Source organism: Acinetobacter sp. AOR18_HL, from assembly GCF_027855145.1.
GTDB lineage: Bacteria > Pseudomonadota > Gammaproteobacteria > Pseudomonadales > Moraxellaceae > Acinetobacter > Acinetobacter pittii.
Window position 1 is genome coordinate 1 of record NZ_JAKTIG010000064.1, and the last position, 57671, is coordinate 57671.

Annotated in this window: 52 protein-coding genes and 1 riboswitch (1 of these 53 running past the window's edge); of the genes, 26 read left to right on the plus strand and 26 right to left on the minus strand. The window is 38.9% G+C overall.

From position 1 onward, the window contains the following. The 4 genes from MKL51_RS16140 to MKL51_RS16155 all read left to right on the plus strand — a co-directional run. A partial coding sequence (locus tag MKL51_RS16140) for a fimbria/pilus outer membrane usher protein (RefSeq protein WP_270904355.1) occupies positions 1–1890 on the plus strand: 1890 nt, incomplete at its 5' end. After that, on the plus strand, positions 1881–2909 hold the full coding sequence (locus MKL51_RS16145) for a Csu type fimbrial protein (RefSeq protein ID WP_017480932.1): 1029 nt from the start codon (positions 1881–1883) through the stop codon (positions 2907–2909). The genes MKL51_RS16140 and MKL51_RS16145, both read left to right, overlap by 10 nt. 556 nt (positions 2910–3465) lie before the next feature. Then, positions 3466–4632, plus strand: coding sequence for an MFS transporter (locus tag MKL51_RS16150; RefSeq protein WP_205625442.1), 1167 nt, complete (start codon positions 3466–3468; stop codon positions 4630–4632). Positions 4633–4787: 155 nt separating this feature from the next. After that, entirely contained in the window at positions 4788–5291 is a 504-nt protein-coding gene (locus MKL51_RS16155) for a hypothetical protein (RefSeq protein WP_002115710.1), read from the plus strand. A 48-nt stretch (positions 5292–5339) separates the two neighbouring features. Here MKL51_RS16155 and accC read toward each other — a convergent pair whose 3' ends face one another. The 11 genes from accC to sbnA all read right to left on the minus strand — a co-directional run bounded on the left by accC (position 5340) and on the right by sbnA (position 21088). After that, positions 5340–6707 (minus strand): acetyl-CoA carboxylase biotin carboxylase subunit, encoded by a 1368-nt coding sequence (accC, locus tag MKL51_RS16160; RefSeq protein ID WP_002115704.1) that lies wholly within the window; start codon positions 6705–6707, stop codon positions 5340–5342. Positions 6708–6724: 17 nt separating this feature from the next. Further along, entirely contained in the window at positions 6725–7144 is a 420-nt protein-coding gene (gene accB / locus MKL51_RS16165; RefSeq protein WP_000354611.1) for an acetyl-CoA carboxylase biotin carboxyl carrier protein, read from the minus strand. Positions 7145–7161: 17 nt separating this feature from the next. Continuing rightward, positions 7162–7617, minus strand: a complete 456-nt coding sequence (gene aroQ, locus MKL51_RS16170) for a type II 3-dehydroquinate dehydratase (RefSeq protein ID WP_017480934.1) — start codon at positions 7615–7617, stop codon at positions 7162–7164. 235 nt (positions 7618–7852) lie between these two features. Further along, positions 7853–9178 (minus strand): Y-family DNA polymerase, encoded by a 1326-nt coding sequence (locus tag MKL51_RS16175; protein WP_017480935.1) that lies wholly within the window; start codon positions 9176–9178, stop codon positions 7853–7855. 268 nt (positions 9179–9446) lie between these two features. Continuing rightward, positions 9447–11684 carry a TonB-dependent receptor gene (locus MKL51_RS16180; protein WP_032006864.1) on the minus strand — a complete coding sequence of 746 codons (2238 nt, stop codon included), beginning with the start codon at positions 11682–11684 and terminating at the stop codon, positions 9447–9449. 153 nt (positions 11685–11837) lie between these two features. Beyond that, positions 11838–12611, minus strand: a complete 774-nt coding sequence (locus MKL51_RS16185; RefSeq protein WP_017480937.1) for an HpcH/HpaI aldolase family protein — start codon at positions 12609–12611, stop codon at positions 11838–11840. Beyond that, positions 12604–16131 carry an IucA/IucC family protein gene (locus MKL51_RS16190; RefSeq protein ID WP_032006865.1) on the minus strand — a complete coding sequence of 1176 codons (3528 nt, stop codon included), beginning with the start codon at positions 16129–16131 and terminating at the stop codon, positions 12604–12606. Before MKL51_RS16190 ends, MKL51_RS16185 begins: the two co-directional genes overlap by 8 nt. Beyond that, positions 16128–17333, minus strand: coding sequence for an MFS transporter (locus tag MKL51_RS16195; RefSeq protein WP_017398928.1), 1206 nt, complete (start codon positions 17331–17333; stop codon positions 16128–16130). Before MKL51_RS16195 ends, MKL51_RS16190 begins: the two co-directional genes overlap by 4 nt. Before the next feature lie 3 nt (positions 17334–17336). Continuing rightward, positions 17337–18977: an IucA/IucC family protein gene (locus MKL51_RS16200; protein WP_080612881.1), complete on the minus strand. Its 1641-nt coding sequence runs from the start codon at positions 18975–18977 to the stop codon at positions 17337–17339. A gap of 71 nt (positions 18978–19048) precedes the next feature. Continuing rightward, positions 19049–20062 (minus strand): 2,3-diaminopropionate biosynthesis protein SbnB, encoded by a 1014-nt coding sequence (sbnB, locus tag MKL51_RS16205; RefSeq protein WP_002115662.1) that lies wholly within the window; start codon positions 20060–20062, stop codon positions 19049–19051. A gap of 21 nt (positions 20063–20083) precedes the next feature. Beyond that, positions 20084–21088: a 2,3-diaminopropionate biosynthesis protein SbnA gene (sbnA, locus tag MKL51_RS16210; RefSeq protein ID WP_005068826.1), complete on the minus strand. Its 1005-nt coding sequence runs from the start codon at positions 21086–21088 to the stop codon at positions 20084–20086. A gap of 505 nt (positions 21089–21593) precedes the next feature. Between sbnA and MKL51_RS16215 the strand changes: the two genes are divergently transcribed. After that, entirely contained in the window at positions 21594–21710 is a 117-nt protein-coding gene (locus MKL51_RS16215; protein WP_080612837.1) for a hypothetical protein, read from the plus strand. Positions 21711–21715: 5 nt separating this feature from the next. On the opposite strand, the gene MKL51_RS16220 is transcribed toward MKL51_RS16215, so the two are convergent. Then, positions 21716–22738, minus strand: a complete 1023-nt coding sequence (locus MKL51_RS16220; RefSeq protein WP_017480940.1) for an ABC transporter substrate-binding protein — start codon at positions 22736–22738, stop codon at positions 21716–21718. Beyond that, positions 22739–23329, minus strand: a complete 591-nt coding sequence (locus MKL51_RS16225; RefSeq protein WP_002115726.1) for an ANTAR domain-containing response regulator — start codon at positions 23327–23329, stop codon at positions 22739–22741. Between the two features lie 456 nt (positions 23330–23785). Here MKL51_RS16225 and MKL51_RS16230 point away from each other — a divergent pair, with 456 nt between their 5' ends. From MKL51_RS16230 to MKL51_RS16285, 12 genes are all read left to right on the plus strand, one after another. Next, complete coding sequence (locus MKL51_RS16230) at positions 23786–24055, plus strand: hypothetical protein (RefSeq protein WP_306308256.1); 270 nt, start codon at positions 23786–23788, stop codon at positions 24053–24055. Positions 24056–24066: 11 nt separating this feature from the next. Further along, the gene (gene nirB, locus MKL51_RS16235) at positions 24067–26613 is read left to right on the plus strand and encodes a nitrite reductase large subunit NirB (protein WP_017385976.1); all 2547 of its coding nucleotides are present in this window, start codon (positions 24067–24069) and stop codon (positions 26611–26613) included. 12 nt (positions 26614–26625) lie between these two features. Then, positions 26626–28248 (plus strand): nitrite reductase small subunit NirD, encoded by a 1623-nt coding sequence (gene nirD, locus MKL51_RS16240; RefSeq protein ID WP_032006866.1) that lies wholly within the window; start codon positions 26626–26628, stop codon positions 28246–28248. An 18-nt stretch (positions 28249–28266) separates the two neighbouring features. Then, the gene (locus MKL51_RS16245; protein WP_032006868.1) at positions 28267–31047 is read left to right on the plus strand and encodes a nitrate reductase; all 2781 of its coding nucleotides are present in this window, start codon (positions 28267–28269) and stop codon (positions 31045–31047) included. Beyond that, on the plus strand, positions 31044–31673 hold the full coding sequence (gene mobA / locus MKL51_RS16250) for a molybdenum cofactor guanylyltransferase (protein ID WP_032006870.1): 630 nt from the start codon (positions 31044–31046) through the stop codon (positions 31671–31673). Before MKL51_RS16245 ends, mobA begins: the two co-directional genes overlap by 4 nt. Before the next feature lie 148 nt (positions 31674–31821). Then, a complete protein-coding gene (locus MKL51_RS16255) occupies positions 31822–34095 on the plus strand; it encodes a molybdopterin-dependent oxidoreductase (protein ID WP_032006871.1) in 2274 nt (757 codons plus the stop codon). Positions 34096–34324: 229 nt separating this feature from the next. Further along, the gene (gene moaA / locus MKL51_RS16260; RefSeq protein ID WP_270904356.1) at positions 34325–35365 is read left to right on the plus strand and encodes a GTP 3',8-cyclase MoaA; all 1041 of its coding nucleotides are present in this window, start codon (positions 34325–34327) and stop codon (positions 35363–35365) included. Further along, the gene (locus MKL51_RS16265) at positions 35366–35620 is read left to right on the plus strand and encodes a MoaD/ThiS family protein (protein WP_032006875.1); all 255 of its coding nucleotides are present in this window, start codon (positions 35366–35368) and stop codon (positions 35618–35620) included. A 3-nt stretch (positions 35621–35623) separates the two neighbouring features. Beyond that, complete coding sequence (locus MKL51_RS16270; protein WP_032006877.1) at positions 35624–36109, plus strand: molybdenum cofactor biosynthesis protein MoaE; 486 nt, start codon at positions 35624–35626, stop codon at positions 36107–36109. Between the two features lie 23 nt (positions 36110–36132). Next, entirely contained in the window at positions 36133–37056 is a 924-nt protein-coding gene (gene moaCB, locus MKL51_RS16275; RefSeq protein WP_000799986.1) for a bifunctional molybdenum cofactor biosynthesis protein MoaC/MoaB, read from the plus strand. Then, positions 37056–38291, plus strand: a complete 1236-nt coding sequence (locus MKL51_RS16280; protein ID WP_017480950.1) for a molybdopterin molybdotransferase MoeA — start codon at positions 37056–37058, stop codon at positions 38289–38291. Before moaCB ends, MKL51_RS16280 begins: the two co-directional genes overlap by 1 nt. A gap of 216 nt (positions 38292–38507) precedes the next feature. After that, the gene (locus MKL51_RS16285) at positions 38508–38990 is read left to right on the plus strand and encodes a winged helix-turn-helix transcriptional regulator (protein ID WP_032006878.1); all 483 of its coding nucleotides are present in this window, start codon (positions 38508–38510) and stop codon (positions 38988–38990) included. Positions 38991–39006: 16 nt separating this feature from the next. Here the strand turns inward: MKL51_RS16285 and MKL51_RS16290 are convergent, their stop codons facing one another. After that, on the minus strand, positions 39007–40398 hold the full coding sequence (locus tag MKL51_RS16290; protein ID WP_032006879.1) for an aminotransferase-like domain-containing protein: 1392 nt from the start codon (positions 40396–40398) through the stop codon (positions 39007–39009). A gap of 123 nt (positions 40399–40521) precedes the next feature. Between MKL51_RS16290 and MKL51_RS16295 the strand changes: the two genes are divergently transcribed. Next, positions 40522–41385 carry a DMT family transporter gene (locus MKL51_RS16295; protein ID WP_032006881.1) on the plus strand — a complete coding sequence of 288 codons (864 nt, stop codon included), beginning with the start codon at positions 40522–40524 and terminating at the stop codon, positions 41383–41385. 2 nt (positions 41386–41387) lie between these two features. On the opposite strand, the gene MKL51_RS16300 is transcribed toward MKL51_RS16295, so the two are convergent. The 4 genes from MKL51_RS16300 to tusD are packed head-to-tail and all read right to left on the minus strand — an operon-like array spanning position 41388 to position 42783. Beyond that, positions 41388–41699: a TusE/DsrC/DsvC family sulfur relay protein gene (locus MKL51_RS16300; RefSeq protein WP_032006883.1), complete on the minus strand. Its 312-nt coding sequence runs from the start codon at positions 41697–41699 to the stop codon at positions 41388–41390. Between the two features lie 18 nt (positions 41700–41717). Further along, a complete protein-coding gene (locus MKL51_RS16305; protein ID WP_032006885.1) occupies positions 41718–42002 on the minus strand; it encodes a DsrH like protein in 285 nt (94 codons plus the stop codon). Between the two features lie 17 nt (positions 42003–42019). Continuing rightward, positions 42020–42370, minus strand: coding sequence for a hypothetical protein (locus MKL51_RS16310; protein ID WP_032006886.1), 351 nt, complete (start codon positions 42368–42370; stop codon positions 42020–42022). Positions 42371–42414: 44 nt separating this feature from the next. After that, positions 42415–42783 carry a sulfurtransferase complex subunit TusD gene (gene tusD, locus MKL51_RS16315; protein ID WP_002115623.1) on the minus strand — a complete coding sequence of 123 codons (369 nt, stop codon included), beginning with the start codon at positions 42781–42783 and terminating at the stop codon, positions 42415–42417. 65 nt (positions 42784–42848) lie between these two features. Here tusD and galE point away from each other — a divergent pair, with 65 nt between their 5' ends. Both galE and fumC read left to right on the plus strand, forming a co-directional pair. Continuing rightward, on the plus strand, positions 42849–43856 hold the full coding sequence (galE, locus tag MKL51_RS16320) for a UDP-glucose 4-epimerase GalE (protein ID WP_270904357.1): 1008 nt from the start codon (positions 42849–42851) through the stop codon (positions 43854–43856). Positions 43857–43972: 116 nt separating this feature from the next. Further along, positions 43973–45367 carry a class II fumarate hydratase gene (gene fumC, locus MKL51_RS16325; RefSeq protein ID WP_032006887.1) on the plus strand — a complete coding sequence of 465 codons (1395 nt, stop codon included), beginning with the start codon at positions 43973–43975 and terminating at the stop codon, positions 45365–45367. 97 nt (positions 45368–45464) lie between these two features. Here fumC and MKL51_RS16330 read toward each other — a convergent pair whose 3' ends face one another. After that, a complete protein-coding gene (locus MKL51_RS16330; RefSeq protein ID WP_032006888.1) occupies positions 45465–45758 on the minus strand; it encodes a hypothetical protein in 294 nt (97 codons plus the stop codon). A gap of 174 nt (positions 45759–45932) precedes the next feature. Here MKL51_RS16330 and MKL51_RS16335 point away from each other — a divergent pair, with 174 nt between their 5' ends. Continuing rightward, positions 45933–46634, plus strand: a complete 702-nt coding sequence (locus MKL51_RS16335) for an alpha/beta fold hydrolase (protein WP_032006889.1) — start codon at positions 45933–45935, stop codon at positions 46632–46634. On the opposite strand, the gene MKL51_RS16340 is transcribed toward MKL51_RS16335, so the two are convergent. Next, positions 46629–46892, minus strand: a complete 264-nt coding sequence (locus MKL51_RS16340) for a hypothetical protein (protein ID WP_032006891.1) — start codon at positions 46890–46892, stop codon at positions 46629–46631. The two genes, MKL51_RS16335 and MKL51_RS16340, sit on opposite strands and share 6 nt — an antisense overlap. Positions 46893–47120: 228 nt before the next feature. Here MKL51_RS16340 and MKL51_RS16345 point away from each other — a divergent pair, with 228 nt between their 5' ends. From MKL51_RS16345 to MKL51_RS16355, 3 genes are all read left to right on the plus strand, one after another. After that, positions 47121–47564 (plus strand): BLUF domain-containing protein, encoded by a 444-nt coding sequence (locus MKL51_RS16345; protein ID WP_270904358.1) that lies wholly within the window; start codon positions 47121–47123, stop codon positions 47562–47564. Between the two features lie 241 nt (positions 47565–47805). Beyond that, complete coding sequence (locus MKL51_RS16350; protein WP_002115670.1) at positions 47806–48297, plus strand: hypothetical protein; 492 nt, start codon at positions 47806–47808, stop codon at positions 48295–48297. A 150-nt stretch (positions 48298–48447) separates the two neighbouring features. Continuing rightward, positions 48448–48536, plus strand: a riboswitch (glycine riboswitch). A gap of 176 nt (positions 48537–48712) precedes the next feature. Next, the gene (locus MKL51_RS16355; RefSeq protein ID WP_032006893.1) at positions 48713–49957 is read left to right on the plus strand and encodes a D-amino acid dehydrogenase; all 1245 of its coding nucleotides are present in this window, start codon (positions 48713–48715) and stop codon (positions 49955–49957) included. Positions 49958–50001: 44 nt separating this feature from the next. Here the strand turns inward: MKL51_RS16355 and MKL51_RS16360 are convergent, their stop codons facing one another. Further along, complete coding sequence (locus MKL51_RS16360) at positions 50002–50646, minus strand: A1S_1983 family putative colistin resistance protein (protein ID WP_016140721.1); 645 nt, start codon at positions 50644–50646, stop codon at positions 50002–50004. A gap of 100 nt (positions 50647–50746) precedes the next feature. On the opposite strand from MKL51_RS16360, the gene ispF reads away from it, so the two are divergent. Continuing rightward, positions 50747–51238 carry a 2-C-methyl-D-erythritol 2,4-cyclodiphosphate synthase gene (gene ispF, locus MKL51_RS16365; RefSeq protein ID WP_002115651.1) on the plus strand — a complete coding sequence of 164 codons (492 nt, stop codon included), beginning with the start codon at positions 50747–50749 and terminating at the stop codon, positions 51236–51238. On the opposite strand, the gene MKL51_RS16370 is transcribed toward ispF, so the two are convergent. From MKL51_RS16370 to glnL, 5 genes are all read right to left on the minus strand, one after another. Further along, entirely contained in the window at positions 51226–51750 is a 525-nt protein-coding gene (locus MKL51_RS16370; RefSeq protein ID WP_032006894.1) for a protein tyrosine phosphatase family protein, read from the minus strand. The genes ispF and MKL51_RS16370 overlap by 13 nt on opposite strands. Positions 51751–51942: 192 nt before the next feature. Beyond that, positions 51943–52863: an ornithine carbamoyltransferase gene (gene argF, locus MKL51_RS16375; protein ID WP_005068890.1), complete on the minus strand. Its 921-nt coding sequence runs from the start codon at positions 52861–52863 to the stop codon at positions 51943–51945. Between the two features lie 112 nt (positions 52864–52975). After that, complete coding sequence (locus tag MKL51_RS16380) at positions 52976–53629, minus strand: TetR/AcrR family transcriptional regulator (protein WP_270904359.1); 654 nt, start codon at positions 53627–53629, stop codon at positions 52976–52978. A gap of 277 nt (positions 53630–53906) precedes the next feature. Next, on the minus strand, positions 53907–55400 hold the full coding sequence (gene glnG, locus MKL51_RS16385; RefSeq protein WP_002115702.1) for a nitrogen regulation protein NR(I): 1494 nt from the start codon (positions 55398–55400) through the stop codon (positions 53907–53909). Continuing rightward, positions 55387–56496 (minus strand): nitrogen regulation protein NR(II), encoded by a 1110-nt coding sequence (gene glnL, locus MKL51_RS16390; protein WP_002115631.1) that lies wholly within the window; start codon positions 56494–56496, stop codon positions 55387–55389. The genes glnG and glnL overlap by 14 nt, the downstream gene beginning before the upstream one ends. Positions 56497–56838: 342 nt before the next feature. On the opposite strand from glnL, the gene rimO reads away from it, so the two are divergent. Continuing rightward, positions 56839–57671, plus strand: partial view of a 30S ribosomal protein S12 methylthiotransferase RimO gene (rimO, locus tag MKL51_RS16400; protein ID WP_002115588.1) — the 5' portion only. The gene runs 511 nt beyond the window's last position; 833 of the gene's 1344 nt are visible here — the first part of the coding sequence; its start codon is at positions 56839–56841; the stop codon falls past the right edge of the window.

The window sequence follows — 57671 nt, forward strand, 5'->3', positions numbered from 1 at the left end:
GCAATCGGTAACTTTTCTTCAGGCGTTTTATATAACGGTAGTAATGAAAATAGTTATAGCCATGAAAAGTGGGTACGACTGGAAAGTAAGTGGCAATATGTCGACCCTGAAAAGATCAGGATATATACCCTAGGGGATTTTATTTCTAATAGCCCAGACTGGGGCAGTAGTGTCCGTCTTGCCGGTTTTCAGTGGTCGAGTGCTTATAGTCAACGCGGTGATATTGTCACTTCGGCACTCCCGCAATTCTCAGGCTCGGCAGCACTGCCTTCAACGCTAGATTTATATGTCAATCAGCAAAAGATTTATTCGGGGTTAGTGCCATCAGGTCCATTTGATATTAAACAGCTCCCGTTTATTTCGGGAAATGAAGTCACACTGGTGACTACCGATGCAACGGGACAGCAGAGCATTACCAAAAAGCCGTACTATTTTTCATCGAAGATTCTGGCAAAAGGCATAAATGAGTTTTCAGTAGATGTGGGTATGCCACGCTACAACTATGGGCTTTATTCAAATGATTATGATGATGTCACTTTTGCCTCAGGTGCGATCCGATATGGCTACAACAATTCACTGACCTTAAGTGGCGGTGCAGAGGCTTCAACAGATGGTCTGTCGAATCTCGGCACAGGATTTGCCAAGAATGTTTTGGGTATTGGCGTGATCAATGCTGACATTGCAGCGAGCCAATATAAAGATGAAAACGGCTATTCTGCCTTGCTGGGTTTAGAAGGACGCATCAGTAAAAATATTTCATTTAACACCAGTTACCGCAAAGTATTTGATAACTATTTTGACCTTGCCCGTGTATCTCAAGTGAGATATTTAAAAGATAACCAGATCAATGCCGAGTCACAGAACTACCTGAACTACAGCGCATTGGCAGATGAGATTTTCAGGGCAGGGATTAACTATAACTTTTATGCAGGCTATGGGGTTTATCTGGGTTATAACCAGATTAAATATAGTGACAACTCTTACAAGTTACTGTCTAGCAATTTAAGTGGAAGTCTGGACAAGAACTGGGGCTTTTATGCGTCAGCTTATAAAGATTATGAAAACCATAAGGACTATGGCATTTATTTTGCGCTGCGATATACCCCGTCCAGTAGAGTGAATGCGATCACGAGTGTATCTAGTGACAGCGGTAGCCTACGGTACCGCCAAGAAATATTCGGTTTGTCAGAACCCCAAATTGGTTCATTTGGCTGGGGTGGCTATGTTGAGCGAGATCAGGATGCAAAAGAAAACAATGCATCGGTCTATGCATCTTACCGAGCACGAGCAGCTTACCTGACGGGACGTTATAACCGATTTGGCGACAACGATCAGGTTGCACTTTCGGCGACAGGATCATTGGTTGCGGCGGCGGGACGTATCTTTGCGGCCAATGAAATTGGAGAGGGCTATGCGGTTGTAACTAATGCCGGGCCACAAAGCCAAATTTTAAATGGTGGGGTTAATTTAGGTGCGACCGATAAGTCTGGCCGATTCTTAATTGCAAATTTAAGGCCCTACATGTCTCATCATATCTATCTAGACCCATCATATTTACCTTTAGAGTGGGAAGTTAACTCTACGAATCAGACAGTGTTTGTAGGTTACCGTCAAGGAACTTTGGTTGACTTTGGTGCTCATCAGGTCATTTCTGGATTAGTGAAACTGGTTGATCAAAACAACTCACCATTAATGCCAGGTTATACCGTTCGAATTAATGGTCAGCAAGATGGAGTGGTTGGTTATGACGGTGAAGTATTTATTCCAAACCTATTAAAGCAAAACAAACTTGAAATCGATCTTCTAGATCATGGTTCATGCCAAGTTGATTTTGCGTATGAAAATAAGCAATACAGTGCTAAAAAATTGGGACCTTATGTATGTCGATAAATATTGCTAGCTTTAACCAGCCGACAACTTTTAAAGGTCTTTCATTTATCCTGAAATATTTTTTGGGAATGAGTCTGTTATGCCTAATCTTTACATTTTTTAACTCTGCCCATGCAAGTTGCATAGTTACAGGGACAACTTCTGGTACATACACATATACTGCCGCAACAATTAACAATGATGCAGTTCTGACATACACTGGAACAATACGTTGTTATGGGGGGCGTACAACACCAGAAATTTCAGGTTATATGTGTATGAAAACCGTATTTACGGGAACCACAAATGCAATTAACAGTGTTTCATTACCCTATACGGTAACTGCCACTGTAGGTGGGGCTGGGTCTTCTACCACCAATCAAAATTCGAATGTCTGGTATGGTCCAGTAAGAACAGTCGCTACAAATAATGTTATTAGTTACTCTGTAAATATAAAAGTACCAGCCCGTACAGGGTCGCTCATGGCATACCCTAAAGGAACCTATACTGGTACGGTTCAGCTATTTTGGGACATGCAAGCAAGCTCTAGCACTGTGTGTGAGGGGGATAGTGGTGGAGGTTGGGACTCGGGTAATACCACTATAACTGCTAATTATGTTGTGCCAAGTTTGTGTCAAATAGATTCAACATCAAATGTCGATTTTGGAAATATTAATGATATTGGTAAGACTACTCGTGATTATACAGCTCAAGGAGTGGTAAATACGACCTGTAATAATGGACTGCCATATAGTATTTATTTGGGGGATGGAAATAACCGTATTGCTGGTGGCTTTAGGCAGATGACAAATGGTAGTGGTCAATATATCCCATATCAGTTATATCAGAACTCGAATTATAGTGCGGTATGGGATACTACTGGTGGTGTAAGCGTAGTTGGAGGTTCTGGGGGTGTTTCTAAAACAGGTTCGGGCAATTCTCAGGGTACAAATGTCTATGGAAAAATTCCGCAAGGTACCACTATTTCAACAGCTCCGGGTAATTACTCAGATGCGATAGTTGTTACAGTAACTTATTAAGAATTTATTGGAATTTTATGTTGAGTATATTTTTTAGAATTTGAGTTGAACACTTAGCATTTAAAAAGTGGTCTATAAATTTGGTGTTTAATTGCTCTAATTTAAAAGAGGCAGATAGATTTTTTTTAAGCAAAAGGTAAGGGTGATAAGTGGTTAGCGGTAATGTTGTTTCAGGATGAGTAAAAACAGAAAAAGACAAATTAAAAAAATAAGAAAAAACATCTGATAAATATATACCTTATGAATATTAAATGTATTTTTACACAAGTTAACAGATTGTACAAATTAAATTACAGTTCTCTTTTCTTTATTTATTCTTTCTTATCAATAAAAAATACTTATAGAGATAAGTCGATTCTCAATAATTTAATGATTTGTAATGGAAAACAAAGTATTAAAATTGAAAGGCTGAGATGCTCTGATATGTTTAATTGTATTTTATTCGGTGAATCTACGAATTGAAATTTGTGGATGCTTAGTAGTACTAAAGACAAATGGCTACAAGCGTGACAGCTATCCCGAATTTTAACCTCATGAAAATACAAAGGTTTATAAATTGTTTCAACCACTTACTATCCAAACTCGACTTGGTGGATTCTACTTCTTTTACTATTCCATCGTGGGCACATTCATGCCTTATTGGAATTTATATCTTCAAGATCAGGGGTTTAATTATCAAGAAATTGGTGTTTTATCATCAATTGCGATTGTAACTCGCTTTTTTGCGCCTTTAGTTTGGGGTTGGATTGCTGATAAATCTGGTAAGCGGATGTTGCTTGTTCGGATAGCAACTTGGATGGAGTCATGTATATGGTTGGCTATTTTTATAGTGCCAAATACTTTTCAATCAGTTGCTTTGCTTATGCTTATTTTTAGTTTCTTTCAAAATGCGATTTTAGCTCAATTTGAGGGAGTGACTTTATTTTGGTTGGATGATCAAAAAGCTAAACTTTACGGCAAAATTCGTAAGTGGGGATCGGTTGGGTTTATTGTTGGGGTATTCACTATTGGGGCTATTTTAGAAATAGTGCATATTTCAATGCTCCCAATTTTACTATTAATTATCGCGTCGCTAGCGTTTATTTGGTCTTTTACAATCCGAGAACCTGATAGCGCGCCTACTTCCCAAAAACATTTAGAACCTTTACTTCCTGTTCTTAAGCGCCCAACAGTGGCTGCATTTTTTGCAATTGAATTTATTCTACTTTTTTCACATGCGCCTTTTTATAGTTTTTATAGTAATTTTCTGAAATCTTTGAATTTCAGTACGACTGAAATTGGATTTTTATGGGCCATGGGCGTTTTTGCTGAAATTTTTATGTTTTCAATTGCCTCAAAGATTTTTCAACGTTTTTCGTGGCGCAGTTTAGTGATAGTGTGTCTGCTAGTGACGAGCATACGTTGGATGCTAGTTGCAGTATTTTCACATTATTTTATTGGTCAACTTTTTGCGCAGTGCTTACATGCCTTTAGTTTTGGTTTATTTCACTTGATCGCAATGAGAGTTATTTTTCAAAACTTTTCTGCTGGACAGCAAGGGCGTGGACAAGCACTTTATAGTACCATGTGGGGGTTAGGTGTAGCTTTCGGTAGTGTTCTGGCTGGGCATTTCTGGAAAATTCTTTCTGGTGAACTCATCTTTATGTGTGCCAGCGTGGTTGTGCTCTTAGGTTTGTGCTTTGTAAAGTGGCTTCCGAAACAAGTCGATTCTTCAACTACCTAAGCTTGAGATCATGCAAAACAAAGAATTTATATTGAAAAAAGCAAGTAAATATAAAATTGTTTGATGACTTGTTGTGACACGTTACAGTTGAAAAATATTGTTTTTATATGGTTATGGAGCAGTGATTTTGTCAAAAAATATGCTAACTTAACTTCATGCGTTTAATGATTAATAAATCTATGAAAAATATTTATATTATTGGATTATTGTGGGCTTGTTCTGGTTTAGCTGTGGCAGAAACGGCTACTCAACAGCCAGCTGAACAACCCGTTCGGACTGCAAGTAATCCTAATGCTATACGTATTGTTACGCGCCCTGAAATTATGGGATTGTGGGGAATGGAAATTCCAAATAATAAGAAATGTGTGGAATATTATAACTTTCGTAGTAGTAATGATGTAGTGATCAAAAGCGGTCAGGAATGGTCTTATGGTATTTATGAATATCAACCATCTGATGACCCTAAAGAGCAGCTAGCCGCTTTAGTAATGCAAATTAAATTTGACAATAATAAAGTAGATTGTTCTGGTCAGAAACAAGACCAAACAGGTGATGTCTCACAATATTTTGTACAATGGAAAAACGACCATACAATCAATTTCTGTTCAACGGCTAAGGGTGAGCAGTGCTTTGCGACTTTACGTCGGGTATTACCATAAAATGGTTGATATAAAAAAAAGCCTCTTAAAAATAAGAGGCTTTTTTTATTATGCAGTTTCAGCTTTCTTTTCTTCCACTTGCTTTAACAAGTGTTTTTCAAGGTAATGGATATCCATTGCTTGAGAGCAGAAGCTCTTATCTTGCAAAATAAGATCTTTATGTAAAGGAATATTTGTTTTAATTCCTGTAAGGATCATTTCATCTAGCGCTTGACGCATACGAGCAATTGAAGTTTCACGGTCTTTACCATGAGAAATCAATTTAGCAATCATAGAGTCATAGTAAGGTGGAATGCTGTATTCTGGGTAGATATGAGAATCTAAACGAATACCAGCGCCGCCTGGCGCATAGAAACTTTCAATTTTACCTGGTGAAGGTAAGAATGTTGTTGGATCTTCTGCATTGATACGGCATTCAATTGCATGTCCTTGAACTTTGATATCTTCTTGTTGAAGCTCTAGTCCTAGGCCACCAGCAATGCGTAACTGTTGTTCAATAATATCGACACCGGTAACCATTTCAGTTACAGGGTGCTCAACCTGAACACGAGTATTCATTTCAATGAAGAAGAATTCACCGTCTTCAAATAAGAATTCAAACGTACCAGCACCACGATACTGCATCAACTGACATGCATGAACACAAGCTTCTAAAATATCAGCTCGAGCTTGCTCTGGTAGGTTTGGTGCAGGTGCTTCTTCTAGTACTTTTTGATGGCGACGTTGTAATGAACAGTCACGGTCATATAAATGAATTGCATGACCATTACCATCACCAAGAACTTGAACTTCGACATGGCGAGGTTTTTGTAAGAAGCGTTCCATGTAAACGGTATCATCACCGAACCACATTTCTGCATCGCGCTGCGCTGCTTGAACTGATTCAAGTAGTGTATCTACACGCTCAACAATACGCATACCACGACCACCACCACCAGAAGCCGCTTTAACAATAAGCGGGAAGCCGATTTCTTTCGCTTCTGCCAAGGCATTGTGGATGGTTACTGCATGGTCGCAACCTGGTACAGTAGGTACGCCAGCTTTTTTCATGGCAACAATCGCAGAAACTTTATTCCCCATAAGGCGGATATGTTCTGGACGTGGGCCAATAAAAGTAAAGCCTGAGCTTTCTACAATTTCAGCAAACTCAGCATTTTCTGAAAGGAAACCATAACCCGGGTGAATAGCATCAGCACCGGTAATTTCTGCAGCAGTAATAATTGCCGGGATATTTAAATAGCTATCACTACTTGCGCCCGGACCAATACATACTGCTTCATCAACAAAACGTAAATGCATCAAATCCTTGTCGGCATCTGAATAGATACCAACAGTCTTGATTCCTAATGTTTTACAAGCCCGGGTAATACGTAAAGCGATTTCACCACGGTTTGCAATTAAAACTTTTTGCAACATAGACGTCCCCGGGGTAATTACGCGCGATAACGGAATAAAGGTTGACCGAATTGGATAACTTCACCATTTTTTACTAAAATTTCTTCGATCACGCCACTTTGAGTTGCTTCAATTGGGTTCATGATTTTCATTGCTTCAATAATACCCAAAGTTTCACCAGCAGATACTGTTTGACCTACTTTAACAAATGGTGCTTCACCTGGGCTTGGAGCAGCGTAGAACACGCCAACCATTGGAGAAGTTTCAACTGCTCCACGCGGTGTTTTTGCAACTGGTGCTTCTGCAACAGGAGCAGCCGGAAGTGCTACACCAGCTGCAGCAACGACAGGATTGCGACGAGTTAAAGCGATTGATTGATCACCTTCTTTAACTTCGATCGCTTGCAAGTCAGACTCAATCATTAAATCGATGAGTTTCTTAATTTTGCGGATATCCATGGGCGACTATTCCTAAACTAGTTTGGGTTAGATGGTTGAATTTTTTCAATAGCGTAATCGAGTGCAAAACGATAGCCTTTTGCACCTAAACCACAAATCACGCCAATTGCTTTATCAGATAAATAAGAATGATGCCTGAATGCCTCTCTTGCATGGACATTCGACAAATGTACTTCAATAAATGGAATGGCAACGCCAAGTAGGGCATCGCGTAGAGCAACAGATGTATGGGTGAGGGCTGCAGGGTTGATAATAATAAGTTCTACGCCTTCAGTTTGAGCCTGATGAATACGATCAACAATGGCACCTTCCCAGTTGCTTTGAAAAGTATCTAATGTGAGTGAAGCTTGTTGAGCTTGGCTAATAAGTTGTTGGTTAATATCATCTAAGGTAAGATGACCATATACTTCTGGTTCGCGTTTTCCCAGCAAATTCAAATTCGGTCCATGAATCACCAAAATGGTCGAACTCATTCAGATTGCTCCAGCTCTAAAGTTGCAAATATTCTTTGCAAGATGTCTGCAAAGTTTGCTTATTATGGCATATGTTTCTACAATTTTTTTATAATTTGTTTTCATCGTCGCAGAAAGGGTATACCAAATTCGGCTTATATATTGTAAATTTTGCGATGATTTAGCAATGTTAAAAAATGACAAAATTTCAAGTAATTTAATGGAGCTTATTTTAAACTGAATTGACAAAAACAGTTCATGTATTTTGTGTAACGGCTATAGAGTTCTCTCCAATCACTAATAGCTCATTCCATCGAGTTAGATAATTTTTTGAACGGTGGCATTGTTTCATGTGCCAAGATGGATTACGGGAATGATAACCGACTTGTAAATAGTGACTACCGAATCGGTTACGAACTGTGCTGAGTGTTTGCATTAATTGTTGTCTTTGCTGAATCAACTCAAGAGGTTGCCATAAATCATCAATATGATGTTGACGAGGATGCAAACCACAAAATAAAACTCCAATCTTTATATATTTTTTATTTTCTTTATATAAAACATCTATTTGCTGCATGGCTGCTTTTGTTAATATGCATAAATCATCTGTTGCATAATTTAACCCTATCGCTTGAGAAGATGCTTTTTTATAAGGTGGTTTATCTGTTTTTTCATAAAGTAAGACTTGAACACAGGCACACAACTGTTCTTGTTTCATTAAACGGCGATGGGCTCGGTTAAGATGAAAAATAAGTGCTTGTTTAATAATCTCAATACTGGACAAAGCTTGAGCAAAACTGCGTGATGCTAAAATTCGTTTGGTGACAATGGCAGGATCGTCGAGTTGAATACAAGATTGGCCTTTTAGCTCACGAATGGTACGTGCCATAACCACAGAAAAAGCTTTTGCTAGATGATGCTCATTGGCAAAAGTTAAGTCTAAGCATGAATAAATCTCATAGCTACGTAATTGTTTGACTAATTGATAGCCAATTCCCCACACTTCTTTGACTGAAGTATGTTGCATCAGGTCTTCAAGAAGCAAAGGATCTAAAGTAGTGAAATTACAAATTCTATTAAAGCTTCCAATTTTTTTAGCATAGTGATTGGCTAATTTTGCTTGAGTTTTTGAATATCCGATGCCGATACAACAAGGTAAGCTTAACCATTCTTCTAAGGTTTCTACGACTTTGACACAATAAGAATGGATATCTAAAGATTGAAGGTAAGGGGTAAGACGAATAAAACATTCATCTATAGAATAAGCTTCTAAATCATCGGGCGAGAAAAACTCACCAAGAACTGAAAAAAAGCGACGTGACATTTCAGCATATAAAGTGTAGTTGCTTGAATAGACGTGTACACCTTCTTGAAGAGCTTCTTGTTCGATTTGATACCATGGGATACCCATTTTGATACCCATATTTTTTGCTTCTTCACTACGTGATACAACACATCCGTCGTTGTTGGAAAGTACTACGACTGGTAGGCCAATAAGTTTGGGATTAAATAGTCGCTCACAACTCACATAACAATTATTAATGTCTACGAGGGCGTAAATTTCGCGATGTGAGATTTCCATTATGATTTGCCCCATTAAAAATATTGGTAAAACTACATATTGATATTGTTTTCATAAACACAGTGAGGGAAAGTGCTGGATGAAAAATTTGTATCTTGAATACGTAACAAAATCAAGTTAACAAAATTTTTAGCAGAATACTAGAGTGGTTCTGTGGGTTTAACTTAGGTTAACCATGGAAAAAATAGATAAGGATTTAATATTTTTAATAAGAAAAAGGAGATCACATGGATCTCCTTTTTGTGACACATTCAATGTCAGTTTTTGATTACCATTTATGGCTATAAGAAACTTTCAGCGTTGCACCATTTGCCACTAAATGGCTAGTGTTATCGCTAGTTCGTAATAATTGGCTATATAGAGGATAATACTTGCGGTTAAACATATTCTCTAAACCAATCGTCACAGTGTCTTTTTTGTTAAGGGCAAAGCTACTGATTAAATCTGCTGTTGTATAAGATTTTACATCATAGCGACCAAAACTATTTTTGCCATTTAAGCGGTAATCTTCTGAACCGAAGTAAGTGGCTTGCAGGCGGTTCGTCCATGTTTCCGTTGGGCTATAAGAAATATAACCTGTTAGTTTTAATGGTGGAATACGGAAGCCTGTCATATCTTGTTCAGCACCGTTTTGCGGCTTTTCACGACCTTTCATCCACGTAACACTACCACCAGTTCCCCAAACATTGGCATCGTCAAGATAATCAAATGTTGCTTCAACACCAGTGACTTTTTCTTTGGTTCTAGCGAGTACTAAACCATTGTTGAAAGATTGCACCGCACCTAGGTCGGAAGTAGAGTGGAAGACCGCTAAACTTGAAGAGAAGTTATTGAAGTTTCCTTTCCAGCCCAACTCGTAGTTATCTACTTTTACGGGTTCTAAGAATGATGAACCAAGGTTAAAACCTTCACCAGCATTACGAATAATCAAACCAACATCAGGTAATTGGAAACCTTGGTTAAAAGATGCATAAATCGAGTGTTGGTCATTTGGAGAGAAAGTCACATTAGCATTGTACAACCATGCATCAGCTTTCACTTTTCCGCCCTCAACGGTATAAGGGTTAGGCTTACCTAATTGTGATAATGGAACAAAGCTATCAATTTGGGCATAGCTATCTTCATAACGCGTACCTGCTTCTGCTGACCATTGGTCATTAAAACGGTGTTTTAACTGTACAAAGCCACCCACACTTTGCGTGGTGAGTTCAGGTAAATAAATAAGTTTGCCAATTTTTACAAACTCTAAGCCACCAGATTGATCATAAATTTTTTGATCGAAAATATCTAAAGGCATTTCGCTTTTTTCGCGGCTAAAGTCACCGCCCCAAACCAATGAGGTGTCACCTAAAAACTCAAGTGGTGTGGTAACAGTTAAGCGGCTACCGAGTACATTATTTTCTTGATAGATCTGATCTACTTGTCCTCCACGATTTGCATTTTTTCGTGCATCAAATGGTGAAAAACGTGTAAAGAAGTCGCGATAATAAATTTGTGCATCAACCTTATTACCAAAAAAGTCTTTATGGTTATAAGTTAAATTGTAGATCTGGTTTTCGTTTTTATTTTGGTCTTTGAGTTTTAAGCCTTTAATTGCTTTCGCTGGTACAGTTCCAGCAGGAGCATTTTTCACACTTGGGTCAGATGCATAATCTGAGTCTTGCTCGGCATTATAATAGTTTGCAGCGAATTGTAGGTATTGGTTGTCATCAATATGATAACCAAGTTTACCACCGATACTATAGCCATCAGAATCATATAAATCGCCCTGACTTGGTTCTGGTGCAACACGGTCACCACTTGCATCGTACGGGCTACCAATACGCTGATAACCAAAGTCGAGTGCATAGTCAAAAGCGTTAAAGCTGCCTGTGAAATATTGATGAATATCGCCACTTAAAGCATTAGAACGGAAGTTTGTTAAAGGTGTTTGTAGCCCAACTACGGTTTTAGCTGTAGGTTCGCCACCAGCCGTTTTCGTGGTAATTGAAATAATACCACCTGCAGCGCCACCACCATAAATTGCGTTACTGCCGCGAATTACTTCAATGTTCGCAATACTTTCAGGATCAATTGCTGAAAGTCCTCTTGATGTGTCGCGTGTCAGGTTCATTGGAACGCCATCGACCAAGATGAGAGCATTACGACCACGTAAAGTTTGACCATAATCGGTAATGGTTCGGCTTGAGTCTGATAGGCCCGGTACGGCTTTTGCTAAAACGGTTGCAATACTACCAGATGAACCATTTCTTAAAAGTTCAATTTGTTTTTCATCTAGCTTGGTCACTTGCTTGGCCGAAGTAGAAAGTTCATCTGCGCGTGAAGCGGTAATTGTAATTGTAGGAAGTGCCTCAGGCTTTTTTTCAACATCTGTTGTCTCAGAGGTTGAGGCTGCAAAGGCCGAGTTTGAGAGAAAGATGGCCCCACCAAGTGAAAGGAGTGGAATGATATTTTTTACTTCAGACTTCCTCGTAAAAAGTTTGTGCCTTTTTATCTTATTTCCCATTGTCTCGCCCTGAGAGTGATTTTAAATTTGTCGAATTATAAGTGAGAATGATTGTAATTCACAATATCGTTGTTGGACAAAAAATAATAAAATTTATTTTTATTAATTGTTGTGTAGAGGAAGGTGCACCCATCGCTCTACACAACTGAAAATTTATGAGATTTCTTTATAAGAATTCAAATGATTTTGATGGGCACGGCGAATAATGCTGCGGTCATCACCGAGTACAAAAAGCTGAACGGATTGTTGTTTCCACGCTGCAATATCTTCAGGTTGGCGTGGAATAGCACAGAAATGCTTTTGACTATTTTTAGTCTTTATATACATCTCTTGAACTTTTTCTTTCACTTTTGGATGGCTAGATTGCCATGGCATTCCCATTGATTGGGAAAGGTCGGCAGCACCTTCTAGAATAATATCAATACCTTCAACTTTTAATATTTCATCTAGTTGTTCTAGTCCTTCTAAGCTTTCAATCATGGCAACGACAACCGTTTCGTTTGCTGCGTGTTGAACAAAACTAGCTAAATCATCTATGCCATATCGATTTAACCTTGTCGAGTTGAGACCTCTTTGCCCAAGAGGCATATAGTGACAATAGTTCACGGCTTCTTGTGCTTGCTGAGCATTTTCAATATGTGGAAACACAATACCCGTTACCCCTGCATCGAGCAGAGGTAGAACTAAATGGTTGGCGTTTAACGGCACCCTGACAAAGACATCAAGACTCATGGCTCTAGCGGCTAAAATCATGGTCTCGACTTGAGACGTACTAAATAAAGTATGTTCCAAGTCGATAATAATAAAGTTGTAGCCCGCAAGTGCCATTTGCTCGATATTAATTGGAGAAGCTACGGAACAAAAGATTCCGTAGAGCATCTCGCCATTTGCTATTCGTTTCTTAAAAGAAATCGAATGCTTATTCATATTCAATTTCCTTAATAAGGCTGAGCGGGTTTGGTGTGGTTTGTACTCTTAAGCGAATTTCCGGAAGGAAACGGCGGCTTGCGAGCTGTTCAATATCAATGGTGTCATCTGTAAAGTTAAACAATTCATATCGCTCGGCAAACTCTGGGTGAGCTTCTTTATGCTGATTAATAATGGTTCTTAACATGGTCCAGAATTTGATTTCATCGAAGTCATAATGTTCATTTAAGAAAATCGCTAACTCAGCCAGATTTACAAACCAAAGCGCATCTTGAGTAAAGTCTCTGAGCTCATTTGGAGAGTGGGTTTCCAAGAACGAGTTCGGGTTAATCTTGGCGTGCTCTTTTGGCGCATCTTGTAAGTTGGGTAAAAGGTTCGGCTCACGTAAAAGATGACGACTAAAACGAATTCCATCATGGAAATCTTTCAAAGCCGCTTTAACGGGTAAGCCATTTTTATGAATTAGTACCATGTTTTGTGCATGTGATTCTAAAGCGAGGCCGTGACACCACAAAATATGCATGATGGGTAAATAAGCATTGCTGAGTAATTTTTCTAACCAGAACTCAATACCATACTCTTGGATCCACTCATCGATTAGTGGTTTTTGGTCCGTATCAACTTGCATTAGACCCGTTACAGGCGTTGCTGATTCGCCTTCTTTTAAGTAGCTGTAAATACTTTCGCGCCAAATGCAGGCGAGTGCGCCGTATTGAACAGGTAGCGCAATTTGCTGATTAGCCGAAAGACCGCCAATCTCTCTTAAAATAACAGGCTTACGCTGTTTTTCTAAAATATGGTCTTGTTCAACAATGTTATAAAGCCAGTCACTCATTTTTGCCGCATTTTGAACGGTATGCGGTGCTAATACACGAGAGGTAGAAGTATTGACCAAGTTCATTGCCAATTTAAGAGAAAGCGCCGAGATATCACTAATATTTGATAAGGTTCGAATCGACTGCTGCGGTAAATAAGTCGGACCTTCAATATCTAACGGGATGATCAGTTGGTTGCTAATCGCATCTTGATAATATAATTCAATAATTTTATCCCACTGCCACGGGTGAATTGGGGTGAGGATATAATCTTTAAAATCTACATTTTGCTCTTTCAATTGATCATTAATGGCTTGTAGATCTTTTTCTGAAAAATGCTGTTTATAAAGCTGCTCTAGATTAATCGTTTCACTTAAAACCAGTTTGCATAAGCTGTTGTGAGTCGCCACCCATTGAACCGTAAAACCTTCAGAAAGCTCGGGTGCATATTTCTGGTTTTCTTTTAAATCGAAGCCGATACGAGACTTAAAACTCGGGTGATATAAATGTGCATTGGTAATCCGTGCTTCTTGTTCTAAATAAGGCAAGGTTCTTAAAGGTTGAGCAGGGGCTTGGCTTAAAGTTTGCGCATGCTTAATGTAAGTTAAATTGAGTTCATCATTAAAGTTTTGCCATTTAACTGGGTCAGCTTCAATAATATTTTTTAAATCGGCAAGTAGCGTTTTTAAGCTAGGACGAGTTTCAGTGCCTAAAGTAATATCAGAACGGACTAAGCTTGAAGGATCTAACTTAATTCGTTTAAAACTAAAATGTCGTTTGGCCGCGCAAGTATAAAAAACGGTATCGGAAACATAAAACTTGATCTGACCTTTAGAAAACTCGTATTTAAAAGTATTTTCAAAAATGAGTGCTTCTAATAATTGACTCATCACGCGATTTTCCGCGAGGGTTTTATAATTGGTTTGTTGTGTTGGTTGAAGAGGGCAAAGCGCTTCTGCGCCGCGATATTTATAAATAGGGTTTTCAACTTCAATCCAGATAGGATTGCCACCACTGTGGTAGAGCGTATTTAACATATTTGCCTTGATTGGTAATGTGAGTGAATTAATTAATAAATCGCGATATTGCTGGCCTTTGGCGCTAAAATTTTCTTGCGTGAGCGTAAGGCGTGTAGCTTGCCAAAGCTCAGATTCTTCAATGGCCGTAACTCGTGCAATTGCACTGATGAGATGAGCAATGTGATTGATCACGAGGTAATATTTTAAAAAGATCCATGCATCTTTCTGAGAGAACCAAACGGTACTATCTTCAGAAATAGATGAGTCATCTTCTATCATTTCTGGAACAATGCTAATGCCTTCCATGTCTCGAAGAATAAGGCGATGTGGATAGCCGTTTTTAAATTCCATTAAACTATTTTGCATGTGCGCTTCTACACTAATGCCTTTATTTGCAAACAACTCAATTAATGGAATGAGTGAAACTTTAACGTACTGTTTCCACCAGAAAGTAATGAACTCTTTCGCGTCTTTCGATTGTAGATTTTGGTTGGGTGCTGCTTGCTGAATAATGCTTAAAAGCGGGATTTCATGGTTTTCATTTTCTTCAACCAAGCCACCTAGCATTCTGGTATTTTCTAATACCTCTGGCGTGAGTCCTGCTCTATAAAGAATACCAAATGAACTCTCAAGCTCTGGAATTTTGACTGTTTTTGCCTCTAACTCCGGCAGAATCACAAGGTCTGGATATTGCTCATTAATCTTGTGATTAATAATAATTTTGCTCGCATCAATCGCGCGTTCCATTTCATCCATTGGGTTATTACGAATGAAACTGGTAATTCGTACATCAATTGATAGCTTTAAGAATAGATTCGATTGAGGTAACCACACTGTACGAACAGATGAGGTCGGCCATACGGTTTGACCTAAAACTCCCAGATAGATCACGTCTTGGTTATCTAAATATTTCTTTAAAGATGAATGTTGAAGTAAGAAGTTGGCTTGCCAAGGATGGGTTGGCATTAGCTCGTAATTTGCTAAGTTGTCTTGCAAACGTTCTTTTGCTGTTTCTAAAACTTCATCTTCAATACAGTGAGAGGGCTGTTTCTCACTTACAAGCTTTTGGATTAGAGAAGAATGAATTGCAAAGTAATGAAGTTGGAAACTTGCGCCTAACTCAGGGCTATACTTTTTCATGTCTTCTTTAGAGAAACCTAAATTGGCTTTAGAGGTCACATGAAAAGGGTGCCCATATAACATGCCTTGTTCCGTAGCCTGAAAACCGCTTAACGCTTTAGTTGCTGTTTGGGAAGGCTTATTTTCTAAAAAGAATTTTGTATTTTCGATACTATTTACAATATCGGAGTACAGGTTCTTATTTTGGTTTTTATCTTTAAATAAGCTATTCAGTTCATCTGTAATCAGCTTCACTAATTTTTTTGGGTCTGTGAGCGAGTCAAATGTATTGTCGTTTAAATTTTGCAGAACAAAACCACGTTGATATCTATGATAACCAGTGGTGGATAGATGCTGAACTGCACCATAAACAATCGTATTAGATGCATTAAAAGTATAAGCAAAATACAGAGTGTCTGGGCGCTCTGCATACAGTGTGAATAAAGGAGAATCTTGAGCTGGGATAATATGCTTTTCAAGATTTACTTTGAGTTCACGAAAGAAAGTATTCAGATACTGTTCGAAAAGTTTATAAGACCATGCATCGGTTGTAATAATTGAGTTCATTCTTGTGCCTCTTCTAAAATTGTATCCATTAAGAATCTGTTCAAAATCACCACTAATCCCGCACCGATAAAAAATAGTGAGGTGCAGATTAATGCAGCAGTAATATTGAAAAATGAGTAGGTGAGCGTGATCGTGATTGGGCCAATAAGTTGTCCTAAGACAAAGGCACTGTTAGAAATACCAATCACTTTTCCTTGGCTTTGAGCGCCGGCTTTTAGAGAAATTGTGTGCAAGATCGAAGGAATAAGGGCTGCAAAGCAGAAGCCTTGTATGAGTCGTAATACAAGAATCAGCCAGAGATTAGAAACCCAGATCAATGCGAAAATCGTGATGCCGCAAATTAAGGATGCGTAAATGAAGTTATTAAAAGAGTCTCCTTTATCATCATTTCTTTTCCCCCAATAGGTTGCAGCAATAAAGGCTGCTCCCCATGAAAGCGCATGAATGGTTCCCGTTAAACTCGCAGCAGATAACGATGAGTGAGTGCTTTGGCTTATTTCACTAATGTATAAAACGAAGCAAGACACCAAACCAAAGCCGCCCGCTTGAACCAAAATGCCAGCGCTTAACCATGAAAAAATCGTTCTATCAAAGAAAGCTGGAAGCTTAGATTTCTCTTTGGTTTTTGTGGTTTCGATTTTAACGGGATTGGTTAATACAAATGACGCAATCACAATGAGTGTCATCACAACAAATGCTGTCGTGTTGAGTAATACTTCAACCCGCCATTGATCCATAAATATCCCGCCGAGCACGGGACCACATAGGCAAGCTAGCGCAACACTACTTTGTAGTTGCCCAAAAGCGGCACCACGTTGTTGTTCATTAGAAAGATATGAAACATAGGCATTTAAGATCACAGAAAGACCGCAAAAACCCAGTAAAATTCGCGCGAAAATAAACAGGTATAAATGCTGGGCGCTCGCCATGAGCAGTATTGAAATACAGAAACCAGCCAGAGAAAGTAACAAGGCTTTTTTATGGCCGAATGTGTCTGATAGGTGGCCAACAATTGGTGCTGTAAATAAGCTGCCAATAGCTGGAGCCGCGAGTGCCAAACCTGCCCAGATAGTGGGAGCACTCATATGTGCCGTCAGTTTTTCCATATAGAGCGGCATGATCGGAATAAGCACCATGAGCCCGAAAGTAGAAAAAAACTGACAGAGCAAAATAATGAAATGATCTAGGCGAGATGAGCGCATGATTTAGATATCCATGGTCTCATAGCTAGAAACAGATAAGCTCTGATAAGGGTTTGGCGTACTTCCGATTTTACTTGGCATACCTGTTGAGTCGCTTTCTTGCGCAAGTAGAGGAGTAAGTAGCTGTTTGAATGGCCAAGTCTTATTGTCAAAAAGATAAGTTTGAATTTGAGATTTTGTTTGTTCTGAAATAGATTGGGTTTCTACAAAATCTTGAATAATGTCTTGAACCATTTCCCAGAAATCGCTTTCTGTACGATCCGTATATTTCAAAGTAGCTAAAGCAATCGGGTAGAGGTTAATTTGAATCCCTAGGGTAATGAAGTAATTAAATAAGTCTTCATTTTTAGTAAAGATAAGATTGTTCGGTGTGCTGGTATCGATGGTATAAATCGGAGGGGTAAAACCACTTTCTTTAATGGCTGTGGTACATATTCTTAAGGTATCGTGGTCACGCAAAACAAAGCATTTCAACTTATTATTTTCATAACACACCATGGTGTTTTGACCGTGGCATTCAGGCATGATTCCTTTTGCCCAAAGCGTTAAGAATGTTTGAATAAAATGAACACTTAAGTCTTTTAGTAATGACCATTTGTCACCTTCAACGCCTAATGTTTCCCATGGGTCAACATAGGTACAGCTTAAAGCTGACATAGTGATTGGCGTGACATTTTTATCTTGGCAAAAGTCGGGTAAATGTCGGACTTGGCAACCGATTACACCTAAATTTTTTACAATCGGCTCTTGTTTACCCAGCACCCACCAGTGGGTTTCATTGCTCAAAAAGAGACGATTTTTTATTAGAGCAGTTTCATTAATGACGTCATTTAAAAAATCATAAGCCGTATGACCATTCATTAAATAACGGCCTGGCATAGAGCGGATTGCACCTAATGTTTTGGCGTTGGTCGAGAGTTTTAAGTGCAGAGTAGGGTTTGTGTTGTGAATAAGCGTTCTTAAAGAAGAAGTCGGTAAACCAATTGTGGTGACATGGTTTAGGTCAATACCGTCGTACTTATTTTCTTCAAACTTTAAATAGCGATGTTGCGTCTCTAACAAAGGCAGGGCTAAGTAATCATCTGAAAGCTGAGCCATTTTGTGAGCAATATGACTTTCCTCAACTTCTGATAACAGAAGCTCTTTATGAGGAATCGACTCCATATTGTTGATGACGTCATCCTTCTTAAATGCCCACCAATACACCTCAATTTCTTTTTGAGTTGTGAGTGGTGTAAGTTCACCTTTTGAGTGAGCGAATGGATGAAATGGACGGTCAGCTACCAGCGATAGCAATTCACTAGTAATCAAAGGTGAAGAAAATGAAAGGGCTGTCTGTAAAATTTGAGGAATTTTTTCAGCCGTTACTAAGTTATCTAGCCAATAATCAATCGCTTTTTGGTGGTGTGGAGATGGCCACCAAGATGCTTTGGTTAAATAGTTAAAAACTTCAGAAATAGAAATTTTAGAAGTTCTATTGCTCAAAAGGTTATGAAGCAAAACTTCGGGTTGGGTAACATAGAAAGGATTTACACCATCTACTTTTAAACAGCTGAAATAGAGTTCCAACTCATCATTGAGAGTAATTGCCATATAAGGCTTTTTATAGGAAATATAATCTTTAAAATCTCCATAATTCTCCATGTAGAGTGCATCTATCGTTTTTTGTAGTTGTGCTGTGTAAATCCGATCTAACATTTTAGTTATTCCTATTCTTATAAAAGCGGTAGAACCGTGCCAACGTTTTGTTCTTGTGCAGCATTGAAGAACCATTTAGCGCAGACAATATCGTCAATCGCCATGCCCATTGGGTTTAGCAAAATGATTTCATCTTCGTGTTCGCGGCCGTTTTTATGACCAATAATGATGTCGCCAAGTTCAGCATGTAGTTTTTCACGGCTGAATAAGCCATCTTCAACCAGTACATTGATGACTTTCTTTTCTCGGTTTGATTGGTCCCAGTCATCTACAATCACTTTGTCGACTTTTAAGAAGACTTCAGGCTCGATATCCATAATTGAAATATTTGAAACAAAGCAGCCTTTTTTAAGCCACTCAAACGGAATGTAAGGTTTATCTGAAACTGTGCAGGTAATGAGGACATCGGCTTGTTGAATCGCAGACTTAGCACTGTCATGAATTTCAATTTCTAGATTCGGATATTCTGATAAAAACAACGCTTTGAGTTTTTCAGCTGCTTCAGGGTTTACATCAAATAAATGGATTTTTTTCACTTGAGCATATTGTTCAAGCACAGTCTTAATCTGCATTTGAGCAATTGGTCCGCAGCCAATTACAGTAATGTCTGAAAAGTCTTTTTTTGCTAGATATTTAATTGAAACACCAGTAATTGCCGCAGTTCGCATGGCACTAATTAAGCTGCCTTCCATCACTGCAACTGGATAATTTGTTTCTGAGTCATTTAAAACAATCAGTGCGCTGGCACGCGGAATATTGAATTTTTTAGGGTTATGTTGTCTTGAACCAATCCATTTGATTCCGGCAATCGGGTCGTTGCCGCCTAAATAACAAGGCATTGCGATAATACGGTCGGCAATATGGTCTGCACCTTGCCAGCGAAGATAAGGTTTTAAAGGTTGAACAAACTGTTTATTTGCATGCAGGGTTAAACCTTCAGTAATTGCTTCAATAAATGAATTACTATGATTTGCGCCAAGATTTAATAAATCTGATTGACTTAAGTAGCGAAGGGTAGCCAAATTGCTCATGAATATTTCCTAAGGAGAAGGTTAAACAACATTTTGTAAAGTAAGGTTTTCTTGGCGTCGTAAGTTTCGATTGAAGTGACGCTTCTTGATCATTTCGAACCATTCATCTTCATAAACAAGATCGAGATAACGATCGCCACGATCGGGCAACAGTGTTAAGACGCACGATCCATCAGGAATGGTTGGAATCAGTTTTTTGATGGCTGAAATTGATGAGCCACTTGAACCGCCAGCAAAGATTCCTTCATGCTCAAGAAGTTCTCGGCAACCGAGTGCCGACTCATAGTCATCTACATAAATGACATCATCAATTTCATCGGGGGAGAGTAGCGGTGGGACAGTACTTGCACCAATGCCAGGAATTTCGCGTGGACCAGATGTGCCACCAAACAACACAGAGCCGACGATATCGACTGCGATCACTTTTAATTCTGGAAATCTTTCTTTAAGGCGACGAGATACGCCCATAATCGTGCCAGAGGTACTTGCCCCAATCACGAGGTAATCAATCTTGCGATCAATTTGATTTAGGATTTCTTCTGCTTCTCCAAAATAATGGCTTTTCCAGTTATTTGGGTTTGCATACTGATTAATCCAAACAGCATTTGGAAGCTGTTGGCAGAGTCGTTTTACAGTGTCAATTCTGGTTTTTAAATAACCGCCGTTTTGGTCTTTTTCAGAGACCATTTCGATATTAGCCTTGTAGAGCTTCAACATTTGTAAGTTTGCTGAGGCAATTTTCGGGTCAATAACGGCAGTAAATTTTAATCCATATATTTTGCAAGCCATTGCAAGCGCAATCGCTAAGTTCCCTGATGAGCTTTCAACAATATGACTATCTTTATTAATCACTCCAGATTTCAGGCCTTCCTGTAGCATGAATAATGCTGGACGGTCTTTAATACTTCCTCCTGGGTTTAACAATTCCATTTTCGCAATCACTGAGATCGATTGATGCGTGAATAGCCTTGATAATTGTAGTAGTGGCGTTTTACCTATGCAGTCGAGAATATTTTCATGGATCATGGTAGATCTTCTCAGGTTTTTATGTGGTGTGAATGATAATGATTATTAATTAAATTATTATTACCATTTGTGCCATGATTGTTGCGGTTTGTAACTCAAAAAGGCAGGGACTTAGAGGATTTTTCACTAATTTTTTTTGTCTAATTATTTGAATCGTAATATTTAAGTTTTACAAAAGGATTAATAAATAAATCTTTTTAAATATAATGACATAGGCAATAAATTACTTTATGGCTAAAAAAATTAATTTAATTAAGACAGATGCGAGAAATTATTTTGAAGAAATAAAATGAAATTTATGACCTCACCCGCGTAATTGATGCATCACTATTCTGTAGTGAGCATGGGTAGATTTAAGGCTTAAAGAAGAGAGGTATTTAAAGACTGACTTAAGATGCTTTGAATAATGAACTGAAATTGATCAAGTGGCAGTTATTGATATGAAAATGTCTGAAAATGATACGTTTAGATAGATATGATCATTTCCATAAGCGCTATATTTTCAATGGATCAGTTGAGCCTAGAAAATATAGGAATGCGTGTTTCGCATTTTGTCTTATGGGTCTTTCAAGCTGTCTTTGTCACAAAAGACAGCTTTTTTTTATGGCGATTTAATAAGTAGAAAAGTTATGAACGATAGTGTTGTTTAGCTTGTTCATAAGCCTCAAGATTAATGCATTGAGCACCCAAGCTTGTGATTTGTGCTTGGTCGAGTTGAAGTTCATCCCATTTTTGCATTTGCTCGAGCAGCCAATAAAAGTCTTCTACTTTTGGAAGTGCACTTTCTTTTACTAAATGACGGACAATATCCTGAATCATATAGTATTTGTCGACATGTACTTCTTCTGAACAATGGAAGCGCACAATTCCAAACTCGACTAATAATTTTAAAATTGGAGCAAAATCGTCTAACTCACTCAATTCTTGTTGGGCTTTCATAATTGCCGTGGTGAGTGCAACCAGTGTTTGTGGATGCTGTTCAGCCCATTCTTGAGTTACGGCTAAAACCTTATCAGCCACAGGTGGAATAATGTTTTGACTTGAGCAAATCATTTTACTTAAACCTAAAAGCTCTCCTTGAGTATTCCAAGGTTCTCCGACACAAAAACCATCAATCACATGTTTGTCTAATGCTTCGACCATATAAGGTGGCGGTAATGTTTTAAGCTGGATAGATTGTGCAAGTTCAGGGTTTGCTAAGGCGAGCCACTCTCTTAAACAATAATGATGAATAGAATGCTTAAATACATGAGCTAAAGAAATGGAGTGACCTTGTTCGAGATAATCTGCCACTTTTTGCGCTGTTACTTGAGCCGTATCATTTTTTTGAATTGCAAGTTGATGAGTAAGTTTTTGACTTAAGCTAATGAAAGCACGGTTTTCACTTAAAACGAGTGATGTTTGTAGTGGCGTGCCAATTTGATCTGTGCCGACAGCCGCTGCAGGTAACATTGCAGATAAGCAGTGCGCTGCATCTAATAACCCAAAAGCAAGACGGTCTCGAAGACTTGCCCATGATGCTTCTTTAACTAAAGTGACATCTAAACCCACCTCTTCAAAGAAGCCTCTTTGTTTTGCCCAAAGCAATGCAAGACAATCAAGCAAAGGAATATAGCCGAGTTGTAATTGAGTCTTTTCTAATGTGCTCATTTATTCATCCTTTAGTTGATTGTTGAGTAATTTTTGGGCATCAAGTAACCGCCGTGCCATTTCTCCAATCGTTATACGGTGACTCATGGCATTTTTTCTAAGAAGTTGGAAAGCTGTATCTTCAGGCAGCCCGTGGAGTTGCATGAGTAACACTTTGGCCTTTTCAACATCTTTACGGTCAGCCAATTTGGTTTGAGCCTCTTTTAAATCACCTTCGAGTTTTTTGTGCTTTTTATATTGCTCAATCGAGATTTCTAAAATGGTATGTAAACGGGCAGGGTCTATGCCATCTACGATATAAGCCGTTACTCCCGCATCGATGGCTTGTTTGATGGTGTCTTTATCTGAATTTTTAGTGAACAGGACAGTCGGTAGGTCATAGCTACTCACACAACTTTCAATAATGTCACGATGAGGATGATCCATATCGAGCAAGATCACATCTGCTTGTAAATGCTCGAGACGAAAAATATTTAAATGGTCCAAAGTAAGGCAAGCGACCACTTCAAAATCATTTTCAAGCAGACTTTTTCTTATATAGTCTGCTCGCGCATGATCATCATCAATAAGGGCTATTTTGAGTTTTGGCATAAGTTCAGAAAATCAGGCTAAGAAAATGCGCCAATTCGACGCGTTTTTTGTTATCAGGTTTTAAGCAAGATTAGTGCCATCCAAAACTAAACAAAAAATCCAGTTTAAGTGGCATTTCAGCGAGCTAAACAATGAATGTGGTCAGTCTTGGTGCAAAAATACGATTCATTTTGTGGCAAGACATATTTTTATCTTAAGCATTTAAGTGTAACGCGATGGGGCAAATAGAATAAGACATTATTTTTATAAGATAGCTGGCGAAATTATATCTATATGAAATTAAAAATAAAAAATTAATAAATTAAATTTACATAAGAATTGGCATGCAAAATGCTTACTTAATTACAGGTCGAAGACGACCATAAGTTTTAAAGACGGCCAACGATGTCCGTTCTGATCGAATTTGTGAGTGCAACTGTGCACACAAAGAATTTACGTTCAGTCGGAGTGAAGGCCATGTCTTTATTTTTATTGCATAAAAAAGTTACATCTGAATTATCTAATTTTTCAGTTCCAGCGATGCGAGCCTTCTCTATGAGGGGGCTCGCTTTTTTTATTTCTTTTTATGACTTTGCTGTGCACTGGGTGTCATTAACGAGTGGGAAAAATGGATTCCAAGCAGCTACATGCTTTGTGAGATTGATTCGCTTCTCGGTAGAACACAAGGCAAAAAAACAACGTCTATTTGAGAACGCAATAACGCAGCTTAAAAGCAACGTGATTTGAGGAGAAACACTATGAAATTGGTAATGATTGGTCATGGTATGGTGGGCCACAAATTCATCGAAGCCATTTTAGAAAAAGCAGATGATGAACTGGAAATCACGATTCTCGCGGAAGAACCTCGTATCGCGTATGACCGTGTACATTTGACAGAATATTTCTCTGGGAAATCAGCAAAAGATTTATCTTTAGCACGTTTTGACTTTGCTGATGCTCATGGCATTGACTTACGTCTAAATACCAAAGCAACTGCAATTGATACAGCAGCACAAACAGTCACAACCAATCATGGTGATGTCATCAGCTATGACAAATTGGTGTTGGCAACTGGTTCGTATGCATTCGTTCCACCAATTCCGGGTAATGACCGTGAAAACTGCTTTGTTTACCGTACGATTGAAGACTTAGACGCGATTCGTGCAGCGAGTCTTAATGCAAAAACAGGTGTAGTGATTGGTGGTGGTTTACTTGGACTTGAAGCTGCAAAGGCTTTACGTGATTTAGATTTAGAAACACATGTTGTTGAGTTTGCGCCACGTTTAATGGCAGTTCAAATTGATGATTTGGGCGGTAAAGTTTTACGCCGTAAAATTGAAGACCTTGGTGTAAAAGTTCATACACAAAAAGCGACACAATCTATCGAATGTGGCAACAGCACTACACATGTAATGAAATTTGCAGATGGTAGTGAGCTTGAAGCAGATGTCATTTTATTCTCTGCGGGGATCCGTCCACGTGATGAACTTGCGCGTAACAGTGGTCTGGCGATTGGTGAGCGTGGCGGTATCGTCATTAATGATTATTGCCAAACTTCAGATAACAATATTTATGCCATTGGTGAATGTGCGCTTTGGCAAAATAAAATTTATGGTTTGGTTGCACCGGGCTATGACATGGCGCGTATTGCAGCAAAACACATTTTAGATGAAGAGTGTAATTGCTTCGCCGGTGCAGACATGAGCACCAAGTTGAAGTTGATGGGTGTAGACGTTGCTTCTGTAGGTGATGCGCATGCTATGACTCCGGGTGCATTAAGCTATTTCTATGCAGATGAGCATGCACTGGTTTATAAAAAGATAGTTGTAAATGCAGATAAAACCAAATTGCTGGGTGCGGTTTTGGTGGGCGATGCGAAAGAGTACAACGACCTTTTACAAATGATGTTAAACGGTCTGGCTTTACCTGAAGTTCCTGAAAGCTTGATTATGCCTGGCTTTGAACAATCAGCAGGTAAGTCTGGTGGTAGCGGAGTCGATTTGCTGCCAGACAGCGCGACCATTTGTTCGTGTAACAACGTATCAAAAGCAGACATCTGCCAAGCAATTAGCGATGGTTCGACCTCTTTAGGTGCATTAAAGAAATGCACCAAAGCAGCAACAGCATGTGGTGGCTGTGCACCATTAGTGACACAAGTGTTGAAGTCAGAGTTACAACGTCAAGGTGTGACTGTAAATAACCACATTTGCGAACACTTCCCGTACTCGCGTCAAGAGTTGTATCACTTGGTTCGTGTCAATGAAATTAAGACATTCGATGATTTGATTCATCAACATGGTCATGGTTTAGGTTGTGATATCTGTAAACCTGCTGCCGCAAATATTTTGGCATCTTGCTGGAACGATTTCGTACTTGAGCCAAGTCATGCAGGCTTACAAGACAGTAATGACTACTATTTGGGTAACATCCAAAAAGACGGTTCTTACTCGGTTGTACCGCGTATGGCAGGTGGTGAGGTGACTCCAGATGGTTTAATCGCGATTGGTCAAATTGCGAAGAAATATAACTTGTACACCAAAATTACTGGCGGTCAACGTGTTGACATGTTCGGGGCGCAAGTTCACGAGCTTCCATTCATTTGGGAAGAGTTAAATGCTGCTGGTTTCGAGTCTGGTCATGCCTATGGTAAGTCGTTACGTACAGTGAAATCTTGTGTGGGTAGCACTTGGTGCCGTTATGGGGTAGATAACTCGGTTGGTTTAGCGATTGAACTTGAAAACCGTTACAAAGGTTTGCGTTCACCGCATAAATTGAAAATGGCAGTGTCTGGCTGTACTCGTGAGTGTGCGGAAGCGCAAGGTAAAGACGTGGGTATTATCGCGACTGAAAAAGGGTGGAACCTTTATGTCTGTGGTAACGGTGGTATGAAACCACGTCATGCAGAGTTACTTGCATCTGACCTTGATAAAGCAACGCTCATCCGTTACATCGACCGTTTCTATATGTTCTACATCCAAACAGCAGACCGTTTACAACGTACGAGTGTATGGCGCGACAACATGGAAGGTGGCTTAGATTACCTTAAATCTGTAGTTGTGGATGATTCACTTGGTTTGGCTGCCGAGCTTGAACGCCGTATGGAACACATCATTGGCACATATCAAGACGAATGGCGTACTGCGGTGGAAAACCCTGAAGTTCGTAAACGCTTCCAAACGTATATCAACGCAGGAGCAAATGAACAGGCCGATCCACACATTCAATTTACAACTGAACGTGGTCAAATCCGTCCATTAACCGAAGCTGAACGTTCAGAAGACCGCATTCCAATGGTTGAAGCATAAAGGAGAACTTATATGAATATTGTACAAGACAAAAATATGCTTCCTGATGATCAATGGATTGACGTTTGTGCACTCGATGATTTAACCCCAAACACTGGTGCGGGTGCACTAGTGGGTGGCCAAGCGGTAGCAATTTTTCGTGTAGGACATGAAAAACGTGTTTACGTGCTGAGTAATAAAGATCCGTTTAGCCAAGCGAATGTGATGAGCCGCGGCATTATTGGTGATTTACAAGGTGAGCGTGTCATTGCATCGCCAATCTATAAACAACATTTTAGTTTGGCAACGGGCCGTTGTTTAGAAGATAAAGACCAAAAATTGGCAGTTTATCCGAGCAAAATTGTTGATGGCCGTGTTTGGGTCAGTGCGGTGCCGCAAAAAACTTATATTACCAATACAGGTGTATCACAAGACAAACTTAAACTGGTGCTGATCGGGAATGGTTTGGCAGGGATGCGTTGTCTAGAAGATTTACTTGATATGGCGCCAGATCGTTATGAAGTTACAGTGATTGGTGAAGAACCATGGGGCAACTATAACCGTATTATGTTGTCTCCGGTTTTATCGGGTGAAAAAACCATTGAAGATATTATGTTGCATCCACCAAAGTGGTATGACGATAAAGGCATTAAATTTATTGCCGGTGATAAAGCCGTAAAAATTGATCGCCCACGTAAAGTGGTTTACACCGAAAAAGGTCAGACAGTTGATTATGATCGTTTGATTCTGGCAACAGGCTCGGCACCATTTATTCCACCAGTTCAAGGTGTTGACTTAAAGGGTGTGTTAACTTTCCGCGATATTTATGACGTTAACACCATGATTGAATACTGTGGTTCAAAAACTAATGCAGTCGTGATTGGTGGCGGTTTACTCGGTTTAGAAGCGGCGTACGGCCTAAAACAACGCGGTATGAATGTCACAGTATTGCATTTGATGGACCGTATTATGGAACGTCAACTTGATGATCGTGCGAGCCAGTTATTACGTCATAGCATTGAACAAAAAGGCATTCAAATCATTACCGAAGCCAATACAGAGGCGTTAATTGGTGATGAAAATGGTCATGTCAAACAAATCCGTTTGAAAGATGGCACAGTTTTAGACGCAGACCTTGTGGTGTTTGCTGTGGGCATTCGTCCAAATATTGCTTTGGCCCAAAGTGCAGGATTACGTTGCAATCGTGGTGTATTGGTGAATGACACCATGCAAACATTTGACCCAAGTATTTACGCGGTGGGTGAGTGTATTGAACACCGTGGTCAAACTTTTGGTTTAGTTGAACCACTATGGGGGCAAGCTTTTATTTGCGCGACCCATTTAGCAGAGCACGGCAGCTTAACTTTTAAAGCACCCCCTGTACCGACTCAGTTAAAAGTCAGTGGTGTCGATGTATTCTCTGCTGGCAATTTTGAGCCGAAAGATGATTATGAAGACATTATCCTGAACGATGAAAAACGCCAGATTTATAAGCGTATTATCATTCAAAGCGATCGGGTAATCGGTGCAGTACTGTTTGGTGATACTGAAGATGGCATGTGGTATGCAGAGTTAATTGCAGACCAAACACCTGTTTCTTCATTTAGAAATAAACTGCTATTTGGTCGAGATTTTGCATTAAAAAATGCAGGCTAAATAGGGAAAGGAGCAGTTATGAATAGTATTCCAAGCGTTGAAGTCGATAGCTCCGATCATGTTGCAAAAAACACTAAAACAACATGTCCATATTGTGGTGTAGGTTGTGGTGTTAGCGTAAACGTCCAACAAAAACCTCAAGGACCTGTGGTGCAAGTTGAGGGGGATGCTGAGCATCCTTCCAACTTTGGGCGCTTATGTATTAAAGGTAGCCGACTTGCGGATACTTTAGGGTTAGAAACACGTGTTTTACAGCCAATGATGGGGCGCAAAGCTGATCGGGTGGTAACGACATGGGATGCGGCAATCAATAAAATTGCCGATAAATTCCAATCTTGTATCGATCAATATGGTCGTGACAGCATTGCATTTTATGTTTCAGGTCAGCTTTTGACTGAAGACTATTATGTGGTGAATAAGTTTGTAAAAGGCTATTTAGGCACTGCAAATATCGATACCAACTCACGCCTTTGCATGTCATCTGCGGTGGCTGGTCACAAACGTAGTTTCGGTGAAGATATTGTGCCTGCGAGTTATGAAGATTTTGAACATGCAGATATGGTGGTATTGGTCGGTTCTAATACCGCATGGTGCCATCCTGTGCTGTATCAGCGGATTATGCAGGCTAAAAGCCACAATCCCGATATGTTTGTGGTGGTAATTGACCCACGTTTTACCAGTACTTGTGAACAAGCGGATTTACATTTACCGATTTTGCCGGGCCAAGATGTCGCATTGTTCAATGGTCTATTCCAATATCTATATCAAAATGGTCATGCCGATCAGGCATTTGTAGAGGCTTATACCGAAGGTCTGCAAGATGTTTTGGTAAGTAGTCAGCCAGAAGCCGATATTGAATATGTGGCAAAGCGTACGGGAATTGCACTCGATAAGTTGCAACAGTTTTTTGAGAAATTCGCTCAAACTGAAAAAGTCATTACCCTATTTTCAATGGGTGTAAATCAATCAAGTCAGGGGGTGAATAAAGCCAACAGCATTATTAATTGCCACTTACTAACAGGCAAAATTGGAAAGCTCGGCGCTGCACCATTTTCGATGACAGGTCAGCCCAATGCGATGGGTGGTCGAGAAGTGGGTGGCTTAGCCAATATGCTAGCGGCACATATGGATTTAGATAATCCATTACATCAAAAAGTAGTGCAAACCTTTTGGGACAGCCCATTTATTGCAAATCAAGCGGGCTTAAAAGCTGTTGATTTGTTCCGTGCTGTTGAAGCTGGAAAAATTAAAGCGATCTGGATTATGGCAACTAATCCAGTGGTGAGTTTGCCAGATGCCGATCAGGTGAAACGTGCATTAGAGAAATGTGAATTGGTCGTTGTGTCAGATATCTGTACCGATACGGATACTACAGCTTACGCCGATATTTTGCTTCCAGCTTTAGGTTGGGGCGAAAAAGATGGAACCGTTACTAACTCTGAGCGTCGTATTTCACGTCAGCGCGCATTCTTACCTGCGCCGGGTGAAGCAAAAGCAGATTGGTGGTCTGTTAGCCAAGTCGCGAAAAAATTAGGCTTCGATGGTTTTGACTTTGCGAGTGCAAGTGACATCTTTAATGAGCATGCAGCATTATCTGCACAAGACAATGCAGACATGGACCTGCGAGAAGAGAGTAATACCTTTCGTTATTTCAACCTGAAAGGTTTAATGAACCTAAATAATGCTGAGTATGATGCTCTACAACCAGTGCAATGGCCAGTATGGGATAAAAACCAAGACGCTAAAGCCGTTCAACAACTGTTTGGCAAGGGCCAGTTTAGTCATAAAAATGCCAAGGCAAAACTAATTCCGACTGTTGCAATTGATCCGGTACATGCAGTTTCAGAAGATTATCCGCTCATTTTGAACACGGGACGTATTCGTGATCAATGGCACACCATGACGCGTACTGGTTTGTCACCAAATTTGACCAGTCACCGTGCCGAACCATTTTGCGAGATTCATCCGAGTGATGCCTTGAAATTTGGTGTACGTGATCAAGGCTTAGTAGAAGTTCGTTCGAAATGGGGCAGTTGTGTACTACGTGTGACCTTCTCATCGGGGGTACGTCGTGGGCAAATTTTTGCACCGATTCACTGGACTGAACAGGTTGCATCCGACGCCCGCATTGGTAAAGTCGTTAATCCAGAAGTTGATGCAATTTCAGGTGAACCTGAGTTCAAACATACGCCTGTAACTATTCAGCCATTCTATACCACTTGGCAAGGTGTGCTCTATATTCGTGAAGGATACGATTCGCATATTCAAGAATCGCTACATCACTGTGCATGGTGGACCAAAGTCAAAATGGTGAAAACCAATCGTTATGAACTTGCAGACCGCCAAACTTTTCATGATACTCAAAAGAATCTGAAAAGCTTTTTACCATTTGCCGATGAAACCTTTGAATGGTTAAGCATAGAAGATATCTCTTCACAACTGAGCCATAGCGTTATTTTGAAAGATGGCATTGTAATTGCAAGTCTATATATTGCACCGCCAGATTTATTGCCAGACCGTGATTGGGTAGCGAGTCTGTTTAAACGAGAACGTTTGAGCGCCTTGCACCGAAAAGCTTTACTAGCGGGTATGCCAATGTCGGCTACTAATAATGATGGGCCTTTAGTGTGTAGTTGTTTTAAAGTAGGTAAGAATAAAATTATCGACGTGATAAAAACACAAAACATTACCCATGAAAAACAGGTTACTGCATGTTTAAAAGCAGGTGGGAACTGTGGTTCATGTTTACCTGAGATTCGTGGCTTGATTAAAGCTTGCCAACAAGAGGTGGAAGTGTGAATAAGGGATATCCCGTAACTGATCTGGTCATTTTGGCGGGTGGACAAGCCCGCCGTATGAATGGTTTAAATAAGCTGTTGCAGCAATTTGATGGCGATACGCAACTACTCAAAATTCATCAAAAACTAAAGTCATCTGTATCTGAAATTTGGGTAAATAGTCATCGTGATTATTCGATTTATCAAAGTATTGTGCCTGATATTAAGTGTTTTCAAGATGATGCTTCCGGTTTTTTCGGCCCACTTATGGGCATGAAAAGCGCATGGTCACATGTAAAAGCAGATTATGTTTTGTGTATTCCCTGTGATGTGACGTATATACCTACGCAAGTCATTGCGAAATTACACAGCGCACTACGCAAAAATAAACAAGCTCAGGCAGCCTATGTTTCAATTAATGGGGATGCTTTATACCCATTTTGCTTATTAAAGCGTGAAAGCCTGCTTACGATAAGAGAGCAAATTGACAAACAACGATTAAGTTTAAAAGAGTGCTTTAAGCTTTTACATGCACAAGTCGCCGTATTTCAAAAACAAAACTTATTTTTTCATAGCATTAACTCTTTGGATGAGCTTCAACAATATAAACAAATCAATGCTTTTAAAGAGATATTTACCGCGAGTTAAACATTAGATTCTATCAATTTACAAACTAAAGTGATGTTATAAACAAATTTAAAATGATGCGTTCTTGACTATCTAATATATAAGTTCTATTTTGGAACCTGTTGTTTTAATTCTAGCTAGATGTATAAAAATAAACGGAGCCAGAAAAATGATGGACGCAGCTCAGCAAAGTAAAACAGATGTGACCGCATGTATCTTATGTTCTAGAAACTGCGGTTTGAGTGTCGAAATTAAAGATAACCAGTTTGTCAAAATTAAAGGTGATTCCGAACATCCTTTTTCTCAAGGTTACATTTGTCAAAAAGCTGCCAGATTACAGCATTACCAGCAACACGCAGACCGTTTGACCACACCTTTGAAACGTCAACCTGATGGATCATTTCAAGAAGTAAGTTGGGATGTTGCCATACAAGAAATTGCTGATCGATTAGTGCAGATTAGAGATGATTTTGGTGGGACTGCTTTTGCTTCGGTTGGGGGCGGCGGTCAGGGTAACCACCTCGGCGCAGCGTATGGCCGACAGCTTTTGCTGGCCATGAAAAGTTATTATGCTTACAACTCACTTGCCCAAGAAAAAACGGGTGATTTTTGGCTCAATGGACGTTTGTTTGGTAGTCAGGCTTGCCATACCACAGAAGATGTTGAACATGCAGATTATGTACTTTTCATTGGAACAAATCCTTTTCAGGCACATGGTATCCCTAACGCCCGAGACACGCTAAAACATATTAAGAAAGATCCGAACCGAACCATGGTGGTGTTTGACCCGCGTGTTACCGAAACGGCCAAACAAGCAGATATCCATGTGCAATTAAAACCGGGGACAGATGCTTTTTTAATGTCGGCCATGATTGCGATCATTATTAAAGAAAAGCTTTATGATGCAGCATTCATTGAGCAGCACACACAAGGTTTTGAAGACGTAAAAACAGCATTTAGTCGTGTGCCGATTGAAGACTATATTGCCAAAGCAGATGTTCCAGTCGATTTGATTTACCAGATAGTTCGAGATTTTGCCAAGGCAAAAAGAGGCTGTGTACGTATCGATTTAGGTATTCAACATACTTTAAATACTACCTTAAACGGGTATTTAGAAAAACTACTGTACTTACTGACTGGAAACTTTGGAAAGCAGGGTACCAATAATTTACATACCATGTTTATTCCAATCTTAAGTGATACAGATGAAAGAAAGCCGAAATATAGACGGAGTGTTTACCATAAAATGTTCCCCATTTCTGGGTTCTTCCCGCCTAATATTTTACCCGATGAAATCTTAAACGGAGGGGAAAAGCGAATTCGCGCAGTTTTTGTAGATAGCTGTAACCCGTTATTAACTTATCCTGATACACCAGCCTACAAAAAAGCATTTAAAGCATTAGATTTGTTGGTTGTGGTTGATGTTGCTATGACGGAAACCGCTAGGCTTGCGGACTACATTTTGCCAGCGCATACCCAGTTTGAAAAATGGGAATTTACTGGTTTTAATTTGGAATTTCCTAAAAATGGTTTTCACCTACGTCATCCTGTATTGGCCGCTCAAACGAATACTTTGCCAGAGGCAGAAATTTATACACGATTACTTGAAGCCATGCAGGTGATTCCAAAACGCTTTCCAATTTTAGAAAAAATAGCTGCGGTCGACTCGAAAAAAACAGCCTATTTACCTTACTTGTCGGCATTGGGACTTACTTTTGCACGAAATAAAAAATATATTCCTTTTGCTGCTTCAATTATCTACCGTACTTTAGGTAAGCAGTTAGAAAACTCAGCTGGTTCAGTTGCTTTTTTATTGCCGCTGTCGATTCAATATGCTGTGTTACACACCAAAGCGGTAAGTCGTGCAGGGTACAAGGGTAATCCGTTAACACAAGGTGTCAAACTATTTGAACAAATTTTAAAGCAACGTTCAGGTATGGTTTTATCGCAACATGAATATGATGAAGTCTGGATACTGCTAGCTTATAAAGATAAGAAAATACGTCTAGCTATTCCCGAGATGTTAACTGAGCTCGCAAGCTTGAAAAGCCATAACGTTAATATAGAAGAGTTTCCTTTTATCCTCTTATCAGGTGAGCGACGTAGTTATAACGCCAACCAAATTTACCGTGACCCAGCATGGCGAAAAGTAGATGCTGAAGGAGCTTTACGAATTCATCCTGAAGATGCAGAGGCCTTAAATGTAGCTATGGGTGATCAAATCAAATGTATCTCACAACATGGAGAAATTCAGGTTACTGTAGATTTTGATGAGGGAATGCGAAAAGGAGTTGTTTCGCTTCCACATGGTTATGGCATGCGCTTTCAAGGTGGAGAACCGATTGGACCACAATTAAACATGCTCATTTCTGGTGAGCATTGTGACCCTTTATCTAAAACACCTTACCATAAATATGTACCCATCCGTTTAGAAAAGTGCTAGAAATAAAGTAGGGCATATAAAAGGTTGACGCCGCACTGATTTTATAAAGCTTTAAAGTTTGAGCTAAAACGGTACGGCCGAAATTTCAAATACAACCCAAAAAGTTATGGATGATAAATAGAATTGGAACAAATTTTGCAATAAAGATCAAAGCACTACTAAGGCGCAATTTTAAAAGTTTAATTGCTCATAATCAGTGCTTGCAATATTTGAACTGTTCTCGATATGAGTGCAAATAATGAAACAATATCACTCTGAAACTGCGCCAATGCTTTTGCAAGATCAATATGGGCGCATCAAGCGAAAGTTACGTATTTCAGTAACTGATCGCTGTAATTTTAAGTGTGTGTATTGCATGCCTGAACATCCTGAATGGCTAAATAAACAAGATTTGCTTAGTTTTGAAGCGCTCTTTCAGTTTTGCAGTTTTATGGTGCAACAAGGTATTGAAAGCATCCGTATTACGGGTGGTGAACCATTAATGCGTCAAGGTATTGTTCATTTCGTTCGCGATTTACAAGCTTTAAAAGCATTAGGTTTAAAGCGTATTTCAATGACCACTAATGGACATTATCTTGCAAAATACGCTCAGCAATTAAAAGATGCTCGTCTAGATGATTTAAATATTAGTCTAGATAGCCTAGATCCGATTCAATTTAAAGAGCTCACTAAGAAAAAGTTAGAACTAGTTCTTGAGGGTATTCAAGCTGCAAAAGATGCAGGGCTACCCTTTAAAATTAACTGTGTGTTAATGAAAGATAAAAATGACGATCAAATCTTACCTATGGTGAAATGGTCAATCGCCAATCATTTTCCGCTACGTTTTATTGAATTCATGCCGCTTGATGGTGATGCCCTTTGGTCAAATAGAGATGTGGTGAGTGAAGCTGAAATTTTACAGGCGTTGCAACCGTATTATTCGGTACAAGTCATCGAGCAACAACATGAGCCAGCGCGTCAATATCTACTTAATGATAGCTACACTCTAGGCATCATTTCGACCATTACTCATTCATTTTGCCACCAATGTGACCGCATACGACTAACGGCACAAGGTGAGCTATATAACTGTCTATTTGCACCGCAGGGTTTAAATATTAAGCCGCAGCTTCAAGCATTATTACGCGCACATAACTCAACCGATCATGTTCTGCATAGTCAGCAATTAAAAGATCAAGTTATGCCGTATATCTGGCACAAAGCAAAAGGCTTTCATGCCTTACAACATCAACAAACCCGTAAAATCAGTATGCATATGCTTGGGGGATAAATGCAGCAATCTATCCAAATTAAAATCGAATCATTCGGTGCAATTGAAAAATTGCTTCCCCAAAATCTTTCGATCGTTTGTCCTACCAATATTCTAGTGAAAGATGTCTTAGATCAAATTGTGACTTTACATCCGGAATGCACACAGGCCATGGAAAAATGTGCATGTGCGATAGAGGATAACGTTATAACCAGACAATCTGCCTTAAATCAGCCATGTACTTTGGTTTTATTATCACCAGTTGCAGGAGGATGAGCCATGCGAGATTTTGCACGTATACAAGAGCAGGCTTTAAGCCTTGATACCTTTGATCCTATTGAATCATTTCCTGAATGCGGTGGAATTGATATTTTTATGGGTACGGTTCGCAATCATCATGAAGGTAAAGCTGTTAAAGCATTGAAATATACCTCGTATAAACCACTTTCTGAAAAAATGATACGTGAAATTGAACTGGAAATTGAGAAAAAGTATCAGGTATCTTATGTGCGAGTGGTTCATCGGATTGGATATTTAGATGTGGGCGAAACAGCAATCATTGCAATTGCTTATGCAGCCCATCGCCGTGAAGCTTTTCAAGCATGCGAAGAAGCGGTTGAGCGGGTAAAGCATGAAGTGCCTGTGTTTAAAGAAGAGTTCTTTACAGATGGTACAAGTCACTATGTAGAAGGCTGCTGTATTCGTAAGGACGCACTGCACGAACACAAACATCACCATCATGCCGGCCATGAACACTCACACTGAAATAAGCAAGACTAGGATAAATAATGAAAAACGTAGGAATGAAGCCGGAAAGTTATCGTGTTGCTGAAGCACAAGCGATTTTATATGCACCACCACACTGTATTGAATTATTAAGACAAGGAAATACCGAAAAAGGGGATGCATTAAAAACCGCACGTGTAGCAGGAATCTTGGCAGCAAAACGAACTGATGAGCTGATTCCTTTGTGTCATCCACTGCCGATTTATCGTGCAGATGTTGAATATGAATTAGAACATGATTTTGTAAAGATTATTACCGTGGTGGAAACCATTGGTCCAACTGGCGTAGAAATGGAAGCCTTAACGGCTGCAAGTCTTGCAGGGTTAACCATTTACGACATGTTAAAACCGCATTGTGAACCAGAAGAACTCTGGATGGATCAATGTAAATTGCTTAAGAAAAAAGGTGGCAAATCACACTTTAAGCGAGTTCTTCGTCAGCCTGTTTCGGCTGCTGTTATTGTGTTGTCAGACACCGTAGCAGCAGGTAGAAAGCCCGATACTGCCGGAAAATCTGTGGTTGAAACTTTAACCGAGGCAGGATTTGATCCAATTCATTACCAAATTTTGCCAGATGAAGCGGATACTTTGAAAAACTTAGTGCTTGAGTTGAGCAAATCATATGCTTGCATTATGACCGTTGGTGGAACTGGAATTGGTAAGCGTGATATTACGGTCGATACGTTAGAGCCACTTCTTGAACGTAAGCTAGATGGGTTAATGGAAGCTGCGCGTTCATTTGGGCAAAAACGCACGCCATATGCTGCAATGTCGCGTGGAGTAGCTGGTTTCATTGATCGCTCTTTAGTGGTGACTTTACCGGGAAGCCGTGGTGGAGCAAGCGAATCAATGGCTGCTATTTTACCTGCCTTAGTCCATATTTTTGATGTTTGCCGTGATCTACCACATCCGGGAGGCTATGAGTAATGACTGGTTGTGGTGCAGAACGTGGATTGATTAGCGTAGACGAAGCAATTGGACTGATTAGTAACCGACCTAAAAAATTAGGTTCAATTCAGCAACCTCTTCAAAATAGCCTAAGTAGGTATCTTGCTAAAGAAATTTATTCAGAAATTAATTTGCCAAGCTTCTCTCAAAGTGCTGTGGATGGCTATGCACTTTGTTGTCATGCCGAAGATTTAAATAATCAAAAGTTTCAGATTACTGGCGAGATTCGTGCTGGAAGCGAAAGTCATAACATTTTGAGTGAAGGTCAAGCAATTCGTATATTTACAGGCGGCAAAATTCCTGAAGGGACAACGCATGTAGCACGGCAAGAAGTCGTATCGGTTGTTTCGCCACAAGAGATTTGTTTAACGGAGTATATACGCCCTCAAGCTGATATCCGTTTTACGGGCGAAGAAATCCATCAAGGGCAGTTACTTGCGCAAGTTGGACAATTTTTGAATATTGGAAGTTTGGCTGCCTTAAGTATGGCGGGAGTGCAAACCGTTGAAGTCTATCGTGCGCCGAAAGTAGCTGTTTTGATCACGGGTGATGAAGTTGCCGAAACAGCAGAAGATCTAGCTGAAGGTAAAATCTTTGATGCAAATGGCCCATTACTAAAAGCTTGGTTTGAAGATTATGGTTTAGATGTTGAACTCATTCATGTGGCAGATGAGACAGCACAGGTCACACAATATTTCGATCAATTAAAAGATAGCCATGATGTCATCATAACCACGGGTGGAGTCTCTGTTGGAGACTATGATTTTGTTCGGCCATGTGCTTTTGAAGTTGGTTTTGAACAGATCTTTTGGAAAGTAAAACAAAAGCCGGGTAAGCCACTCTTTTTTGCTGAATATTCTCATCCTGAATCAGATCACCACTGTTATTTACTGGGGTTGCCCGGTAATCCTGCTGCGGTATATGTGTCTATGCAGGTTTACGGTAAAGCATTGCTCGACACTTTGCAGGGAAACCAAGCTGGGCCAGTGTGGTTTAGTGCAATTTTAGATCATGATTTAAAAGAAGATGCACGCGAGCGTTTTCTAAGAATGCATGCCTATTTTGACAATGGACAACTCAAAGTTAAAAGTCTGGCAAAACAGCAATCACATATGCTCAGTAATTTAATGCAAGCCAATTGTCTGGTTCGAATTCCGGCAAGTGCAAAATTGGAAGCGGGTTATATATTGAAGGGCGTATTTATTTCAAATTAATAACCAGTAATGATAAATATAACTCACTATATAATTGAGTGAGTTATATTTATTAAGCAATTTTAAATAATAATTTTAAATTTTTTATAATGAAAATTCTTTCATAAGCTTGATAAGAAGTTATTTTAATAATGAATCTTGCATAAATCGTGCTAAGTGGTTTAGGGTATAAACAATAGGGCCATTAGGCTAGGAAATATCGAGGAACGCATAAAGATGAAATGGGACGACATCGGTGATCAACCTTGTTCGGTTGCTCGTATGCTATCAGTGATTGGCGATCGATGGACGATGCTAATATTACGTAATGCTTTTATGGGAATACGCCGCTTTGATGATTTTCAAAAATCATTAGGTGTAACTCGTCATGTCCTTTCAGATCGTTTAAAGCGTTTGGTTGAATATGAAATTTTAGCCAAAGCTCCTTATTTTGATCGGCAGGAACGCTTTGAATATAAATTGACTGATAAAGGTTTTGAGCTTTATCCAATTATTTTGTCTATGGCGAATTGGGCAGATAAATGGATGGATCAAGGTTTAGGCAAACCTTTAGAATATCGTCATAAAACTTGTGGTCATAAATTTGAACCAGTCATGGTATGTTCGGTTTGCCGTGAACCTTTACATGCAAAACAAGTTCAGGTTTCAGCTGGGCCGGGTTATTTTGCATATATGCAGCAAAAACAGAAACAAGCTTAATTTCTCTTACTATCAATTATAAAGACTCTAGTTGAATCGCATCAGCCAGAGTCTTATAGATATGGTCATGATTTGACTGTGTTACATTAAAGCGTATGAATTGACCAGCATTGGAAGCTTGGCTAAACGCGTTTCCTGGTGCAAGAATAACCTGATGATTAATACAATATTTTGCAATTTCTGAAGCTTCAACTCCCTTTGGCAAATGACACCAAACAAAAATTCCCGCTTGAGGCTTAATCCATGGTTTTATACCCAAAGGTTCTAACTGAGTAATGGTATCGTGCATTGCTTTTGCTAATCGGACCTTTAATAATTCTATATGTTTACGATAAGACCCATCTGTTAAAGCACTTAATAAAACTTCAGCTGATACACCATTGTGAGAAAAGCTTGTGGCAATTTTCAGGTCAGTGAGCTGATCAATCCATTCTGGTTTAGCAATAATATAACCACAACGAATAGATGCTGATAACGTTTTAGAAAAACTCCCAATAAAGATTACACGCGAAAGATTATCCAAAGCAGCAAGCCGAGGAGCAGGGCTATATTCAAAGTCTGAGAAAATATCATCCTCAACAACAATCAAATTTGATTGTTCAATAAGTTTTAATAATTGATGCGCCGTAGAAAGAGAAAGTACTGCGCCAGTTGGATTATGAATTCCTGAGTTGGTGATATAAAGACGTGGATTATAAGTGTCGACTGCTTTCTTAAATGCTTCTAAGTCTGGGCCAGTTGGTGTGTAGGGAATACCAATAACCTTGACTTGATGAACTTTAAGTAATGCATGAAAGTTAAAATAACAAGGATCATCAATCAAAACGACATCATCGGGCTTTAGTAAAAATCGGCACACTAAATCAATGGCTTGAGTTCCTGAGTCTGTTAAAAGTACTTGATTAAGATTTGCATTGATATCTTTTGCTTGAGCGCGTCTTGCCAGTAAATCACGCAGAGCTGGTAATCCTAATGGCGTTGAATAACCCATCAAACAATCATCTGGGCTTCTTGCGGCCGATCTTAATGCTTTACGAATACTATCTAATGGCATCCAGTCATCAGGTAGCCAACCGCAGCCTGGTTTAAAAACATCTGCTTTTGCTTCCAAGGATTGACGTGAAATCCATAATGGGTCGACTGAGCGATCTAATTTAGGGCCTAATTCGCTTAAAGAAAGAGGGGCAAGCGGACCAACAATATAAAAACCAGACCCAGTTCTTGATTCGATTTTGCCTAGAGCAATTAATCTTTCATAGGCTTCTACGACGGTTGAAACCGAAAAGCCAAGATCATTCGCTAATTTGCGAACGGAGGGCAAGCGTGCTCCAGGCATTAAAGACCGATTTTTTATTTGTTGCTCAATCTCTGAAATGACAATTTCAATTTTGGTTTTGTTCTGTTTCACTGGCATACAATCCGAACTGTACTGGTTATTAATACATTACAGTTCTTTTAAATTGTACTGCTTTGTATCTGGTTTCTTCACCTTAGCACAGCTTAAATTCTTCGTATAGTAACGGAGAAAATTATGAATAGGTTTATGAATGGCTGGGTGAATGGTTTTATTGGCGTGGCTATTTTTGCGGGATCACTACCAGCAACACGCGTAGCCGTAATGGGGTTCGAACCGGGTTTTCTAACTGCGGCACGTGCGGCAATTGCAGGTACTTTAGGCCTTATTCTTATTTTGGTTTTAAAACAAAAAAAACCAGCCAAGCAAGATTGGTGGCCTCTTGCCATCGTTTCTTTAGGCGTGGTGATAGGTTTTCCTCTATTTACAGCGCTTGCCCTCCAATACATGAATGCAGCCCATTCAATCGTTTTTGTTAGCCTTTTGCCGCTTGCAACGGCAATATTTGCTGTGTTGAGAGGCGGTGAAAAACCTAATCAATTTTTCTGGATATTTGCAGTCTTGGGGAGTGCGGTTGTCTTCGCTTATATGTTTTTGATTTCTGGTGATACCTCACTTGGGATAGGGGACTTTTATATGTTGATGGCGATCATTTTTTGTGGCTTTGGCTATGCAGAAGGCGGTGTACTTTCAAAAAAAATTGGTGGATGGCAGGTCATTTGTTGGGCGCTTATTTTGTCACTACCTTTTATGCTATTTCTGACTATTTTCTATATGCCAGCTTCATTTCAGAACATATCTACATCAGCTTTAGTAGGTCTTATTTATGTGTCTTTATTTAGTATGCTGATTGGTTTCTTCTTTTGGTACAAAGGGCTTGCGCAAGGAGGAATTGCTGCGATTAGTCAACTACAACTTTTACAACCTTTATTGGGATTAGGTATTGCTGCGGTCTTGTTACACGAACAAGTAAGTTGGTCAATGTTGGTGGTTACAGCAGCAACGATTTTATGCGTCGCTGCCGCCAAAAAGTTTACCTAATTTTATAAGCAATTTGCTGGTTTAGGGATCCCTGCTAAACGGCTTAAATGACGGGCAACTAAACCAGTATTAAATTGTTGCTGTAAAACTGCATTATTAATCTCTGGACTTACCGTTTTCATTAAAAATTTAATGAGCGGGCGAGTTGCTGGAGAATGTCCAAACTGTTGATAAAACTGACGTACAGCTGCTAAAACTTCAAAATGCCAATCGGTGAGTTCAAGATCAAGCGATTTGGCAAGTTCTTGCGCAACTTCAGAATTCCAGATTGTGTAATCAACCAAATGACCATCTTGGTCTAATTCTAAATTCATGAAACCAGCCTAAATATATTATTTAAGAGAAATACAGCGATTAAACGTTAAAACCAGATCAGCAAATTGTTCGTAATCTAATACCTTCACCTGAAATAAAGTATCTGTATCAAGTAAGTCTTTTTCGATGCTTAAGCATGAAACAGATTCGAATGGTTGAATCATTTCAGCAGAAAGGTGTGTAACTGAATCACCCATAAAAACAATTTGATCACCTACCCGAAAAAGATTGCGTAATTCCTCAATAATCTTCGGCGTAGAATGGTAAGAAGATTGCACAAGATAAAGTGTTGACGGATTCATTAAACTTACACCTTTATCTACCAATATAGAACATGATCAAAAGATTGAAGAAACTCAGCATTTAACTGAACGAATTCAATTTCTTGTTCGGTTTTTTGTACAAGAGGATGCTGCTGATTTTTACATTCAATCAGAATAGGGCTCAAGTCATAGAACTCAAAACTTTCGACCATATTTGAGGTCACTTTGAAAGCCTGACGAAACTGATCAAAGCTCAAATCATTTTGCAAAAGACTAAGAGCAGCATCTTTCAATAATACTTTGACTGGTGAGCCAAAGGTTGCTAAAACCATAGTAGCAGAAAGGCTTTCATTGATTTGAAGACTGGTTAAATTGGCTTGGCTTAAAATGACGAGTACAGATTTCACACAATATACCTTTTAAAAGCAACAATCTAAGCAAACAAAGTAACTTAAAATTGAATAAGACGAGATGCTGACTGTACTGCATCAGCAAGTTCACCTAACCCGACCAGTTCAAAGTCTTTGGCAAGGTTGTGATGAGTAAGGTGATGGCGACTGGCATTTTCTGCATCTGTAATACCACGAGCGAGGGCAGCACTCACACAGACAGGAAGACGAATCGCAAGCTTTTGCCATTCATGCGTTAAATTACGCTGGTCGTCAGGAACCCATTGAAAATCATTAGCAACCTGCACGCCATCTTGGTAAAAGAATACACGGAAGTCTTCATTTTTACTTTTGAGTGCCTGAGCAAGTCCTAACGCATGCCAAGCATGAATGGAAGTAGGAGCAGAGGTAATTAGTAGTAATGTACTCATTGAGAATTCACTATGGTCATACGTCTAAATGGGCGTAGATACATTAAGAGAAAGGTAAGTATACAATGATTTTAGTGACAGGTGGTTTAGGCTTTATCGGTTCACACATTGCGTTGAGTCTAATGGCTCAAGGGCAAGAGGTGGTAATCGTCGATAATTTGGCTAATTCGACCTTGCAAACGCTTGAACGGCTAGAGTTTATTTCTGGTATGTACGTTCCATTTGTCAAACTTGATGTACGTAATACACCCGCATTGAATAAGGTTTTCGAGCAATATTCAATTGATGCGGTTATTCATACTGCCGGGTTTAAATCAATTGAAGAATCTAACCTTAAACCTCTTGAATATTATAATGATAATGTTAGTTGCATCATGAGTTTACTACGCGCAATGCAACGTACAGGTGTTCGTCATTTTATTCACCTGTCTAGCCTTGCAGCTTATGGTAAATCTGGACTGCAATTAAGTGAAACAGAAGAATTTAATTACGCTTATCCTAATCCTTATATTAAGTCTCAACAGATGATTGAAGAAATTATCCGTGATACTTATAAAATTGATCATGAGTGGAAAATTGCAATCTTGCGCTTATCTAATATTGTAGGTGCATTGGAACATGGGGTACTCGGAGAGTATGTCGCTCAGCTTCCTAAAAATATTGTACCGCTCGCGATGCAAGTTGCAGCCATGCAGCGTGATTTGATTGAATTACAAGATCAAGCTGAAACGTCAGATCATACGACTGAACGTAGTTTTTTACATGTTTTAGATTTATGTGAAGCTGTCATTGCGAGCTTACATTGGCTGCGTGAACAAACGCATTGTTGTGAAGCATTTAATATTGCACATGACCAAGTTCATTCAATTCGTCAATTACTCGATGAAATTTCACAAGTTACTAAAGCTGAAGTTCCTACACAATCAGCAATTTATAAACATGTCGAGTTAGATCAAGTGGGCGCTAATATTGAGAAAGCAAAAACCTTATTGCAATGGACACCGAAGCGCCCATTAAAACAAATGATCGAAGATGAATGGCGCTTCTATCAAAATACTTTAAATGGAAGGTGAGATAATGATTCTTATTTACAATGCTGGTATGCTTGAGTACGATATTCAAAATTAACTAGCCAGAGCAAACACTTGCTTCAGCCCGTGAGTTCTTTATTGAGATAACCGAGGTTTCTATGCAAACACGAATTGAACATGACACTATGGGCGAGATTGAAGTTCCAAATGAAGCATTGTGGGGGGCACAGACTCAACGCAGCTTACAGAACTTTAAAATCGGGCAGGAACGATTACCCCGTGCCATGATTCGAGCGATGGGTTTGGTAAAAAAGGCTGCTGCAATAACCAATGCTGAACTTGAACAACTACCACAAGATTTGAGTCAATATATTGTGGTTGCTGCTGAAGAGGTCATTGATGGCAAGTGGGATTCCCAATTTCCTTTAGTTGTCTGGCAAACAGGTTCTGGTACGCAAAGCAACATGAACTGTAACGAAGTGATTGCCAATATTGCAAACCAGAAATTAGGGCAAGCCTTAGGTGCTCAAAAACCAGTACATCCAAATGATCACGTTAATCGTGCTCAATCAACAAATGACTCATTTCCAACGGCCATTCACGTGGCAGCAAGTTTACAAATTAACGAGTTGCTCATTCCTGCTGTAGAGCAGCTTAAAGCGACTTTGCAAAAAAAGTCAGATGAGTTTCAGGATATTGTTAAAATTGGCCGCACCCATTTGCAAGATGCTACTCCATTAACCTTAGGGCAAGAATTTAGTGGTTACGTATCACAGCTTGAGCATGGATTGGTTCGACTACAACAAGCTTTGAGTGGCTTATATGAGTTGCCATTAGGTGGCACAGCGGTAGGTACAGGATTAAATGCACATCCTGACTATGCAGTAAAAGCAGCAGCTCAGCTTGCACTACTTACAGGTTTACCTTTTGTAACTGCACCCAATAAATTTGAAGCTCTAGCAGGACGGGACGCCGCTGTTTTTGCATCAGGTGCATTAAAAACTTTGGCTGTAAGCTTAAACAAAATCGCGAATGATATTCGTTGGTTGGCAAGTGGACCGCGTTGCGGTTTTGGTGAAATCCGTATTCCAGAAAATGAGCCTGGTTCAAGCATTATGCCTGGAAAAGTAAACCCAACACAAAGTGAAGCAATGACCATGGTTGTTGCGCAAGTGCTTGGAAATGATACTACCATTAACGTAGCAGGTGCTTCAGGTAACTTTGAATTAAACGTCTTTATGCCAGTGATTGCTTATAACTTATTGCAATCTATTCAGTTACTTGGTGATTCATGTAATAGCTTTAATGATCACTGCGCGGTGGGAATTGAGCCTAATCGCGATAAGATTGATCACTTCTTGCATAATTCTCTGATGCTAGTTACAGCTTTAAATCCAGTAATCGGCTATGAAAATTCTGCAAAAGTTGCAAAGACTGCTTATAAAGAAAATAAAACGTTGAAGCAGGTCGCTGTTGAGCTTGGTTTGGTTACAGCGGAACAATTTGACGAAGTAGTTAAACCTGAAAAGATGGTTTCACCAAATAGTAAGTAATCACTAAAAACAATGTAAGCGTTAATGTTTATATAAAAGCCCTCATCTGAGGGCTTTTATAGGTAGAGACTAACTTATAGCTTGAGATAGGAAAATATCAAAGTAAGCCTTCTATATATTCCCAACCATGAGATTTCATAGTCTCAAACTTCTTTTTTAGCTCTTCTTTTTCGTAGTTATGAGGATCGCCTGCTAAAAGAACATGATACGAGTTAGTTTCTGGTTCTATAGTCACTTCAATAATTTCTACTGGTTGGATCACTCCACTCTCAGTTAGACCAGAGTCTATAAAACATATTCCTTTTACAGGAATAACAGTACAGTCATATTCTTTGGAAATAAAATAATTATTTGCTGAAGCGGAATACGTACGTGATGCTCTAACTTTCATGTGTACCTCCTTCAAGCGTAGAAAGGGAATGTTTTAGTCTGGCGTGCTTGTATAGTTAATACTGTTTAATTTATATAGTGATTTTATTTTTTACTTCAATATTCTAATTATAGATTTTTTATTAGCATAAAATGCTGTTAGCTATAATTTACAAGGTAAGGTATTAAAAAACTTATGAATCAAAAGCCAATTTCAGTTGTTTTAATTCCTGGTTATATGCTTGATGAATCTCTCTGGAATGAACTCATAGATGAAATGCCTAAAGAGTGGAATATATATAGAGCTACTTTAAAACAAGGGCAAACAATCAAAGAAATTGCTCAAAATATTGTTGAACATGCGCCACAAAGCTTTGTACTGATTGGATTCTCACTTGGAGGATATATCGCTAGATCTATAGTGGAGCAATTTCCTGAAAAAGTTAAGGCACTTATTTTAATAGCGTCTTCACTACGCTCAGATACAGAAGAACAGAAGAGTCAAAAGTTAACGGCGATTAAACTTAACTCTGGGAAAAATTTCCATGGGCTAAGCTCAATATCGATTGAAAAAACACTTCATCCATCAAATGTGCAGAATCGTGCTCTTGTAAAAAGAATCCAAGAAATGGGAAAAACTTTGGGTTATGAAGAGTTCGTTAAACAATCGATGTTAGATAGAAGCTCTTATGATATGAGTAAGATCGCATGTCCAACTTTAATTATTTCTGGTGCTGAGGACCAGCTCCGCTCCAAGGAAGAAGCCATAGAATTATTAGATCAATTGCCACATGCAAAGCTTGAGATAATTAAAAATACGGGCCATATGATTCCGATTGAACAGCCGAAAGCATTGGTTTCAGTGATTTTAACTTGGTTAAGTACTTATCTTTCATGAGGGCCTAACTTTCGTTTTCTTCGTCAGAATCTTGACAATTTTGAAAACTTGATTGTCGAGTTTGATCTTTTGGTGAATGGTTGCATGATCAAGCTGATCCCATAACTCAAATGGAAAAAACTCTGAACTATGATCAAATATCCATAACCATTGATAGCTATTGTTAAGCGTATTCTTATCAAAACGAACATCTTGGACTTTAATAATCTTAAACTGTTTATGATGTTCGTCTTGAAGAATAATTTCATGATTCTCCATTAGACATCCATACATTAAAGATAATTTTCAATTGTACTAAAATTAATAGTGTCTAATTAACTTGTTAGGTTGGCATTAATTTACAAAAGATTTCGGGTTGTTAAAGTTTGTCATTTTCAAAAAGAAAATAATCTTTACTTTTGAAATACAAGGTTTTAAATAGCTTACATTGTAAGAAGAGGGGGTAGATGAGAGAATGGACATTAAAATCTATCTTCGAGTATCGCTATGAGTTTAATAGGCTTTATGTATGCAAGTAAAACCAATAGTGAACATAGTCAAATAAAACAAGATTTAATTGATATTCTCACAGAAGCTGTCAAATTCAACTCACATAATGATATTACAGGAGTGCTTTACTATGGTAATGGATACTTATTGCAGTATTTAGAAGGTGAGAAAGAACAGGTCGAATCGCTATTTTATAAATTAATTTTGAAAGATTCGAGACACCAGAACTGTGAAATCATCTTTTCAGAACCATCCGAACAACGGTTATTTAAACATTGGAGTATGAAATTTGCTCCCATTAACACGAAAATAAAAGAGTTCTTTCATCATCATCATGTTGATGAATTTAATCCTTATCTGCTTAACACTACATCTATTCCGACTTTTATTGAACTGCTTGTAGATCAGCCAAATTATAAAGTTGATCAATATCAAGGTTAATCGAAACCAAGAATTACAACGGATTTTTGATGTTCTATTTAAAGTTAAGCTCTCTTCGGAGAGCTTTTTATCACAAAGGCTGAAACTTTCACTAATTAATGGCGAATTGGCGTTGAATAAGCCGTCATAATTGTTAAAATGCCCACCTTGTCCTGTTTTTATATTGTTTTTTGTTTTGCATTTATTTCGCAAAGTTAGAGATAAAATTATTAAAAACAGCTGCTTAGTTAAGGATTTTTGAATGCTCTCTATTTATTTGACAGATACCCAACAACATGTGCAATTTAATGATTATCCTAGTGATCAGCCGGTTAAGTTTCTGTTAAATCTTAAAAAGATTTTCCCAAGTACAGCGGATTTATTATTACCAGTTTTACCTGAAGATAATGATCTAGAAAACGTAACGTGGGAATCAACCTCAAAAGATTTTGAAGTTTTTAAAAAACTATTAGCGGGATGGGGTGTTATTGAGCTTCGTTTAAATGCAATTACTGCTTATAAAGATAAAAACTTTGCAAATGAGCTAGTGAAACAAGCACAGGTAAAACGTAAGAAAACAGCGCAAAAAAATCATCAGCTTTCTTTGGTTGCTTTGGATTATATTTTTATGCACGAAGTTCATGCATTGATTGATGCTGAATTGGTCACTATTGGTGAGAAATTCTACTTACCAACCTTGCGTGAGCAATGGAAGGGTACGGTTTCAGACCAAGTGCTTAACGGTAAACTCTAATTTAAGTGTAAAAGGTGGATTTATAAAAATTCACCTTTTTTATTTTCTAATTAAATCAGTATTTTATAATTTTAAGATTGCTTATACAAAAGTTTACAAGAAAAGAATGCGTTTTTTTCAATGTGGCAGATACATTGCTTATATAAATACAAAATTATTGCGGGAGAGAGGTTCATTAAGAACCCGCCGAAGGAGCAACAAGCCCGGAAACTCTCAGGCAAAAGGACTGTAATAATTAAAAAATCTGGAGAGAAGCTTAGATTTATAAGAATGGAAAACAATAACTTATAAATTATAAACTCACCGAAGGGGAAGATCTAAACGTTAAAAGGTAACGTTGGGGTCGAAACTCTCAGGTACCAATGACAGATGGGCTGTACTGATGAAATGTTTTTGCATTTCTGAGGAGTCTGTTATGCCACATGTTATTGTGATAGGTGCGGGAATCACAGGGGTTACCTCTGCTTATGAATTATCGCAACTGGGTTATCAAGTCACAGTGATTGATCGACATTTATATCCTGCAATGGAAACATCATTTGCCAATGGAGGGCAATTATCGGCTTGTAACGCCGAAGTATGGAACCAAAAAGCCACCGTGATTAAAGGCTTTAAATGGATGAGACAAAAAGATGCTCCTCTATTGTTGAACCCTTCATTTAGTTTGCATAAGTATAGTTGGTTGGTTGAATTTCTATCACATATTAAAAACTATGAAGCAAATACGATCGAGACGGTGCGTTTGGCATTGCTTGCTCGTAAGCGTTTGTTTGAAGTTGCTGAAAAAGAGCAGCTTGAGTTTGATTTGGAGAAACGTGGAATCCTCCATATGTATCACAGTAAGGCTGACTACGAGATTGCTAAACAAGTTAATAACGTATTGAACAAAGGTACATTGGAACGCTATTCGGTTTCACCTGATGAAATGAAAACAATAGAACCATCTTTGACGGGTGACTATTTCGGTGGCTATTACACACCAAGTGATGCGACGGGTGATATTCATAAATATTCAACCTCTTTGGCTGAGAAGACTAAGGAATATGGCGTTCAATATAAGTTCGGCCTAGAAGTTATGGATATTAAGTGCAGCGCAGACAAAGTAGTCGTAACTTGTCAGCCAAGTACTGAGCATCCTTATCTGGTTGAGTCCGATAACATTCAGCTTGAAGGTGATGTACTTGTTGTTTGTGGTGGTGTAGGGAGCTATCAACTTGCCGATATGATTGGTGAGAGAGTAAATGTGTATCCAGTAAAAGGTTATTCAATTACCGTGCAATTAAAAGATGAGCACAGTGTAAACAATGCTCCTTGGGTGAGTTTACTAGATGAAAGTGCAAAAATTGTGACTTCTCGTTTAGGTAAAGATCGACTGCGTGTGGCAGGGACTGCTGAGTTTAATGGCTATAACCGCGACATACGGGCTGATCGTATTCAACCATTAGTGAATTGGGTTAATCGTAACTTTGATATTTCAACTGAGCATGTGGTGCCTTGGGCAGGGTTAAGACCAATGATGCCGAATATGCTGCCTGTTGTTAAGCAATCTAAACAACCTCGTGTTTTTTATAATACAGGGCATGGGCATTTAGGTTGGACTTTGTCTGCGGCAACCGCAGTTTTAGTCGGTCAGGATATTGCTCAAAAATATCCAGCGTAGAAAGTAAAAAGCCAGTGTTCAAACACTGGCTTTTATTTAAAGAGTTAATCATATAGGCGGTAGATTCCGCTAAAACGTTCACAGCCTTTTTGCTGGGTTTTCACATTAAGTAAAGCTTTTTGAAAATTAAACTGATATTTACAGTTGTGCTCATTGTCTAAAATTTCACTTTTTTGTTCAGGCGAACTATAGGCCATCAATGAGATTGTTTGCGTTTCTTTGCGATTATTTGGATTGCGGTATGCTATCCCTTCAATCTTAATTTTATCTTTCGCGAGCTGATGGACTTGAATGTGTACAGGCTGAGCTGCTATATGTCCATTTTCAAACTTAAGATAATGCTGGGTAAGCGTTTGCTTAAGTGAAGCATAAAAATTTAAGTCATCAGTACGTAAATCAAACTGTTGTTGAATACATGTATTACTCTTGCATTGCTGAGTATGTTTAGACCATAACTTTTGTGTATCCTGTAAAAGCTGTAAGGGGGCATCAGTAACTAAATATGCAGAAAGATATTTATTATTGAGTTGCTTTCTCGATTCACTAAATGTTTTTGAACAGATTTTAAGCTCAGCTCCAGTATTGGAACAGTCTATTGATTCTGCAAAGACAAGAGGTGAACATAAACAACTCAGTGTCACGACAAAACTTAATCTTTTCAATTGATTCATATCAGTATTAGACAGCATGATCGCTTATACTTTCAGTCTACTTTGCTAGGTGTACTATAGCGAAACAGAACGGCTGAATACAAGATTTCTTAAGTTTTTATGGAAGGTAATAATTTATATGGTTGCTCAGATTCGTATTGGACAAGGAATGGATGTACATGCCTTTGAAGAGGGGAACTTCGTTACATTGGCGGGTATTCAAATTCCACATACACATGGTTTGAAAGCACATTCTGACGGTGACGTTGTACTTCATGCGCTATGTGATGCTTTATTAGGTGCTTTAGCGCTTGGAGATATTGGACAACATTTTCCTGATACTGACCCAGAATACAAAGGCGCAGATAGCCGAGTATTGTTAAAGCATGTTTATCAATTGATCTTAGACCGTGGTTATCAGTTAAATAATGCCGATATTACGGTGGCTTGCGAGCGTCCAAAATTAGCTAAGCATAATCTGGAAATGCGTCAAAGCATTGCTGACGTTCTAAATGTAGATATTAATCAAATTAGTATTAAAGCAACGACAACCGAAAAACTTGGGTTTACCGGTCGTCAAGAAGGTATTTTGGCTACAGCGACTGTTTTAGTCTCTCATCACACCAAGTGATCGGCCTGCTGCAAAGACTGTTGAAGTTCTAAAGTTGCCTTACGGCCTTGTAGCTGTAAGGTAATATTATGAATGAGTCCAGTCCAAGTCTCATTAGGTTCCCAAATTTCGTGCAATAAATCCTGAGAAGTCGGCATATCCATATTCATATAAAACTGTCTATAGACATACATAAGGCAACTTACGCGTTTATTTTTGGCGCAATGTATCCAAACAATTTCATTTTGCACTAAATGATCAATCAAATCTAAAACTAATAAGCACTGCTCAGCAGAAGGCATCTCCCAATCAATTGGAATATGAATATAATTTAAACCAAGGTCTAAACAAATACGGTCTTCATTCTCAAGATGATTTGAAGCATTAGTTAAAGCAAGGTTAATGACTGTGCTACAACCAAACTCTTTAATCAATTTTAGTTGTTCAGCAGAAGGCTGGGCCGAGCTAAATAAATGTTCATGAATAATCGAAAATGCGGGAATTTGAGATAATGATTGTTCAAGGGTTGTCATGATCGCACTCTACAAGAGTAGGCTTAGCTTATTGTGTAGAATGTTATACACGATTCTAGAGAATAGTTGAAATACAGCCTGCTTATATATTCGGCAACGTTATCAAATTTTTAAAAATAATTAACTGGAAAAGTACAAGTCTTATAAAATAAAAAACAGCATCATAAAGATGCTGTTTTTTTAACGCAAAATTTAAGCTTTCTTTAAATTTTCATTCAATAAAAATTCGACTAAAGCTTTTTGAGCATGGAGACGGTTTTCTGCTTCATCCCATACGACTGCATTTTTATAATCGAGCATGGTTTCAGAAATTTCTTCGCCACGATGAGCAGGTAAGCAGTGCATGAATAAACAATCTGGGTGAGCAAGGCTCATTAATTTTTCGTTAACTTGAAAATCAGCAAAGGCTTTTTCACGAAGTTTTTGCTCTTCTTCTTGGCCCATACTTGCCCATACATCAGTCACAATAAGGTCAGCATTTACTGCTGCATCTTCCGCATTATCATAAAGCTCAACGCAATGACCAAACTCGGCTAAAAATTCAGGTTTAGGTTCATATCCTTTTGGCGATGCAATTTTGAGTTTGAAACCCATCATGTGTGCAGCTTCAATATATGAATTACACATATTATTACCATCACCAATCCAAGCAACGGTTTTGCCTTCAATGCTGCCGCGGTGTTCAATATAAGTTTGTAAGTCAGCAAGTAACTGGCATGGATGATGATCATCAGTTAAGCCGTTAATTACAGGAACTTTTGAATAAGATGCAAAGCGTTCAACAATGTCATGACCGAAAGTACGAATCATCACAATATCAAGCATACTTGAAATTACACGTGCAGAATCTTCGATTGGTTCACCACGGCCTAATTGTGTGTCACGAGGCGATAAAAAAATCGCGCTACCGCCAAATTGGTTAATACCTGCTTCAAAAGAAATACGTGTGCGTGTACTTGATTTCTCAAAAATCATTCCCAATACTTTACCAACAAAAGGCTGGTAGACCTTATTGTCATGTTGCATTTTTTTAAGTTCGCTTGCGCGTTCTAAAATGCGATTAAGTTCTAGAGTGGATAGATCACGTAAAGTCAGGAAATGTCTTAGAGCCATGTAGCTACTCCATAATAATTGTTCTGAAATATAACAATTATCTGTTGTTGGCTGGGTGGATGTGGGAAAAAAGAAGTCTACTATACTATAAGCATTTTAAAATGCAAAAGAATTAGACTTTATGATGGCCTTTTAAGAAAATATCTACACAATATTCAATGTAATCAAAAGCTTCTTTCTCATCTGGAAGAGCTGGCATACCCATAATCATACGCCATTCAATATCTCGTAAAATCCCAAAATACATGAGTGAAGAATAATACGGAGAATTACAGGTAATTTCGCCTGATTTATCCGCAAACTCTAATGCTTGAGTAAGTGTATTTTGTAAATTATGTACCCATTTGTCATATAAGTATTGTATGAGGACAGTGTTACATTCGGTCTGTTCAATAATAAGTCTTAAAAATGCAACATGTTCGGGCTGAATAATATGAATATATACACGATTAAGTGTTTGAATCAGATATTCTCTTAAAGTGCTTTTCTCTGGTTGGAATGGAATGCAAATATCTTTAAAAAACATTTCACGTTTATGATCACATATAGCCGTAAAAAGTCCTTCTTTATTGCCAAAATATTTATAAATAGAAGCCTTAGAGCCACCTGCATGATTAACAATATCATCGAGAGATACAAGATCATATCCTTTCTCTAGGAACAGCTCGGTCGCGCTTAACAATAGAGCTAAACGACGTTCAATACCGCGGCGTGTTTGAGGTTTCTCACATGCAAGGTGATGTGAATCCAGGACTGAATCATGCATAAAATTTAATAACAACAACTGACTTTGCTTATCTAGTATAGCAAAACTATCTTTAGTGATGGTCATAACCATTTTTTTAGATCATATGCTGAACAGTAAGTGGCTAATTCAAAAAATAAACTAATAGAAAATATAAGCTTAGTGTAGGTTGTAGAAGGGTTTAATGATGTAACCTTATGTTTGCATTATATTTTAATCAAAAATATGATTGAAAAACAAAGCGGCTAAGAATGACTTAACCGCTTTGAAGTTAAATAATGAGATTTCAATGAGATTTCTAGGCTTCAGTTTGAGTAACCTTGTGCTCATCTTCTTCGTCATCATCTGCAGAATCCATTCCAAGTTCCTTTAACTTGCGTGTTAAGGTGTTGCGACCCCAACCTAATAATTCCGCTGCGTGACGTTTGCGTCCACGTGTTTGTTGCAAGGCTGCGTTAATCAATGTGCGTTCAAACATTGGTGTGGCAATATCCAAAATTTTCATTTCACCATTTTTAAGCTTTTGAATAGCCCATTGATTTAGTAGTTCATCCCAATGATGTAGAGAAATACGTTCAAATGAAGGTGCTGGTTGACTAGAATCACTATTCTTTTGCAATGGAACTTGTTTGAGCTCAGAAGGTAAATCTTCCGGATAAACTTCGCGGCCCGTAATCATTACAGTTAGCCAGCGGCAAGTATTCTCAAGTTGTCGTACGTTACCCGGCCATGGTAACTGTTGCATATAGTCTGTCGTCTCGGTACGTAAGATTTTTGGACTTACGCCAAGCTCTTTACCTGCACGCGCAAGGAAATGCTGCGCAAGCATTGGAATATCTTCACTACGGTGGGCAAGCTTAGGAATGTGAATACGAATCACATTTAAGCGGTGATATAAGTCTTCACGGAAGCGGCCTTCATTTACCAGTTTCTCTAGATCCTGATGCGTTGCCGCCACAATTCGAACATCTACTTTAACGGGAATATGTCCGCCTACACGATAGAACTCACCGTCAGCGAGTACGCGAAGCAATCGAGTCTGAGTTTCAAATGGCATATCACCAATTTCATCAAGGAACAGTGTTCCACCATTTGCCTGTTCAAAGCGGCCTTGATGCTGAGTATTTGCCCCTGTGAAAGCGCCTTTTTCATGACCAAATAACTCGGTTTCAATCAAGTCTTTTGGTATCGCAGCCATATTTAAAGCAATAAAAGGCTTGGCACGGCGTGGGGAGTGCTTGTGTAAAGCATGAGCAACTAATTCTTTACCCGTACCCGATTCACCATTAATTAAAACAGTAATATGAGATTGCGATAAACGGCCGATAGCACGGAAAACCTCCTGCATTGCCGGAGATTCACCAATAATTTCTGTTGATTGAAGAGGTGAAGCTGTTTTTGTAGCTTCTTGCTGTTGTAGTTTATTAATATGCAGGATCGCGCGATTGACTAAAGCTAAAGCTTCATCAATATCAAAAGGCTTTGGTAAATATTCAAACGCGCCAGTTTGATAGCTTGATACAGCAGACTCTAAGTCAGAATGTGCTGTCATAATAATGACAGGTAAATCTGGATGAGTGTTTTTGACTTTAGATAAAAAAGTTAAACCATCAATTCCAGGCATGCGGATGTCAGTTAAGATGACATCGGGAGCATCATGGTGCAAACGTTCAAGCGCAGTTTGAGCTTCTTCAAAATTGGTAACATCAAAACCTTCCTCTTTAAAGGTCTTTTCCAATACCCATCGCATGGCGCGATCATCATCAATAACCCATATTTTATTTCGCGACACGGTCTGACTCCCAAGGTAAATATAAGCTAAAAATTGTTTTTCCAGGAACAGATTGGCATTCAATCATTCCGTTATGTTGATGCATAATATTCTGTGCAATACTCAGGCCAAGCCCAGTACCTTTTGCTCGTCCAGTAACCAATGGATAGAATACTGACTCCAAAATACTTTCAGGAATGCCTGGTCCATTGTCCTCTATGTCGACTCGCACTGTAGATCGATTTAGTACACCGTTAATTGTGACAAGACGTTGTATACGTGTACGTAGAATTAACTCCGGTTCGTGATCTATAAAAAATGCTTTGTTTTCTGTTATGGCTTGAATTGCATTTACACTAATGTTGAGCATGACTTGTATTAACTGATCACGATCGGCATTAACATCGGGTAAAGACAAATCATAATCCCGTATAATTTTAATTTTCTTCTTTGTCTGGTTGGCGATAAGTGAACGCACTCGCTCCAAAGGCTCGTGTACGTTAACATTTTCATAACTTGGGAGTTGTCTAGAACCCAACATGGTATCTGCCAAGTTAGTTAAACGATCTACTTCATTAATAATGACATCTGTAAATTCAGCATAACTCTTATCGTTTAAACTGCGAGCGAGTAATTGAGTTGCACCACGAATACCTGCAAGTGGGTTTTTAATTTCGTGCGCAACGCCACGTACAAGCTGCCTAGCGACCTGATGTTGTTGTACCAGATTTTCTTCTTTAGAAATCTTTAACATACGATCAATCGGGTTGAGCTCAATCAAGAGTAATGGGTGATAACTTTTACCTGCATTTAATTGAGACACTGTGTAATCAACATGAAGGTCTTTAAAGTTGACATTAATAACCGCTTCTCGTCGAGTATAAGGTTGACCCGTTTTAATAGTGTTTAATAAAGCTTCATGTGTATTAAAAGTATCATCTGGTGCATGAAGTAAGTTCAAAACCGGCTGTCCTGAAGCTCGAAGTAAACTAATGTCAAATAGTGCTTCGCAGGCAGAATTTAAGTAAAAAATATTCAAGTTACTATCGATCAATAAAATCGCAGTAGTTAAGTTGTCTACCAATAGGCGATAGTCGATAGGGTTGTGTTGATCCATTAGCGAATCGTTCCTGTCTTAAAATAGCGCAATGGCATCTTCATTGGTTATCGGATTTTCACCGTTATAGAACATGAACGATGCAAAATATACGCCAACTTTGTTTATGGGTTATTTTAAAGTTTTAAAGTATTTAAAAACGCGCTGAAATCGGTCTTTATATCGGTTGATCAAAACTGATGGCTTGAATATAGATAATAACATGATCCAACTTGGTGCAAAGGTGAGTTTTGGTGCAAATGTTGGTCGTATTTTGGTGCATTACACAAAGAGTAGGCTTTCCACCTATGCTTGAGACAAGAAAAGACATACAATACGCGCATTCAAGTGGAGCGCAGATTCATGAAGACCCCCAAAGTCGGTTTTGTTTCTTTAGGTTGTCCTAAGGCATTGGTAGATTCTGAACGAATTTTAACTCAGTTAAAGACTGAAGGTTATCAAGTTGCATCAGATTATGATGGTGCTGATTTAGTTGTTGTTAATACCTGTGGTTTTATCGAATCTGCGGTACAAGAGTCGCTAGATGCAATTGGCGAGGCCATGAGTGAAAATGGTCGAGTAATCGTTACTGGATGCTTAGGTAAAGACGAAGACAAAATTCGTCAAATGCATCCAAATGTTTTAAAGGTTACTGGTGCAGCAGCTTATCAAGATGTAATGGAAGCTGTACATGAATATGTCCCAGCACCACCTAAACACAACCCGTTTGTTGATTTGGTTCCTGAACAAGGAATTCGCTTAACACCAAAACATTATGCCTATTTAAAAATATCTGAAGGATGTAACCACCGTTGTACCTTCTGTATTATCCCAAGTATGCGTGGCGATCTAGTATCGCGTCCAGTTGGAAGTGTACTGGAAGAAGCCGCTGCGCTTAAAAGAGCAGGTGTTAAAGAAATCTTGGTTATTTCCCAAGATACATCAGCTTATGGTGTGGATACCAAGTACAAACTTGATTTCTGGAATGGCCAGCCTGTTAAAACAAAATTCTTTGATATGTGTGAAGCACTAGGCCAACTTGGTATCTGGGTGCGCTTACATTATGTTTATCCATACCCACATGTTGATGCGGTTATTGACTTAATGGCACAAGGTAAAATTCTGCCATATCTTGATATTCCATTCCAACATGCAAGCCCGCGTATTCTTAAGTTAATGAAGCGTCCGGCTCACAG

What these genes read in the sequence shown, in the direction of transcription:
- MKL51_RS16145 (WP_017480932.1), top strand. Translation starts at nt 1,881, where the DNA reads ATGTCGATAAATATTGCTAGCTTTAACCAGCCGACAACTTTTAAAGGT.
- MKL51_RS16155 (WP_002115710.1), top strand. Translation starts at nt 4,788, where the DNA reads ATGCGTTTAATGATTAATAAATCTATGAAAAATATTTATATTATTGGA.
- accC (WP_002115704.1), bottom strand. Translation starts at nt 6,707, where the DNA reads ATGTTGCAAAAAGTTTTAATTGCAAACCGTGGTGAAATCGCTTTACGT.
- accB (WP_000354611.1), bottom strand. Translation starts at nt 7,144, where the DNA reads ATGGATATCCGCAAAATTAAGAAACTCATCGATTTAATGATTGAGTCT.
- aroQ (WP_017480934.1), bottom strand. Translation starts at nt 7,617, where the DNA reads ATGAGTTCGACCATTTTGGTGATTCATGGACCGAATTTGAATTTGCTG.
- MKL51_RS16175 (WP_017480935.1), bottom strand. Translation starts at nt 9,178, where the DNA reads ATGGAAATCTCACATCGCGAAATTTACGCCCTCGTAGACATTAATAAT.
- MKL51_RS16180 (WP_032006864.1), bottom strand. Translation starts at nt 11,684, where the DNA reads ATGGGAAATAAGATAAAAAGGCACAAACTTTTTACGAGGAAGTCTGAA.
- MKL51_RS16185 (WP_017480937.1), bottom strand. Translation starts at nt 12,611, where the DNA reads ATGAATAAGCATTCGATTTCTTTTAAGAAACGAATAGCAAATGGCGAG.
- MKL51_RS16190 (WP_032006865.1), bottom strand. Translation starts at nt 16,131, where the DNA reads ATGAACTCAATTATTACAACCGATGCATGGTCTTATAAACTTTTCGAA.
- MKL51_RS16195 (WP_017398928.1), bottom strand. Translation starts at nt 17,333, where the DNA reads ATGCGCTCATCTCGCCTAGATCATTTCATTATTTTGCTCTGTCAGTTT.
- MKL51_RS16200 (WP_080612881.1), bottom strand. Translation starts at nt 18,977, where the DNA reads ATGGAGAATTATGGAGATTTTAAAGATTATATTTCCTATAAAAAGCCT.
- sbnB (WP_002115662.1), bottom strand. Translation starts at nt 20,062, where the DNA reads ATGAGCAATTTGGCTACCCTTCGCTACTTAAGTCAATCAGATTTATTA.
- sbnA (WP_005068826.1), bottom strand. Translation starts at nt 21,088, where the DNA reads ATGATCCATGAAAATATTCTCGACTGCATAGGTAAAACGCCACTACTA.
- MKL51_RS16215 (WP_080612837.1), top strand. Translation starts at nt 21,594, where the DNA reads ATGGATCAGTTGAGCCTAGAAAATATAGGAATGCGTGTTTCGCATTTT.
- MKL51_RS16220 (WP_017480940.1), bottom strand. Translation starts at nt 22,738, where the DNA reads ATGAGCACATTAGAAAAGACTCAATTACAACTCGGCTATATTCCTTTG.
- MKL51_RS16225 (WP_002115726.1), bottom strand. Translation starts at nt 23,329, where the DNA reads ATGCCAAAACTCAAAATAGCCCTTATTGATGATGATCATGCGCGAGCA.
- MKL51_RS16230 (WP_306308256.1), top strand. Translation starts at nt 23,786, where the DNA reads ATGTCTTTATTTTTATTGCATAAAAAAGTTACATCTGAATTATCTAAT.
- nirB (WP_017385976.1), top strand. Translation starts at nt 24,067, where the DNA reads ATGAAATTGGTAATGATTGGTCATGGTATGGTGGGCCACAAATTCATC.
- nirD (WP_032006866.1), top strand. Translation starts at nt 26,626, where the DNA reads ATGAATATTGTACAAGACAAAAATATGCTTCCTGATGATCAATGGATT.
- MKL51_RS16245 (WP_032006868.1), top strand. Translation starts at nt 28,267, where the DNA reads ATGAATAGTATTCCAAGCGTTGAAGTCGATAGCTCCGATCATGTTGCA.
- MKL51_RS16255 (WP_032006871.1), top strand. Translation starts at nt 31,822, where the DNA reads ATGATGGACGCAGCTCAGCAAAGTAAAACAGATGTGACCGCATGTATC.
- MKL51_RS16265 (WP_032006875.1), top strand. Translation starts at nt 35,366, where the DNA reads ATGCAGCAATCTATCCAAATTAAAATCGAATCATTCGGTGCAATTGAA.
- MKL51_RS16270 (WP_032006877.1), top strand. Translation starts at nt 35,624, where the DNA reads ATGCGAGATTTTGCACGTATACAAGAGCAGGCTTTAAGCCTTGATACC.
- moaCB (WP_000799986.1), top strand. Translation starts at nt 36,133, where the DNA reads ATGAAAAACGTAGGAATGAAGCCGGAAAGTTATCGTGTTGCTGAAGCA.
- MKL51_RS16280 (WP_017480950.1), top strand. Translation starts at nt 37,056, where the DNA reads ATGACTGGTTGTGGTGCAGAACGTGGATTGATTAGCGTAGACGAAGCA.
- MKL51_RS16285 (WP_032006878.1), top strand. Translation starts at nt 38,508, where the DNA reads ATGAAATGGGACGACATCGGTGATCAACCTTGTTCGGTTGCTCGTATG.
- MKL51_RS16295 (WP_032006881.1), top strand. Translation starts at nt 40,522, where the DNA reads ATGAATAGGTTTATGAATGGCTGGGTGAATGGTTTTATTGGCGTGGCT.
- MKL51_RS16300 (WP_032006883.1), bottom strand. Translation starts at nt 41,699, where the DNA reads ATGAATTTAGAATTAGACCAAGATGGTCATTTGGTTGATTACACAATC.
- MKL51_RS16305 (WP_032006885.1), bottom strand. Translation starts at nt 42,002, where the DNA reads ATGAATCCGTCAACACTTTATCTTGTGCAATCTTCTTACCATTCTACG.
- tusD (WP_002115623.1), bottom strand. Translation starts at nt 42,783, where the DNA reads ATGAGTACATTACTACTAATTACCTCTGCTCCTACTTCCATTCATGCT.
- galE (WP_270904357.1), top strand. Translation starts at nt 42,849, where the DNA reads ATGATTTTAGTGACAGGTGGTTTAGGCTTTATCGGTTCACACATTGCG.
- fumC (WP_032006887.1), top strand. Translation starts at nt 43,973, where the DNA reads ATGCAAACACGAATTGAACATGACACTATGGGCGAGATTGAAGTTCCA.
- MKL51_RS16330 (WP_032006888.1), bottom strand. Translation starts at nt 45,758, where the DNA reads ATGAAAGTTAGAGCATCACGTACGTATTCCGCTTCAGCAAATAATTAT.
- MKL51_RS16335 (WP_032006889.1), top strand. Translation starts at nt 45,933, where the DNA reads ATGAATCAAAAGCCAATTTCAGTTGTTTTAATTCCTGGTTATATGCTT.
- MKL51_RS16340 (WP_032006891.1), bottom strand. Translation starts at nt 46,892, where the DNA reads ATGGAGAATCATGAAATTATTCTTCAAGACGAACATCATAAACAGTTT.
- MKL51_RS16345 (WP_270904358.1), top strand. Translation starts at nt 47,121, where the DNA reads ATGAGTTTAATAGGCTTTATGTATGCAAGTAAAACCAATAGTGAACAT.
- MKL51_RS16350 (WP_002115670.1), top strand. Translation starts at nt 47,806, where the DNA reads ATGCTCTCTATTTATTTGACAGATACCCAACAACATGTGCAATTTAAT.
- MKL51_RS16355 (WP_032006893.1), top strand. Translation starts at nt 48,713, where the DNA reads ATGCCACATGTTATTGTGATAGGTGCGGGAATCACAGGGGTTACCTCT.
- MKL51_RS16360 (WP_016140721.1), bottom strand. Translation starts at nt 50,646, where the DNA reads ATGCTGTCTAATACTGATATGAATCAATTGAAAAGATTAAGTTTTGTC.
- ispF (WP_002115651.1), top strand. Translation starts at nt 50,747, where the DNA reads ATGGTTGCTCAGATTCGTATTGGACAAGGAATGGATGTACATGCCTTT.
- MKL51_RS16370 (WP_032006894.1), bottom strand. Translation starts at nt 51,750, where the DNA reads ATGACAACCCTTGAACAATCATTATCTCAAATTCCCGCATTTTCGATT.
- argF (WP_005068890.1), bottom strand. Translation starts at nt 52,863, where the DNA reads ATGGCTCTAAGACATTTCCTGACTTTACGTGATCTATCCACTCTAGAA.
- MKL51_RS16380 (WP_270904359.1), bottom strand. Translation starts at nt 53,629, where the DNA reads ATGCATGATTCAGTCCTGGATTCACATCACCTTGCATGTGAGAAACCT.
- glnL (WP_002115631.1), bottom strand. Translation starts at nt 56,496, where the DNA reads ATGGATCAACACAACCCTATCGACTATCGCCTATTGGTAGACAACTTA.